Raw genomic sequence first — 56,369 nt, forward strand, 5'->3', positions numbered from 1 at the left:
AGGAAGACCCCAACTCGCCCATCGCCGGCATGCCGGTTCTGGAGTGCTGGAAGGCGAAACAGGTGTTTGTCTCCAAACGCGGTCAGGGCACGGGGTATTCTGGCATCGAGAACCCGCTGTTCTTCAAGGACAACACCCGCATGTTCTACGGCGACGCAAAACAATCCCTCAGCACGCTCCTCAACCTCATCGACTGAACGACGGGTGTGCTGACACGACACAGGGGGCGCTCCGAACGGGGCGCCCTTCTTGCTTTCATCTTTTCCATAAATATCTCGGGGGAGGCCCGTTCGGGCCGGGGGCAGAGCCCCCAATCGCCCAGCCAGAAGAAATCGCTTGTGCTGGAGTGCACTCCAGCACCTATGCTGCCCGCGACTCATCACCACAACAGGGAGAGCGCCCATGCGGATATCGCAGGTGGCCGCGAAGACCGGCCTCAGCATCGACACGCTGCGCTTTTACGAAAAGATCGGCCTGATCGAGCCACCGCCGCGCGACGGGGCCGGGCGGCGCGACTACCCGGAGGAGGTGCTGGGCTGGATCCGCTTTCTGGCGCAGCTCAACGCCACCGGCATGAAGCAGGCCGACCGGGTCCGTTATGCCCGCCTGCGGGCCGAAGGCGCGGCCACGGTGCCGGAGCGCCGCCGCATGCTGGAAGCGCACCGCAGCCATATGCAGGCCCAGATGCAGGCGCTGGAGGAAACACTGGCGCTGATGGATCGCAAGGTCGCGCTCTATCGGGACATGGAACACAAGCTGACACAGGAGAGTACAGATGTCTGACGCATTGGAGCAGGGCCGCGCCCTCTTGGCCGACATGAACCCGGGGCTGGAGGCGGCGCTGGCGGAGACCTACGACGCCCATGTGCCCGACATGGCGGAGAGCCTGGTGGAATGGGCCTATGGCCGCCACTACGCACGCTCCGGGCTCGATCACAAGACCCGGCAGCTCTGTACCGTGGCGGCCCTGACGGCGCTGGGGGGACAGACCGCACCGCAGCTCAAGGTCAATATCCGCCACACCTTGGCCACCGGCGCGAGCCAGCAGGAGATCCTGGAGGTGATCTGGCAGATGGCCGTTTATGGCGGCATGCCCGCCGCAATCAACGGGCTGAATGCCGCAATCGAGGTGTTCGAGGCCGGGGCCGCCTGATCTGTATACCGTTGCATCCCGCTAAGTCATTGAATGCCATGAAAAACTTTACAAAGGGCGGTGATCCTGACTAGGGTCTGGAAACTCGTTCCGGAAGGTTGCCATGGCTGCAATAGAAGATCACCCGCTGCGCTACCAGCTTGCCAATGAGCTGCATGCGCGCCCGTTTCCGACCATCCCGGTGCCCGCCACCGTGGCCTATCTGGCGGTGAAACAGCCCAAGGAAGCGGTGCACCGGGACCGGATGGCGGATCTTCAGCATCTGAAGGATCTGCTGGATCGGCACGGGGCCCCGCATCCGCAACCGGGGGCGACGCATCATACGGCGCAGCTGGGGCGCCATACCCTCAAATGGGAGCAACACACGGAGTTTGTGTCCTACACGCTGCACGGGGAGGGCGTCAGCGACCGCGCCTTTGATCCGCAGGACTTCGATCTGTTCCCGCCCGATTGGCTGGCGCAGGCCCCGGGGCAGCGGGTGACCTCGGCGCTGATCCGCATCGTGCCGCGCCCGCCGCAGGAGCAGATCAAGAAGAAAGTGCACGACTGGTTTGTGCCCGAAAGCCTCGCCATGGCCTCGGTTCTGGATGACAACGCGGTGGTGGCGGGCGATTTCCGCATCGACCCGGCGGGCCATGCGCGCTTTGCGCTTTTCATCAATGCCGAGACCGGCCCGCAGCGGGTGGGGCGCGTGGTGCAGCGGATCTGCGAGATCGAGACCTATCGCGCCATGTCGATGCTCGGGTTCTCGCGGGCACGGGGGCTTACGCCGACGATCAGCGCCATGGATGCCTCCCTGTCGGAGATGATGGGCGAGATGACCCGTGGCCATGTGCCGGCGGAGCAGACCTTGTCCCAGCTCCTGACGATCTCGGCGGAGCTGGAGGCGATGGCGGCGCAATCGGCGTTTCGGTTCGGCGCGACGGGGGCCTATGAGGCGCTGGTCAATCAGCGCATCGCCCTGTTGCGCGAACAGCGGTTCGAGGGGTTTCAGACCATGGCGGAATTCATGCTGCGCCGGTTCGAGCCCGCGATGCGCACGGTGCAGTCCAGCGAGAAGCGACTGGCGGTGCTGGCCGACAGGGCGCGGCGGGCAGGGGAGCTGCTGCGGACCCGGGTCGATGTGGAACGCTCGGCGCAGAACCAAGCCCTGCTGGAGAGCATGGACCGCCGCGCGGATCTGCAATTGCGCTTGCAGCACACGGTCGAGGGGCTCTCGGTGGTGGCGATCAGCTATTACGCGGTGTCGCTTGCGGGTTATGCGCTCTATCCGCTGGGCAAGGCGCTGGATCTCAGCAAGGGCATGCTGACGGCGATCCTGACGCCGCTGGTGATTGGTGCGGTGTTCCTGGCGGTGCGCCGCATTCGCAAGAGCCTGCATTAGAAAACGGATGTCCGCCCCTTGAGGTTGAAATCAAAAAGGCCGCCTCATCGGGCGGCCTTTTCGACTGTTAATAGTGCCTCAGCGGCCCCGAATGCGTGGGTCCAATGCATCGCGCAGGCCGTCGCCGAGGTAGTTCACCGACAGCACCGTCAGCGAGATCAGGATACCGGGCCAGACCACACGCTCCGGGAACAGGGTCATCCGGTCCACCGCATCATTCAGCAGCCGGCCCCAGGTCGGGAAATCCGGCGGGAAGCCAAAGCCGAGGAACGACAGCGCCGACTCGGTGATGATCGCGGTGGCGATCCCGAGCGTGGCCGAGACCATGATCGGCGACAGCACGTTCGGCAGGATGTGGCGCGCGATGATATTGCCCGGCTTGGTGCCGATGGAGCGCGCCGCGAGCACGAACTCGCGTTCCTTGATCGCCAGCACATCGCCGCGCACGATCCGCGCGGTCGGCATCCAGGAGGTGATCCCGATCAGGCAGACGATCAGTACAAAGATGCCGCCTTCGGGGCCGATGGATTGCGACAGGCTCTCGCGGAACAGCACCGCCGCCACCAGGATCATCGGCAACAGGGGCAGGGCGAGGAACAGGTCGGTCAACCGCATCAGGAGGCCGTCGAGCTTTTTGAAATAGCCCGCCAGCACCCCGATCAGGCTGCCGAGGATCAGCGCCAGGATCATCGCCGCCATGCCCACCGCCAGCGAGACGCGACCGCCGAACATCAGCCGCGCCAGCGTGTCACGACCGAGGTTGTCGGTGCCCAGCGGATAGGCCCAGTCCATCTTGGCCGAGGGGTCCCACAGCGCGTGATAGATCGGGCGCATGTCGCGCAGGGTGATGAAGTCGCGGCCCGTGGGCACGAATTTTGCATCGTTCCAGTAGACGAACGGGCCCACCACCACACCAAGCACGATGAGCAGGAACAGGCAGCCGCCAAACAGTGCCCCGCGGTGGGATTTGAACTGGTCCCAGATGTCGCGCCACTGGCTGCGCGGCGGGGTCGAAAGCTCCTCCTGCACGCTGGAATGCTGCAGGGTCTTGTCTTTTGCAGCGTCAGTCATAGCGGATCCTCGGGTCGAGAATGCCATAGAGCACATCGGCGATCAGGTTGAACAGCACGATGAGCACGGCAAAGATGAAGGTCAGGGTTTGCACCATGGGCAGGTCGTTGGCCTGGATGGCGCCGATCAGGAGCTGGCCGATGCCATTCACCTTGAACACCTGTTCGGTGATGATGGCGCCGCCAAAGATCGCGGGAATCCCCAGCGCGATCACGGTCACGACCGGGATCATGGAGTTGCGCAGCACATGCACCATGACCACGACATACTCGCCCAGACCCTTGGCCCGCGCGGTGCGCACGTAATCCTGGTTGAGGTTGTCGAGCATCGAGGCGCGCATGAAGCGGCTGAGCTGTGCGGTGATCTGCAGCGCAAGCACCATCACCGGCATCACCATCTGCTGCAGCTGTTTCACGAAGGTCTCCCAGCTGGTGACCTCCAGCGTGGTGTCATAGATCGACGGGAACCAGCCCAGCTGCACCGAGAAGATCACGATCACCAGCACGCCGGAAAAGAACGGCGGCACGGAAAAGCCCACCATCGACACGAAGGTGCCGAGCTGGTCGAACCAGCTGTACTGGCGATAGGCCGAATAGATGCCGATCGGCAGCGCGATCAGGATCGCGACGATATAGGCGGTGCCCACAACCCAGAGGGTCTGCGGCAGGCGCTGCACCACGATGTCCATCACCGGCGAGCGGGTCTGCCAGGAGATCACACGCAGGTCACCTGCGGAAAAGGACGTGCCGAAGATATGATCGACCAGAACCTGCGGTTCGATCCAGAAGAACTGCACGATCCACTTCCAGAACCGGATGTGGACGGGCTCGCCAAGGCCGAGGGCGATGCGCATCTTCTCTTTCACTTCGGGGGGAACGGTCAGGGGAACCTGCGCCATCGGATCGCCGGGGGCGAGTTCCAGGAGCAGGAAGATCACGAGACTGATGAACAGCAGCGTCGGCACTGCGAGGATCAGCCGTCGGATGGTAAAAGTCAGCATCAGCCGGGCGCCTTTGCAATTGAGTTTGTCGAGAGGTCCGCGTCTGCCTTGCCCCAGCGGGGCGGGGTGCGCGTCATGCCGGGTCTCTTAAGTCAACTCCGACGTGACAACAATGCCGGATTGGGTTGAGAAACGGTAACGCGAAAACCAGTGGGCCCCGGTACGATGTCCGGGGCCCTGTTGACTGCGGATGAGCGCTTATTCGGCGCGGTACCAGTCTGCTGCGTTCCACAGCTCGCTGTCCCACACGTTCAGGTCAACACCGCCGAGGGTGTTGGAATGTGCGGACAGACGGCCACGGTGCACCAGCGGGATCATGCCGCCTTTTTCGAACACGATGGTGTTCAGCTTCTGACCGATCTCGATCCGCTTTGCCATGTCGGCGGTCTGGGTCAGCTCCTTGTGCAGGGCGTCGAATTCTTCGTCGCAGAAGCGGGAGATGTTCTCACCCTGCCACTGGGACGCCGGAGTCGGTGCCTTGTCGCACAGGCCGTTGCCGAAGTAGGACTGCGGGTCGGTGCCATTGAAGGTGTTGGCGTACATTTCAACGTCCGCATAGAACTTCTGGAAGGTGTCCGGGGAGCCCGGGTCGCCGCCGAAGAACACGGAGGAGTTGATGTTGCGCAGTTCGGTTTCGATGCCGATCTCGCTCCACCACTGTTTGATCAGCGCCTGGAAGTCCTGACGGACGGCGTTGGTCGAGGTCTGGTAGAGGATCTTCAGCGGAACACCGTCTTTTTCGCGGATGCCGTCGCCGTCGGTGTCAACGATACCTGCCTGGTCGAGCAGGGCGTTTGCACCGGCGATGTCCTGAGTGTCACAGCCTTCGGGATTGATCGCAAAGGCTTCGGGGGCCGGAACCCAGGAGCAGGACACACGACCGGCCTTGCCGTAGCCGATTTCAACCAGCAGCGGACGGTCGATGGCCATGGACATCGCCTTGTAGACCGCCGGGTCGGACAGGAACGGGTGCGGACGGATCACCGAACGCTCTTCCGGGCCGAGATCCGGAGAGGGGTTGGTGTTGTTGAGCATGATGCGCTCCAGCAGCGGACCAAAGCCCGCAACGGCCTTGCCTTTGCCGCCGGCTTCCATCTGCGAGATGACATCAGGTGCCAGCTGCAGGTTCCAGGCATAGTCGAACTCGCCGGTTTCCATCACGGCACGGCCGGCTGCGGTCGCATCGCCGCCACCTTTGAACAGGACCTTTGCAAAGGCGGGCTTTGCCGGGTCACGATAGTTCGGGTTCGCGGAGAGGGTGATCACGTCGTTCGGCTTGAACTCGTCGACCACGAAGGGGCCGGTGCCGATCGGGCTGAAGTTCGCTTCGGTACATTCCGGGGCCTTGGCACCGAGGCAGTCCGCGAACTGGGCGGCCTGAATGATCGGGCTCTCGCCACCGACGAAGGGACCGTAGGGGAAGGGCGTTGCCTCTTCGAAGGTCACGACGATGGTGCTGTCGTCCGGGGTTTCAACGGAGGTCACGCCTTCGAACTTGGTCACCTGCGCGCAGCCGCCCTCGGGGTGGGTGCAGTAGTCATAGGTGAATTTCACATCGGCAGAGGTAAGATCGGAGCCGTCGGACCATTTGATCCCGGGCTTCAGCTTCCAGGTGATCTGGGTCAGGTCTTCGCTCACGCCGCCGTTCTCGACGGTGGGGACCTCTTCGACCAGCCACGGCACCATCTCGCCAGAGGCGTTGTAGCGCGCCAGCGGCTCGATCACGAGCGAGGCCGCTTCCACGTCCTTGGTGCCGCCGGACAGGAACGGGTTCATGATGGACGGGGCTTGCCAATAGATGATGTTGACCTGGCCGTCCGAGCCACGCTCGGCAAAGGCAGCCGGGGCGAAGGCGGCGGATGCCACAGCCCCCAGCAGAAGGGTTTTCAATGTCATTGCACTCTCCTTGTCGGAACCGACATAGTGTTTTTGTTGTACAGGTTACGCCTGTTAACGGCGCATCCCGTGCCCGCGCAAATCCTGCGCGGCGCAGTTTGGAATGTGCGTCCACCGCGGACGTATGGATGTCAGGAAAGCCCGAAAGCCGAAGCTCCGGATCTGCGGTCCGTTGTGTCGGACCTGTTTTCATAACCCCCTGTCGCCTTTGGCGTTCACTGCCGGTATCGAAACAGAGTTTTCAGAAAATGCAAGACCTGCGTAACAGGAAATCCGTGCGGGGGTTTGACGCTACCGGTTGCATCGGCTTAGATCGCGCCCCAACAGGTACTGCTCCGGTGCCGCCAAAAAACAGACAGGATACGTGGATGTTGGACCAGCCCATTGCTCAGATCAAAGGCCTCCGGGTCGAGTTCGAAACCAAGGACGGCCCGGTGGTCGGGGTTGAGAATGTTTCGTTTGACGTTACGGCCGGTGAAACATTGTGCATCGTGGGAGAGTCCGGATCGGGCAAATCTGTCTCCTCGCTCTCGCTGATGCGTCTGGTCGAATACGGCGGTGGCACCATTGCGGGTGGCGAATTGATGTTCGATCCGGGCGACGACAAGCCCATCGATCTGGCCAAGGCCGAGAGCGATCTGATGAAGCAGATTCGCGGAAATCAGATCGGGATGATTTTCCAGGAACCGATGACCGCGCTCAATCCGGTGTTCACCGTGGGCCGCCAGTTGACTGAAGGTCTGCGAATCCACAAGGGCATGACCAAAAAAGAGGCAGAAGCCCGCGCCATCGAGATTCTGCGCGAGGTCCGCATCCCCGAGGCCGAGCGGCGGATGAAGCAATATCCGCATGAACTCTCTGGCGGCATGCGCCAGCGGGTGGTGATCGCCATGGCGATGGCCTGCGAGCCGCGCCTGCTGATTGCGGATGAGCCCACAACCGCGCTCGACGTGACCATCCAGGCCGAAATTCTTGCGCTGATGGATCGTCTGAAGCGCGAAACCGGCACTGCCGTGATGTTCATCACCCACGATATGGCGGTGGTGGCGCAGATGGCCGACCGCGTGGTGGTCATGTATCGCGGCAACAAGGTCGAAGAGGGCACCGTCCACGAGATCTTTGAGAACCCGCAGCACGACTATACCAAGGCGCTGCTGGCGGCGGTTCCAAAACTCGGCGAGATGCGCGGCAAGGACTACCCGGAGCCGATGAAGCTGATGGGCGTCGAACAGGCCGAGATCAAGCCGATCAAAGGCACCGATGAGGTGCTGTTGAACGTGGAAAACCTCGTCACCCGCTTTCCGGTGAAAGGGGGGCTGCTGCGCCGCACGGTGGCGCAGGTGCATGCGGTCGAGGATGTGTCGTTCAAGGTGTTCAAGGGTCAGACCCTGAGCCTTGTGGGGGAATCGGGCTGTGGCAAATCCACCTGTGGTCGGTCGCTCCTGCGGTTGGTGGAGCCCACCTCTGGCAAGATCGAATTCGAGGGCCGCGATGTCCTCGGCCTCAACCAGCGGGATCTGCACAAGGCGCGCCTGGATATGCAGATGATCTTTCAGGATCCCTTTGCCTCGCTCAATCCGCAGATGCAGCTGATGGATCAGGTCGCAGAGCCGATGAAGAACTACAACATCGCCTCCGGCTCTGAAATTCAGGACCGGGTGGCGGCCCTGTTTGATCGGGTGCATCTGCCGCGCAGCTTCATGCGTCGCTTCCCGCACGAGATGTCCGGTGGCCAGCGTCAGCGGATCGCGATCGCCCGCGCCCTCGCACTAAACCCGAAATTGATCGTCGCGGATGAGGCCGTTTCGGCGCTGGACGTGTCGGTGCAGGCGCAGGTTCTGAACCTGATGATGGAATTGCAGGCCGATCTGGAGCTGTCGTTCCTGTTCATCAGCCACGACATGGCGGTGGTGGAGCGCGTCAGCCATCAGGTCGGCGTGATGTATCTGGGGCGTCTGGTTGAAATCGGCCCGCGGGCGCGGGTGTTCGAAAACCCCGCCCATGCCTATACGCAGGCGCTGATGAAGGCGGTACCGATCGCCGACCCAAACCAGCGCAAGAGCGAGAAGGATCTGAACTTCAAGCCGATCCCGTCGCCGATCCACGATATGAGCTACACGCCCGAGCCTTCGGACTACGTGGAGGTGGAGCCGGGCCATTTTGTGCTGATGACCGATTCCGGGTACTGAGGCATGGCCGACCGTCTGACCCCGCTGGAGATCATGGCGCGTTTGGTGGCGTTTCCGACCGTGAGCCGCGACACCAATCGCCCGCTGGTGGACTGGGTGTCGGGGTATCTCGACAGCCATGGCATCGCCCATCACATCTGGGTGGATCCGGAGCAGCCGGAAAAGGCCGGGCTTTACGCCCATGTCGGCCCGATGATCGACGGCGGCGTGCTGCTGTCGGGCCATACCGATGTGGTGCCGGTGGAGGGGCAGGACTGGACCTCTGACCCCTATGAGGTCGTGGAGCGCGACGGCAAATACTTTGGCCGTGGTTGCGCCGACATGAAGGGGTTCGACGCGCTGGCGCTCTGGGCGCTGGTCGAGGGCCATTATGCGGATCTGAAACGGCCCTTGCAGCTGGCCTATACCTTTGACGAGGAAATCGGCTGCACGGGCGCGCCGCCGCTGATCGTCGAGATCCAGAAACACCTGCCCAGGGCCGAAGCGGTGATCGTCGGAGAGCCGTCGATGCTGAAGGCCGTCACCGGTCACAAGGGCGGCGCCGGGTTTGCCACGCGGGTGGTGGGCCACGAGGTGCACAGCTCGCTCATGCATGAGGGCGTCAGCGCCATCATGGAAGGGGCGCGGCTGATCGACTGGGCCAATCGGCGCAATGCGGAGAACCGTGCCAAGCCCGCCACCGAGGTGGCCGCGATGTTCACCCCGCCTTGGACCACCTGTCACGTGGGCATGGTGTCCGGCGGGACGGCGCATAACATCACCGCGGGCGCGTGCCAGTTCTGGATGGATTTCCGCGCCGTGCCGGGCGAGTCGCTGGCCCAGTGGGAGGCCACCTATCGCGCCGAGGTTGCCCGGGTCGAGGCCGAGATGCAGGCGGTGCATCCCGACACGCGCATCGAGGTCGAGCAGGTTTTTTATGTTCCGGGGCTGGTGCCCGAGGAGGACGGCGCCGCCGAAAGCCTGGTGCGCGGCCTGACCGGCGACAACGGCAGCCATGTGGTGAGCTATGGCACCGAGGCGGGGCAATATCAGGAGGCCGGCTATTCCGCGGTGATCTGTGGACCCGGCGATATTGCCCAGGCCCATCAGGCGGATGAGTTCATAACCGTGGCGCAATTCGAGGCGGGCCACCAGTTCATGCGCGATCTGGTGGCGCGGCTTATGCAGTGACCTGACAGGGGGGCGCGCCGGTGGCCCGGGGCCCTCGATTGATCTGACGCAACGTCACTCCTGCTGGCACGCCGTGTGGTGTCGGCGCGCCGGGAGGCCACGTGGTGGTTCGCCCGGCCACAGCCCTTGCGTTCCGGCGAGGCTTGCGTCACTCATTCGCTAACAGGTTAAGGAAGGTCTCTCATGCCCGTCAGGAATCGATTTGCCGAGTTGCTGCCCGAAATCACCGCGTGGCGTCATGATTTCCATGAACACCCCGAGTTGATGTATGACGTGCACCGCACCGCCGGGCTGGTGCAGGAACGCCTGACCGCCTTTGGCTGTGACGAGGTGGTGCCGGGGATCGGCAAGACCGGCGTGGTTGGCGTCATCAAGGGCAAGAGCACCGCATCCGGCAAGGTGATCGCCCTGCGCGCCGATATGGACGCGCTGCCCATCCACGAGGAAACCGGGCTGGACTATGCCTCCAAAACACCGGGCAAGATGCACGCTTGCGGCCACGACGGCCACACCGCGATCCTGCTGGGGGCTGCAAAATACCTCTCTGAGACGCGCAATTTCAACGGCACCGTGGTGCTTTTGTTCCAGCCCGCCGAGGAAGGCGGGGCCGGGGGCAAGGCCATGGTCGATGATGGCGTGATGGACCGCTGGGGCGTGCAGGAGGTCTATGGCCTGCACAATATGCCGGGCCTGCCGGTGGGCCATATCGCCACCCGCGTCGGTGGCCTCTTGGCCTCCTCGGATGAATTTGAAATTGAAGTGACCGGCAAGGGCGGCCATGCCGCCGCGCCCCATGATGCCATCGACACCACGCTGGTGGCGTCGCAGATCGTGGTCTCGCTGCACTCCATCGTGTCGCGCAACGTGGACCCGATTCACCGCGTCGTGCTCACCGTCGGCACCTTTGAAACCGACAGCACCGCCTCCAATGTGATCGCCCATCGGGCCAAGCTCAAGGGCACCGTGCGCACGCTGGATGCGGAGAACCGCAAGCTGGCCGAGGCGCGCGTGCGCCGTGTCGCCGAGGATACCGCCTCGGCCTTTGGCGCGACGGCCAGGGTCACATGGACGCCGGGCTATCCGGTGACGGAAAACACCGCCGCCGAGGTCGCCCATGCGGTCAAGGCTGCGCAGGCCGTGACCGAGAGCGTCGATCCCGATGCCGCGCCGATCATGCCGTCGGAGGATTTCGCCTATATGCTTGAAGCCCGGCCCGGCGCCTATATCTTTTTGGGCAATGGCGACACCGCCATGTGCCACCATCCGGCCTATCAGTTCGATGACGATGCCATCCCGCTGGGATGCAGCTGGTTTGTGGAACTGTGCGAAGGCCGGATGCCCATCGCCTGAACACAGGCCCACCCCAAGGCCGGCCAACCCGTGCGCGCGGCCTTGGATTCACCGAACACCTAGGAGAGACTTATGCCCGTCAAGAACCGTTTTGCCGAATTGCAGGCCGAGATCACCGAATGGCGACGAGACATTCACGAAAACCCGGAAATCCTGTTTGAAACCCATCGCACCAGTGCGCTGGTTGAGGAAAAGCTGAAGGCATTCGGCTGCGACGAGGTGGTCACGGGCATTGGCCGCACGGGCGTCGTGGGCGTGATCAAGGGCAAATCCGATACCTCTGGCAAGGTCATCGGCCTGCGCGCCGACATGGACGCGCTGCCGATCCACGAGGAAACCGGTCTGGAGTATGCTTCCAAGACCGCAAATGCGATGCATGCCTGCGGCCACGACGGCCATACCGCGATGCTCCTTGGCGCGGCAAAGTACCTGTCGGAGACCCGCAACTTCGACGGCACCGTGGTGGTGATCTTCCAACCCGCCGAAGAAGGCGGCGGCGGCGGCAAGGAAATGTGCGACGACGGCATGATGGACCGTTGGGGCATCCAGGAGGTCTATGGCATGCACAACTGGCCGGGCCGTCCGGTGGGCAGCTTTGCGATCCGCCCGGGCGCGTTTTTTGCCGCGACCGACCAGTTCGACATCACCTTCACCGGCAAGGGCGGCCACGCCGCAAAACCGCATGAGACCGTGGATTCGACCGTGATGGCAGCGCAGGCGGTACTTGCCCTGCAAACCATCGCCGCGCGCAACGCCGATCCGGTGCATCAGATCGTGGTGTCGGTAACTTCGTTCGAGACCTCCTCCAAGGCGTTCAACGTGATTCCAGAGCGGGTGCAGATCAAGGGCACCGTGCGCACCATGGCCAAGGAACTGCGCGACCTGGCCGAAACCCGCATCAACGAGATCTGCTCCGGCATCGCCGCCACCTTTGGCGGCGCGGCGGAGGTGACCTATCACCGGGGCTATCCGGTGATGGTGAACCACGAGGAACAGACCGAATTCGCCGCTAAAGTGGCGCGTGATGTTTCCGGTCAGTGTGACGAGGCGCCGCTGGTCATGGGCGGCGAGGATTTTGCCTTCATGCTGGAAGAGCGCCCCGGGGCCTATATCCTGGTGGGTAACGGCGACACCGCCGCAGTGCACCACCCCAAATACAACTTCACCGATGATGCAATCCCAGCGGGATGCAGCTGGTGGGCCGAAATCGTCGAGCAACGCCTGCCGGCGGCCTGATCGCGGCCCGCGCGACCGCTCCCCTCGCCTTGCGGGGCGGGGGCGCGTCTGCGTTGATGGAACGATGAAAAAGGGGGCCAAACGGCCCCCTTTTGCGGTGTAGATTATTGCAGCTATCACGGGATGCGGATCGGCGTATCGTCGATCCCCGGCACCTGCTGGTTATTTCCGTGCTGGTTATTTGTCGAAACTCTGGCCAACGATGGCGCAGCTGTCGAACCCGTCGGGCAGATTGGCCTGACACTGGCTCATGGCAGCGATGTCGGCCGCTTTCTGGTCGTCAAACCCCCAGGACTGACCCACCGGCAGCACGGCGGCCGGTTCGGCACAATCGATCGACGCGTTGGCAGGGTAGACCGGCACCGCGTAGGACCCGTGCCCGTCGATGCGCGCCGCCCAGGCGGCCATTTCCTGCTTGGCACTGTCACAGACGCCGGTCGACACCCGCAGAACGCGCAGATCCTTGTCGACCATCGGGTTTGTGGATTGGGCAAATGCGGGAACGGTGAGGGCGATGGCCGATCCAAGCGTAACGACGGCAAGCGAAACTTTATTGAACATCAAAAACCTCCTGGTCATGGCTCTGCATGACATCTGTCAATAGACGAGGCGCCGTGTGGCACCGACTGTCCTAACAACGGCGGGGCGACAGGAAAGGTTCCGAGAATTTTATGTATCGCGTGGGCTCAGGTTCGGAAGGAATCCGGAAAATGTCGGCCTTTCAGCGCCTTGACGGCATTCCGTCAGGCCGAAAGGAGCTGGCGATAGACCGCAAGAATTGCCGCGGCTTCGCCCTGCAGACGAAAATTCCGCTGTACGTGATCGCGCGCGGCGGCGGACATGCGGCGCAGCCGGTCCGGGTCTGACATCAGGTCGATCATATCCGCGGTGATCTTGTCGAGATCCTCGATGTCGCACAGGGTGCCGGTTTCGGCGGGCACCACCAGCTCCTCAAAGGCGCCAACGCGTGTGGCGACTGCTGGTGCGCCGCAGGCCATGGCTTCGAGCGGGGTCAGGCCGAAGCCTTCCCAGCGCTGCGGCGCGACATAGAGATCCAGCGCCTGGAAATGGCGGGGCACATCCTCGACCGGAACCTCGTCGCGAAACAGGATGCGATCCGACAGGCCGGCGGCGGCGACCTCATCCTTCAGGCCTTGCAGAAACTCGGCATTGTCGGCGGTTGCCCGCCCCATCATCAGGCCGCGCGCCTGCGGGTTGGCGCGGCAGGCTTCGATCATCGCTTTGACAAAAAGGTCATTGCCTTTCTGATGGCGAATACGTCCGAAGCATCCGACCAGAATGCCGTCCTCGGGCAGGTCCAGGGCACGGCGCAGGGCGGCGCGGTCCGCGACCGGCTGGAACAGATCGCAGTCGATCCCGTGGCGAATGACCGTCGCCGCGCGCTCCAGATAGCTTGCGGATTTCGCCGAGGTGGCAATCACCGCATCCATGCGCCGGATCAGCCAGCGGGTGAACCCGGTGTGGCGGCGTTGCGCGGCGGAGGTGAACAGGAGCTTGAGTTTCTTGCCCAGCAGGTATTTGAGCGCCAGCCCGGCGACCATCTCGTTGTTGCGCCGGGCGTGCCAGACGCGGGTGCCGGAGGGCCCGCTGCGCGACATCGACCAGAGCGCGGAGGGTTTCACCTGCGGCACTTCCGGTGGCAGGTCTGGGGTGGCAGCACAGATGCCGATCTCTCGGGCTTGCAACGGCACCAGCCGGATCACGGTGGAGGTCACACCGGAGTAGCGTTTCTTGAAATTCGGCGCGATCACGTCGATCTGGCGGAGGTCGATCTGGCTCATGGGGCGCCCTTCATGGCTGGGGCGGCAGCAGGTCCAGCAGCGCCGCCACGGTGTGATGCATCTGATCCGACTGGCGCGCCAGAAAGGCGCGACCCCGGTCGCGCGCCGTGTCTAGGGCATGGGGCGTGTCGAGCCAAGTCCCCACAGCTGCGGTCAGCGTCTCGGCGCTGGTCACTTCCCGGGCTGCGCCGGTCTCGATCAGCTCGGCAAAGGATTCGGCAAAGTTATAGGCCCCGGGACCGGTCAGCACCGCGCCACCGGCCTGCATCACCTCAAACGGGTTGTGACCGCCGATGTCGCGCAGGGAGCCACCCAGAAAAACCAGCGGACACAGGCTGTACCAGATGCCGACCTCGCCCAGCGTGTCGGCAAGATACACCTGCGTCGACGTGCGGGGCAGGGCGTCGCGACTGCGCCGGATCGAGGTCAAGCCCGCCTCGGCAATCATCGCCTCCAGCTGGTCGCCTCGGTGGGGATGGCGCGGGGCCAGCAGCAGCAGCAAATCGGGGTGATCCACCAGCAACGCTTTATGCGCCGCCAGCACGGTCTCCTCTTCGCCCTCATGGGTGGAGGAGGCCACCCAGACCGGGCGCGGGCCAATGGCGTCGCGGACCTCTGTCAGCGTGTCTTGATCCACCGGCAGCGGATCGGAGAGCGCCTTGAGGTTGCTGCCTTCCTTCAGACGGGCGGGATCGGCACCCATGGCCTTCAGGTTGACGGCGGTTTGCGCATTCTGCGTCAGCATCAGTGCGAACTGATCCAGCAGGAACTGCGCCGTGGCGTGGCGTTTGGTCCAACTGGCGACGGATTTCGGTGACAGGCGCGCATTCAACAGCACCAGTGGCACGCCCGCCCCCCGTGCGCGCACCAGCATTTGCGGCCATAGCTCGCTCTCGACAAAAATGCCAAGGTCGGGTTTCCAATGGTCCAGAAACCGCGCCACCGCCGCGCCGGTATCCAGCGGCGGAAACTGATGGCGGGTGCGGGGTGGCAGCCGCTTGGCAATCAGATCGGCCGAGGTGGGCGTGCCCGATGTGATCAGAAACTCCAGATCCGGCGCCGCCTCACCAAGGCGGTGGATCAGCGTCAGCACCGACAGGCTTTCTCCGACGCTTGCGGCGTGGAACCAGACCAGACGGCCCGCGGGGCGGGGCAGGGTGGCATAGCCCAGACGCTCGCGCACCCGCGGCTCGGGCACGCCATGCTGGCGCAGCTTGCCCGCAACCTTGGACCACATCAGCGGGGCCAACAGTGCTGAGGCACCGCGATAAAGATGATAGAGCAGGGTCGGGCGGACCTGCGATTGATCGCTCATATGTGGGGCCTTACCCGCCGGTGTGGCTCATGTGGCGCGGCATCTGGCCGTCCACGGTCTGGCGGGAGTAGTCAAAATCATGCCCTTTGGGCTTGAGGTTGATGGCGGCGCGAATGGCCTCTTCCAGCGGGGCCTCGGTGTCGGGGTGGTCCCGCAGCGGCGCGCGCAGGTCGGCCATGTCTTCCTGACCAAGGCACATATACAGCTCACCAGTGCAGGTGAGGCGCACCCGGTTGCAGCTTTCGCAGAAGTTATGGCTGAGCGGCGTGATAAAACCGATCTTCTGGCCGGTTTCCTCCAGCCGCACATAGCGGGCAGGGCCACCGGTGCGCTCGGCCAGATCGGTGACCTGATAGCCGGCCTCATAGGCTTTGCGCACATCCTTCAGCGACCAATACTGGCCCAACCGGCTTTCATTGCCGATATCGCCCATTGGCATCACTTCGATCCACGTCAGATCAATGCCACGCTCGGCGCACCATGCGGTCATCGAGAACAGCTCGTCCTCGTTAAAGCCCTTGAGCGCAACCGCGTTGATCTTGATCCTGAGCCCCGCAGCCTGCGCCGCATCAATGCCTCGCAGCACCTGCGGCAAGCGACCCCAGCGGGTGACATCCGCGAATTTCTTCTCATCCAGCGTATCAAGCGAGACATTGACCCGCCGCACACCTGCATCAAACAGTGCTTGCGCATGTTTTTCCAGCTGCGAGCCATTGGTGGTCAGGGTCAGCTCCTTGAGCGCGCCGCTGTCCAGATGGCGGGTCATCGACCGGAAGAAGGTCATGATGTCGCGGCGCACCAAAGGCTCACCGCCGGTGATGCGCAGCTTCTCGACCCCGAGATTTACAAAGGTGGAACACATGCGGTCCAGCTCTTCCAGCGTCAGAAGCTCTTTCTTCGGCAGGAAGGTCATGTTCTCGGACATGCAATAGACGCAGCGAAAATCGCAACGGTCGGTGACCGAGACCCGCAGGTAGGTGATCGCGCGCGCGAAGGGATCAATAAGAGGTGCTGTCATAAAGACATAGGTAAGGCGGTAACTCGCTCAGGACAATAGCGAGACGGTATCAGATGGCGGCATTCTTGCTGGTATCCTCGCCGCGCTGCGGCTAGGGTCGCGGCATGACTCGTCGTGCTTTCAAACACCTGACGCTTGCCGTCCTCGTTGCCGGTGGCGTTTCCGCCTGTAACGCCCTTGGTGGCGTTCATCTGAATTCGCAGGTCCTGCAAGGGCTGGGCAGCGGCGTGCAGATGGAGCCGATGACACCGCGGTCCCCGGATGCGCCGCCGTCTGTCGAGACAGAGGAACTGGCCGCCTCCGGTGGGCAGTCCTGGTCGTCGCCGGCCTCCACGCAGGAGGCCATTCGGCCGACCCCGCAGGCCGCCCCTGCGACCGCGCCGCAGACCACCGCCGCAGCAGCGCCGCAGACGACGCAGGCACCGGCTGCCGCACCGCAGACGAGCGCGCCTGCGCCCGTTGTGGCGTCAGCGCAGTCGTTTGTTGGCCAGAAAACCACCGTTGCAGGTCTGGGCGATCCCGGTCGCGATGGGTTGTGGATGGAAACACCGCTGGTGTCCTCGCGCCGCAATGCCCGCCTGACCGCGCCGAACGGCAAGTCGGTTGTGGTGACGCTGGAGCCGATCTCCGGTTCCGCCGGTCAGGGCAGCCGCTTGTCGATCGACGGGATGCGCGCGCTTGGCCTGCCGCTGACGGAACTGGTGGAGATCCGGGTCGGCCCGGTCTGATCCCCGGACCCGGTTTACTCTCGGGATCTGGCCCGCCGGATCAGGTCAGGTATTTTGCCGCTTCTTTACGGGCAAAGGCTTTCATCTGATCGCCATGTTCCGCCAGGAACGCGCGGGTGCGGTCCGCGTCATGTTTCGACAGATCCCGCAGCCACCAGCTGATCGCCTTCTGGATGAACCAGTCGCGGTCTTGCACATAGGTCGCCGCCCAGCCGAGGATGCGCGCGCGCGTGTCCAGATCCGCAGGTTTTGGATTGGCCAGCTTGGCCCAGGGCAGAGTGGAGACCAGCGCCGCACGGCGGCTCCACATATGGTCCGATGTGGTCCAGCCTTCCACCACATCCAGCCGCGCCGGATCAGCCTGCAAACGCTTGGAAATGGCCGAGGCCGCGTGGTCGGCAAACGCCCAACTGTCGAAATCGGGAACCCAGGTTTGCACAAGATCCCAGACCGCCGTGTCTGGCTTGATCCGGGCCTGCGTCAGCAACTTGGCCGCAAGAATGCGCGCTTCGAAAATGTCACTGGCCCAGAGGCCTGCGGCAAGTTCCACGCGCGCCTCAAGGTCCAGCTGCCCGCGCCAGTCACGCGACAGCGTGTTGAGCACCTCATTGCCGACACCCAGAACCGTGCGGCTCTGTTTGTGATAGGCGATCATCTGCTCTGCGCGCCCCGGTTCAACCTGCGCCCGGAGCGCGTCCAGCGCCGCGTCCGGCGTCATTCGACCGTCACCGATTTGGCGAGGTTGCGCGGCTGGTCCACATCCGTGCCTTTGGCAATCGCGGTGAAATAGGCGATCTGCTGTGCCGGAATGGCATAGAGGATCGGCGCCAGCGCATCGGGCACCTGCGGCATGGTGATGACCTCAGCGGTGCCGTCAGAGGCTTCACGCGCGCCATCGGCATCGGTCACCAGCACCACGCGCCCGCCGCGTGCCATCACCTCCTGCATGTTGGAGATGGTCTTTTCAAACAGTGCATCGCGCGGCGCCATCACGATCACCGGGACACTGTCATCAATCAATGCGATGGGCCCGTGTTTCAGCTCGCCCGAGGCATAGCCTTCGGCGTGGATATAGCTCAGCTCCTTGAGCTTCAGCGCGCCCTCCAGCGCCAGCGGATAAAGCTGACCGCGACCAAGGAAGATAATATCGCGTGCCCCCGCCAGATCGCGCGAGACGGTGGCAATCTGCGCCTCAGACGCCAGCGACTGATGGATCAGACCGGGCAGGGCGCGCAGGTCGGCGGGCATGCCTCCGGGCAGGGGCAGACCGCGATCCTGCGCCGCCTTGAGCGCCAGCATCAACAGCACCGTCAACTGGCAGGTGAAGGCTTTGGTCGAGGCCACGGAGATTTCTGGGCCTGCGTAAATCGGCATCACCACATCGCTTTCCCGTGCGATGGAGCTTTCGGGCACATTTACCAGCCCGGCGATGACATCCGCCTTGCCCACCATGTAACGCAGCGCGGCAAGCGTGTCGGCGGTCTCGCCAGACTGCGAGACAAACAGCGCCAGCGTGCCGGGGCTGACGGGCGGTTCGCGGTAGCGAAACTCGGAGGCCACATCGATCTCGACCGGCAGGCGCGCGATGGTTTCCAGCCAGTATTTCGCCACCATACAGGCATAATAGGCCGTACCGCAGGCGACCAGAGACAGGCGCTCTATCTTGCTGAAATCCAGCCCCTCTGGCATCTGGATCTCGCCACTGTCGCTCAGATAGGCCTTCAGCGCCTTATCAACTGCAACCGGCTGTTCGGCGATTTCCTTGGCCATGAAGTGCTTGTGGCCATCCTTGTCGACGCGGGCGTTTTCCAGCTTGATCTGGCGCATTTCGCGGTTGGCGAGGTTGCCCTTGGCGTCCCAGATCTCAAGGCTCTGGCGGGTCAGGACCGCAAAATCGCCTTCTTCGAGATAGGTGATCTGATCCGTCAGCGGGGCCAGCGCAATCGCATCCGAACCCACATACATTTCGCCCTCACCATGGCCCACAGCCAGCGGCGAGCCCTTGCGCGCGGCGACCATCAGATCCTCTTGACCGTCAAACAGGAAGGCCAGCGCAAAAGCGCCATCCAGACGCGCCACGGTCTTGCGCGCGGCCTCCGTGGCAGAGGTGCCGTCACGCATGTAGAATTCACACAAGAGCGCCACGGTCTCGGTATCGGTTTCGGTGACAAAGCGGATTCCATGACCGGCAAGCTCGTCGCGCAAGTCCTTGAAGTTCTCGATGATGCCGTTGTGAACCACCGCCACGCAGCCTGCCTGATGCGGATGCGCGTTGGACACGGTCGGCGCGCCATGGGTGGCCCAGCGGGTGTGGCCGATGCCGGATTTCCCACGCAGCGGATCATGCACCAGAGCATCCGAGAGGTTCACCAGCTTGCCCACCGCGCGGCGACGGTCCAGCCGCCCGTCATTGACCGTGGCAATGCCGGCGCTGTCATAGCCGCGATACTCCAGCCGTTTCAGCGCTTCGACCAGAATGGGCGAAACCTCGTGGTTGCCGAGTACTCCAACAATGCCGCACATGGGATTATCCTTTGTTTTGGCGGGATTTTTTTGCGCGCAGCATGTCCATCAGCTTGCGCGCGCGGCCGGGTTTGTTTGTCTGCTGGGCGCGTGCAATGGCAAGATCCCCGTCATCGACGTCCTTGGTGACGATGGTGCCGGTTGCGGTCATCGCCTCATTGCCGACCTTCACCGGGGCCACCAGACAGGTGTTGGAGCCGATAAAGGCCCGCGCGCCGATCTCCGTGCGGTGCTTCATCACGCCATCATAGTTGCAGGTGATGGTGCCTGCGCCAATATTTGTCGCCTCGCCCACAGAGGCATCGCCGATGTAGCTCAGGTGGTTGACCTTCGCACCCGCGGCAATCTCGGCGTTTTTGATCTCAACGAAGTTGCCCACATGGGTGTCCTCGGCCAGTTCCGCACCGGGGCGCAGGCGGGCGTAGGGGCCGATCTTGGCGCCACGCGACACATGACAGCCCTCAAGATGCGAAAACGCCCGGATCAATGCGCCGCTCTCGACGGTGACGCCGGGACCAAAGACCACATTGGGTTCGATCACGCTGTCGCGCCCCACGATGGTGTCAAACGCCAGATAGACGGTCTCCGGTGCCATCAGCGTGACGCCGAGGTCCCACAGCTCCGCCCGTGTGCGGGCCTGAAAGACCGCATCCGCGGTGGCCAGATCGGCACGGGAATTGATGCCGAGCGTCTCGTCCTCGGGGCAGGCCACAGCCGTCACCGCAAGCCCGTCCGCACGGGCCAGCTCCACCAGATCGGTCAGGTAATATTCGCCAGAGGCATTGTCATTGCCGACCTTATCTAGCAGGCGGAACATCACGTCCGCATCGCAGGCCATCAGGCCCGAATTGCAAAAGGTGATCGCACGCTCGGCCTCGCTTGCGTCCTTGAACTCGACAATCTTCTCAAGGCTTTCGCCGTCCATGATCAACCGGCCATAACGTGCGGGATCCACCGCCTCAAAGCCAAGGATCACCAGATCAGCGCGGCTGCGGGCGGCAATCATGCGCTCCAGCGTGTCTGCCGACACAAACGGCGTGTCGCCATACAGCACCACCACATCGCCCTGAAACCCCGCGAGCGCCGCACGGGCCTGAAGGACGGCGTGACCGGTGCCGAGTTGTTCTTCTTGCAGAACCACCGTGGCATCCGGGTCGATCTCGATGGTGGCGGCGCGCACCATGTCAGCCTCATGACCTGCCACGACCACCGTGCGATCCGGGTCGAGCGCACGCCCAGCGCGCATGGCATGTTCCAGCATCGGGGCCTGGGCGATCGGGTGCAGGACCTTGGGCAGGTCGGAATTCATCCTGGTGCCTTTGCCTGCGGCGAGGATGACGAGGGCGGTGCTCATGGGGTCTTTCCCTTTGGGGTCTTGTTGCCCCCGTTTTATCCGCTAACAGTGGGCGTGCAAGGTGCTGGGCCATAAACTTCGGTTGCGACTTGCAATATGTGACGGCGAAATCGCGCCGAAAAAGGAGATTTTGATGCGGACGGTGATCTTTGACCTCGATGGCACCCTGGCCGATACCTCTGTCGATTTGCTGGCGGCGGCCAATCACTGCTTTGGGGTTATGGGGTTGGGCGACATGCTGACCCACCCCGAGGACGCCAAGATTGCCCTGCGTGGTGGCAAGCGGATGCTGACCGAGGGGCTGACCCGTGCGGGCCAGTTCAAGGATGCCACGGTGGAAGAATACTATCCCGTGCTGCTGGAGGCCTACCGCGATGGTATCGACACCCATACGGTGATGTATCCCGGCGCGATGAACGCGGTGGAGGCGCTGAAAGCGGCGGGCTACGGCGTCGGAATCTGCACCAACAAGCCCGAGGCGCTCGCCGAGGATCTGATGCAGCGTCTTGGCGTGCGCGATGCCTTTGCCTCCCTTGTCGGGGCAGACACCTTGCCGGTGCGCAAACCGGACCCCGCACCGCTGTTCGAGGCCGCGCGCCGGGCCGGGGGCGCACCTGAGATGTGCGTGCTGATCGGGGACAGCGACACAGACCGGGAGACCTCGAGGAACGCCGGGGTGCCCTCGGTGCTGGTGACATTTGGTCCGGCCGGGCCGGACATGGCGGCGCTCAACCCCGAGGCGCTGCTGGATGATTATGCCGATCTGCCCGCCGTCGTGTCCCGGCTGATCGGGCGCAATGCGGCGGCCTGATCCGGACGCCCGGCGGCGGGCTAGGGCGTCATCACATCCTTGCGCGCAAAGCTGGCGTCTGCGGTGGTCAGATCGTCATAGATCAGGCGCACCTTGACCGATTGCACCGAACCACCGGCGAAGCTGCGGAACGGGTCGCCATCACCGCTCTTGATCGCGCCGGGGGATCCTTCGTCCGCGTGACAGTCGGGCATCGGCCAGACCTCGAACGGGCCATCGTTGATCGCCACGTCGATCCGCGCCAGCCCGCAGCGCCAGGCCCACAGATGGGTGACATAGACCAAATCCTGCCCCTCGAACTCCCGCACCGCGATCCAGTTCGCCTGGGTGGCCTGAAGCACCGGCTTGACCTCGGTTGCGGTCAGGAAGCGGCCGGTGATCTCTTGCGGTTCGGCCTCCAGTCCGGAGAGATCCTGCGCCAAGGCGGCTGTCCCGGCCAAGGCAAACAGAGCGGTGCTGAAAATCGTCAAAACGGAACCCATCGGGCATGTCCCTTTTCGTCGCTGTTGCGTCCTGTGTCCTGGGGCGGCTTCTATGCTCGCACCCGGCCTCTTTGGTGCACCATTGCAGCGGGAAAGAAAAGTCGAAGTGCAGCCTGCGAGTACCCGACGCCAGCGATCAAGGGGCGGAGAGCAGAATCTGCCACAGGCGCTCCAGCGGGCCGTGTTCCAGCGTGTCGATGATCTGCGCCAGCTCGGTTGCGCTGTGCTGCCCCAGCACCGGATCAGCCAGCGCGTGGAATTTGGCGTGAAGCTCGGCGGCTGTCGGCGGGGCGGTGTGGTCCCAGCGCGGCTCCATCCGGGGGCTGCGCAGGCGGGTCCCATCCAAAAGCACCACCTCCACCGTGGCGAAGCGGCGCAGCGGGAAGGCGGCATTGGCGGCGTCGCTTTCCTGCATGATCAGGGCGCGCGACAGGCGCAGGACCTCCGGATCGTGCAGGGCGTCCCCGACAAGATGCTCCGGGCGGACATCCCCATGCACCAGCGCCACCGCGCAAGGAAAGGAGGTCGAATACTGCGCCGCCTCCGTGGAGGTTGGCGTGTCTGTGGCGAGGCGCAGGCTTTCATGAAAGGTGGTGACCTCGATCCGCCGGACCTGATCCGCTGTCAGCCCATGAGTGCGGCGCAGATGCAGCACGGCTTCGATCGGGGCCTGCGCCCAGCGACACACCGGGTAGGGTTTGTAATACTGCTCCAGCGCGTACCAGCGCTGGCCGAGGTCGGCCCAGTAGGCGGGGGCCTCTTCGACCGTGAGCGCCGGGGCGCCGGTAAACCCCGCCGCTGCCAGCATCACCGCCGATGCGCCGCACATGGCGCCCCAGCCGGCGCCATCCTTGACCATCGTGGGGTGGTCGATACAGCGCATCATCTGGCTGCGCGGGCCGTGATATTCGGCAATGCCGAGGGCGTGGCGCGTGGTTGCCGGGGGCAGACCCGCCAGCTCTGCCGCCACAAGCGCGCCGGTGACCGCCCCCCAGCTGCCCGATGTGTGGTAGTCCGGGGTTGTTGCATGCTGGGCCATGGCGGCGCGGGCGCCAAACTCATAGCCCGCCACCAGCGCCCGCAAAAGCGCAGCCCCATCGGCCTCATGTGCGTGGGCAAAGGCCAGGGCCACCGGCATCATCGGTGCCGCGATATGACCCTTGGCCGGGTTGAAGCCATCGTGCCCATCCAGCGCGTCGATGGTCATGCCAGTGGCGAGCGCCCAGCCCGGCAGCGACACAGGGCGGCCGTCGAACAGTATCGGCATCGCGCCCGGCATCGCGGTCGCGGCAAAATCGCGTGAGAGGTGACTGGCCCGCAACGCCAGCCCGCCCACCGCAATGCCGAGCGTATCCAGCAGCGACAATTTGACCTGCCGCTGCACCGCGGGCGGGATAGCATCGAGGGTCAGGTTCTGAACCCAGGCGAGAGGCGCGGAGGTGTTCTGTGGCATGAGACCAGTCTGCGCCCTCTGGGCGGGGCGCACTGTTCGCTCCGCGACATATTCCTGCCTGTTCCGGACGTGGGGACGCGCGCGGCTCTTGATGTCCGGGCCTGGCCGGTGGGGTGACGCTCTTGACCTTGCACCTGCGGCGGCGCATGACTTTGCCCATGACAGAGCGTTTCACAGGCAATTTCACCCAGCAGGAACCCCTTCCGGATGCGGCCATCGCGGCGGCGCTGGAGGTGATGCAGCATGGGCGTATCCACCGATATAACCTCGCGGGCGACGAAGCGGGCGAAGTGGCGCTGCTGGAGCAGGAGTTTGCCGCGCAGATGGGGGCCAAATACTGCCTAGCGGTGGCTTCGGGCGGCTATGCTCTGGCGACGGCACTGCGGGCGCTGGGGGTGGGGCACGGGGACAAGGTGCTGACCAATGCCTTTACACTGGCGCCGGTGCCGGGGGCCATTGCGTCGGTGGGGGCAGAGCCAGTGTTTGTCGGCGTGACCGAGGCGCTGACCATCGATCTTGAGGACCTTGAGGCCAAACTGAGCGCCGCCAAGGTCCTGATGCTGAGCCATATGCGCGGCCATTTGTGCGACATGGACCGTCTCATGCAGATCTGCGATGGCGCGGGTGTGACGGTGGTCGAGGATTGCGCCCACACGATGGGGGCGGCCTGGAACGGCGTGCCCTCTGGGCGGCACGGGCGGATCGGTTGTTATTCCTGCCAGACCTACAAACATGTGAATTCCGGCGAGGGTGGCCTGCTGGTCACCGACGATGAGGAGGTTGCTGCGCGCGCGATCATGTTGTCGGGATCCTACATGCTCTATTCCCGCCACCTGGCCGCGCCTGCGCCCGAGGTGTTTGAGCGCGTCAAATACGAGACGCCGAATATTTCAGGTCGTATGGACAACCTGCGCGCCGCCATTCTGCGGCCGCAACTGCGCGATCTCGACACTCAGGTGGCGCGCTGGAACGACCGCTATCGCAGGTTGGAGGCAGGTTTGCGCGACACGCCGGGTCTGACGGTGGTCGAGCGGCCCGAGGCGGAAACCTATGTGGGCTCCTCGATCCAGTTCCTGCTGCTGGACTGGTCCGCCGAGGCCGTTCAGGCGGTGCTGTCTCGGTGTGCGGCGCGTGGGGTCGAGCTGAAATGGTTCGGTGGGGCGGAGCCGGTGGCGTTTACGTCGCGCTATGACAGCTGGCGCTACGCACCGGCACAACGCCTGCCCGAGAGCGACCGCATCCTTGCCGGTATCATCGACATGCGGGTGCCGCTTACCTTCAGCCTGGAGGATTGCGATCTGATTGCCCGCATTATCCGCGCCGAGGTCAGTGCCGTCTGGCAGACGAGCGGTTGAAGCGCCGGACGGTCACATTTCTGATTAAACAGGACCTTAGCGGTGTCGCCCTCCTGACGGAGCGCGACGCAGGTGAGGTTTTGCGCTTTGCTGTGCAAATCGCGGTAGGGCGCGCCCGCACCTGGGGTGCGGGCGCGCCCGGCCCAACTGGACCGGATGCATGTCTCATGCAGAGGGGACGGGCGGGAGCCCCCCTGGGGGACTGCGCGCATCACTGGACTTGACGAATGGGATCCTATTTGCCAATAAATGAACAAGTGTTCAGATAATCAGAGTGACTCGAACGCGACTGGCTCGGGAGGAGACGCGCAAATGTTCAACGCAAGCATGACATTCGATCTAGGCGAGGACGTGAACGCCCTGCGCGACATGGTGCACCGCTGGGCGCAAGAGCGCGTCAAGCCGATGGCGCAGGAGATCGACCAGAAGAATGAATTCCCCGCCGACCTCTGGAAAGAGATGGGCGAGCTGGGCCTTCTGGGGATCACCGTGGATGAGGAATATGGCGGCGCGGGCATGTCCTATCTGGCGCATACCGTCGCGGTTGAGGAAATCGCGCGGGCCTCGGCCTCGGTATCGCTGTCCTACGGCGCGCATTCCAACCTCTGCGTCAACCAGATCAAGCTCAACGGCAACGCCGCGCAAAAGGCAAAATACCTGCCGCGTCTGATTACCGGCGAACATGTGGGCGCGCTGGCAATGTCCGAGGCCGGGGCGGGTTCCGACGTGGTGTCGATGTCGCTGCGCGCCGAAAAGCGCAACGACCGCTATGTTCTGAACGGCAACAAATACTGGATCACCAACGGCCCCGACGCCGACACGCTGGTGGTCTATGCCAAGACCGATCCCGAAGCAGGCTCCAAAGGCATCACCGCCTTCCTGATCGAGAAGGAATTCAAGGGATTCTCCACCTCCAAACATTTCGACAAGCTCGGAATGCGTGGGTCGAACACCGCCGAGCTGGTGTTCGAAGACGTCGAAGTGCCGTTCGAAAACGTGCTCGGCGAGGAGGGCAAGGGCGTGCGCGTTCTGATGTCCGGTCTGGATTACGAACGCGTGGTGCTGGCAGGCATCGGCACCGGGATCATGGCGTCGTGCATGGATGAGATGATGCCCTATATGGCCGAACGCAAACAGTTCGGCCAACCGATCGGGAACTTCCAGCTGATGCAGGGCAAAATCGCCGATATGTACACCGCGATGAACACCGCACGCGCCTATGTCTATGAGGTCGCAAAGGCCTGCGACAAGGGCACGGTGACCCGTCAGGATGCGGCTGCCTGCTGTCTCTATGCCTCCGAGGTGGCGATGACGCAGGCGCATCAGGCGGTGCAGGCCTTTGGCGGTGCGGGCTATCTGAGCGACAACCCGGTGGGTCGGATCTTCCGCGATGCCAAGCTGATGGAAATCGGTGCGGGCACATCGGAAATCCGGCGCATGCTGATCGGGCGCGAACTGATGGAGTCGATGGCGTGAAAGGCTGGTCGGTCTGGATGATGCTACTGCTGTCGGGACCAGCGCTGGCCGCGCCGGACGCAGCGGCGCTGACCGAGTTCGAAACCTGTGTGGCAGAGACGTTTGTGAGCGAGCAGAACAATCCATTTGCGGGACTGGGTGTTCCGGTAATCTGTGGAGAGCGACATATCCCAATCGAGCAAAGTTGTTCGCTACTGAAGCGACTTGCCAGCCCGGTAGACTGTCTTGATGCGGATCACGCCTACTGGAAGGCTGAGTTCGAGGCGATATTGACGACCGAAGGTGTAGAAGAGCTTGCGGGGCCGTCGCTGTTCCGGTCCGGTAGGAAAAGGTGCGCAGAGTTATCTGAGGAAGGCGTCGCACTGCGCAGTTGTGAGACGGAGGTCTATTGGAGAGAGGTAGTCGTCATCTGGGCCATGCCAGTGATCGAACGGGTCGTGGCTCAAGGAGGCGATTGATGTCACTTCGCAAGTTTTTCGTGCCGTTGATGGTGCTGACTTGTTGCGTTTCGGTGCTGATCGGGCGCGAACTGATGTCGCATATGAGCTGATGCGGATCGCCTACTGGATCCCGATTGCGGTGCTGGCGGTGGTGCTGGCCGGGATCGGGTTTCGCTATGGCATCATGCGGCAAGGCATCACCGAGTCCGATGTGATCACGCTTTATGCGCAACAATACCTTGCCGATCACGCGGGCTCCGGTGGGGCCGGGATAGCGCGGATCAGCGACTGCGCGGCGCGACCGGCCGAGGGTATCTGGGCCTGGCTGGTGATTACATGCCGCCCGGAGGGATCCGCGTCTGATGCGGGTTTTCGCTACACGGTCAACTGGTTGGGCGGGCTGATCGACGTGATGCGGCCGGGGCAGACACCTCCAGCCACGCCGCAGGCCTGACGGCGCATTGGACAGAGCCGGACAGCGTTGAGCAAAGCGCCAGACGGGTCCGAAGCGGGTACGAAAAAAGGCGCCGCTGGCAGGCGACGCCACTTGGATCGAAAATCGCCGGGCGGGCCGCGCCCACCCGGCAACTGGAAGGGATCAGAAGCGGTGCACGTAAGAGACACCCACAGTGATCGGATCAATCTCGGCGGTGCCGATGGAGGCGCCGTTCAGCTTGGCGTCGGCGTCGATATCCATGTAGCGCACGTTCAGACGCAGCGCGCCCTGCTCGGAGATCTTCCAGTCCGCGCCCACGGTCGCGGCGAGACCAAAGCTGTTGTCCAGATCCAGACGCCCCAGCGGGGTCTCTTCGGAGAAGAAGGTGGTGTAGTTCACACCCAGCCCTACAAAGGGCGTGATCTTGCCGTTGGTGGGGATGTGATAGACCATCGACAGGGTCGGCGGCAGGTGCTTGGTGGAGCCGACGTTGCTGCCGCCAAGCGCGATGTCATGTTCGAACGGCGACGCCGCCAGCAACTCGATGCCGAGGTTGTCGCGGATGAAATACTCCGCCGTGAGCGACAGTTGGGTGTCGTCGTCAATCGTGGCTGCAGCACCGGCGAGGGTGCCATTGTCGGATTTGGGATTCACGTTGATGATCCCGACACCAAAGGTCCAGTCGCCCTGCGATTGGGCCATGGCAGGGGCGGCGAGGCTCGACGCGGCAACGCCCAGTGCGAGGGCGGAAACCAGAGTTTTCATGGGGGTAATCCCTTCTTCAATCAGTACGCCGCGACAGTGCCACGTCCGGCGCGCGACATCTCTGATCCAGATCAAATTGACCCTGCCTTTCCCTTTGGAAAGACTGGGAAAAACCGCATATCAGCTATGCGCTACGTGCAGGGTTAATCATGACCGAGAAACGCATCATTCCGGGGCTGACAGAGGCCGGCGATTGGGACATTCCTGAGCGGCTCAATATGGCCGCACAGGCGATGGATCACGCGGCCGATAGTCTGGCGATTATCGACCTTACCTCCGGGACGCGTCGTGATGTGAGCCATGGGGATCTGGCCGTGATGGTCGATGGTCTGGCGCGCGCATTGCTGCAGCGTGTCGTCCCCGGTGATCGGGTTGGCGTGCTCCTGTCCCAGTCGCCGTGGTGTGCGGCGGCGCATCTGGCGATCTGGAAAATCGGCGCCATTTCCGTGCCGCTCTTTAAACTGTTCCAGCACGATGCGCTCGCCAACCGGGTGGAGGATGCAGGTGCAAAATATGTGCTGACCGACCGGGAGGGCGCGGCGCAGCTTGGCGATCTGGCCGAGCCGCTGATCGCCGCAGAGATTGGCGTCGAGGGCGATCCGGTGCCCTTTGCCGACACGGGATCCGAGGACCCGGCGGTCATCATCTACACCTCCGGCACCACCGGCAAACCCAAGGGAGCCTTGCACGGGCACCGGATGCTGACAGGGCATCTACCGGGCGTGTCTATCAGTCACGACCATCTGGGCCAGCCCGGCGATTGTCTTTGGACGCCTGCGGATTGGGCGTGGATCGGCGGGCTGTTTGATGTCGCCATGCCGGGCCTTGCGCTGGGCGTGCCGGTGGTGGCCGCGCGATTGGATAAGTTCACGCCGGACACCTGCGCCGAGGTGATCCGCTTGGGCGAGGTGCGCAACGTCTTCTTTCCGCCCACCGCCCTGCGCATGCTGAAAGCGGCGGGGCAGGGGCTTCGGGCCTTGCGCTCTGTGGCCTCCGGCGGAGAGCCCCTTGGCGCGGAGATGCTCGCTTGGGGCCAGCGTCATCTGGGCGTCACCATCAATGAATTCTACGGCCAGACCGAATGCAATATGACGGTGTCCTCCTGTGGCGCGGACTTTCCCGTGCGCCCCGGCTGCATCGGCAAACCGGTGCCGGGGCATGTGGTCGAGGTGATCGACGCAGACGGCCAGCCCACCCGCGAGGAAGGCGATGTGGCGGTGCGCCGTGGTTCTGGGTCTATGATGCTGGAATACTGGAACCGCCCCGACGCCACCGCCGAGAAGTTTCACGGCGACTGGCTGGTGACCGGGGATCGCGGCATCTGGGAGGCGGGCTATCTGCGCTTTGTGGGCCGCGAGGATGACGTGATCACCTCTGCCGGTTACCGCATCGGCCCCTCCGAGATCGAGGATTGCCTGATGACCCACCCGGCCGTTGCCACCGTCGGTGTGGTCGGCAAGCCCGACGCCCTGCGCACCGAGATCGTCAAGGCCTATGTGGTGCTGAAGCCAGACCACGCCCCGAGCGAAAAAGAGCTGCAAGACTACGTCAAAGAGCGCCTTGCCAGCTATTCCTATCCCCGCGAGATCGCCTTTCTGGAGGCCCTGCCGATGACGGTCACGGGCAAGGTGATCCGTAAGGAACTCAAGGCGCGGGCTGCGGGGGAGGGGAAGTGATGAGGGCAAGGAGTCGCAGTTTGAGTGACCAGCACGTCGCTTGGGCGTCTCGCCTGTTTTGTCATACTTGTCCAACATGCGGCGGAGCGGTGCCGCTTTCGCATCTCACGGGGCGCGGGCGCGGCTGGCCGCAGATTGCCGAGTGCCGAAGTTGTGGACGACATTGGCGGGTCGCGCTGAGCTTTCGAGCATACCTTTGGCGGTTTATATCGCGCGCAATACCACTGGTATTTCTTTCTCTTTTTGTGACAAGCGCCGCGCTCCACTTCGCCTTTCCTGAATTGTCGTATCTGGCGCAAAACGGTCAGACCAAGCTGCGTTTCGTGGCTTTCCCATTCCTGGTTTTTGCCGCTTTCGCGTCCGTACTATTTTTCTCACGTCGTCTCCCTTTGGAAGAGGAACCGAAATGAAACTCCAATCCAAGGCAATGCCTTCCTCCGAGGGCTTCAAGCAAAACACCAAGGCGCACCTGGAGGCCCTGGCCGAGATCAGCGAGGCCGCCGAGGCCGCGCGCTTGGGCGGGGGAGAGAAATCCCGCGCCCGTCATGAAAGCCGTGGCAAGATGCTGCCGCGCCGCCGGGTGGCGAACCTGCTTGATCCCGGCTCGCCCTTTTTGGAGGTCGGCGCGACGGCGGCTCATGGCATGTATGATGGCGCAGCCCCGGCGGCAGGCGTGATCGCAGGCATCGGGCGTGTCCACGGTCAGGAGGTCATGGTGGTCTGCAACGACGCCACCGTGAAGGGCGGCACCTATTTCCCGATGACGGTGAAAAAACACCTGCGCGCCCAGGAGATTGCCGAGGAAAACAACCTCCCCTGCGTCTATTTGGTGGACAGTGGTGGCGCCAACCTGCCGCAGCAGGATGAGGTCTTTCCCGACCGCGACCACTTTGGCCGCATCTTCTACAATCAGGCGCGGATGTCCGCGAAGGGCATTCCGCAGATCGCCGTGGTCATGGGGTCCTGTACCGCAGGGGGGGCTTATGTGCCGGCAATGTCCGACGTCACCATCATCGTCAAGGAGCAGGGCACCATCTTCCTTGCAGGCCCGCCGCTGGTGAAGGCCGCCACGGGCGAGGTCGTCTCGGCCGAGGATCTGGGCGGAGGGGATGTGCACACGCGGCTTTCGGGCGTGGCGGATTACCTCGCTGAGGATGACGCCCATGCGCTGGCTTTGGCACGGCGCGCGGTCAGCCATCTCAATCGCACCAAACCCCAAGGTGTGAATTGGCAGAGCCCGGAAGAGCCCGCCTATGACCCTGAGGAAATCCTTGGCGTGGTGCCGGGCGATCTGCGCACGCCCTATGACATCCGCGAGGTGATCGCGCGTCTCGTTGATGGTTCGCGCTTTGATGAGTTCAAACCTCGCTTTGGCGAAACGCTGGTCACCGGCTTTGCCCACCTCAAGGGCTGCCCCATCGGCATCATTGCCAACAATGGCGTGCTCTTTTCAGAAGCTGCACAAAAGGGCGCGCATTTTGTGGAACTCTGCAGCCAGCGCAAGATCCCGCTGGTCTTCCTGCAAAACATCACCGGCTTCATGGTGGGGCGGAAATACGAAAATGAGGGCATCGCCCGCCATGGGGCCAAGATGGTGACGGCGGTGGCCTCCACCAATGTGCCCAAGATCACCATGCTGGTCGGCGGCTCCTTTGGTGCGGGCAACTACGGCATGGCAGGGCGCGCCTATAGCCCCCGGTTCCTCTGGACCTGGCCCAATTCGCGCATCTCCGTGATGGGCGGTGAGCAGGCGGCGGGCGTGCTGGCCACCGTCAAACGCGATGCGATCGAGCGCCAGGGCGGCACATGGTCCGCCGAAGAAGAAGCGCAGTTCAAACAGCCCACCATCGACATGTTCGCCGAACAAAGCCACCCGCTCTATGCCTCGGCAAGGCTTTGGGATGACGGCATTATCGACCCACGCAAGAGCCGCGATGTGCTGTCACTGTCGCTCAGCGCCGCCCTCAACGCCCCCATCGAGGACACACGCTTTGGCGTGTTCCGTATGTAACCTCTTCTAACCTCAAATATCCCGGGGGTCCGGGGGCAGAGCCCCCGGCCGCGACGGTCCCTCAAAAGGAGCACCGCAAGATGTTCAACAAGATCCTGATTGCCAACCGTGGCGAAATTGCATGCCGGGTGATGGAAACCGCCCGTCGTCTGGGTGTACGCACCGTCGCCGTCTACTCCGATGCCGACCGAGACGCCAAACATGTGGCGCTTGCGGATGAGGCTGTCCATATCGGTCATGGACCTGCCCCGGCGGATAGCTACCTGCTGCAGGACGAGATCCTCGCCGCCGCCAAGGCCACCGGTGCGCAGGGCATACATCCGGGCTATGGGTTTCTGTCGGAAAACCCCGATTTCGTGGAAAAGGTCGAGGCAGCAGGTCTCGCCTTCATCGGTCCCTCTGCCAGTGCGATCCGCAAGATGGGCCTCAAGGACGCGGCCAAGGCGCTGATGGAAGAGGCGGGCGTGCCCGTTGTTCCCGGCTATCACGGCGACACTCAGGACGCGGGCTTCCTCGCCGAACAGGCCGAGAGCATCGGCTACCCGGTCCTGATCAAGGCGGTCGCGGGCGGCGGTGGAAAGGGCATGCGGCTGGTTGAGGATCCCAAGGATTTCAACGATGCGCTGGCCTCGGCGCAGGGCGAAGCCACCACATCCTTTGGCAACCCGGCGGTGCTGATTGAAAAATACATCCAGAAACCGCGCCATATCGAGGTGCAGGTCTTTGGCGACGGCACATCGGCGGTGCATCTGTTTGAACGCGACTGTTCGCTGCAGCGCCGCCACCAAAAGGTGATCGAAGAAGCCCCGGCCCCCGGCATGACCGAAGAGATGCGCGCCGCCATGGGGCAAGCCGCCGTGCGCGCGGCCGAGGCGATCGGCTATGCGGGCGCGGGCACGGTCGAGTTCATTGTGGACGGCTCGGACGGGCTGCGTGCGGACGGGTTCTGGTTCATGGAGATGAACACCCGTTTACAGGTGGAGCATCCGGTCACCGAACTCATCACCGGCGTCGATCTGGTGGAATGGCAGCTGCGCGTCGCCTCTGGCGAAGGGTTGCCCCTGCAGCAGGACGACCTCACCATCAGCGGCTACGCCTTTGAGGCACGGCTTTATGCCGAGGACGTGCCCAAGGGCTTTTTGCCCGCCACCGGCACGCTCTCGCATCTGGCCTTCCCCGAAGGTGTGCGCGCCGACAGCGGGGTGCGGGCAGGGGACACCATCAGCCCGTGGTATGATCCGATGATCTCCAAGGTGATCGTACATGGCCCCTCCCGCGCCGCCGCGCTGCGTCAGTTGGATGACGCGCTGGCGCGGACTGAGGTTGCCGGAACCGTGACAAACCTTGCTTTCCTCGGCGCGCTGACCCGTCACGCCGGCTTCGCCGCGGGCGACGTGGACACGGGCCTGATCGCACGTGATCTCGACACACTCGCGGCGGCACCGGTCGCCAAGCCCGAGCATAAGGCCGCCGCTGCAATGGCTGCGCTTGATCTGATCGAGGCGCGCCCTGACATGGGCTTTACGCTATGGGCCGACCTGCACCGCTCCGTCACGCTGGAGTGGCAGGGCGAGCGGTTTGAGGCCACCGTCGAGGTCAACGGCCCCGACCGTCAGGACTGGACGATCGAGGGCGCGCATATCGCCGTGAACCGCATGGCCTCGGGCTGGGTGATTGGCAGCATGCCCTTGCCGCCCCTGTCGATCTGCGGCGACATGATCACGGTGTTTGATCACTACGGGCTGAGCTTTACGGTGATCGACCCGCTGGAGCGCGCCGCAGGCGCCGCCGGGGATGGCAACCTGATCGAAGCCCCGATGCCGGGCCTGGTCAAGGCGGTCTTTGCCGAGGCGGGCGCCACCGTCAAGGAAGGCGACCGGCTCGCCGTCCTTGAGGCCATGAAAATGGAACACTCTTTGCTGGCCGCCCGGGACGGCGTGGTTGCAGAAGTTCTTGCGCAAGCCGGCGATCAGGTGGAGGCTGGAGCAGCGCTGGTCCGGCTGGAGGAAGACGCCTGAGCCGCGCACATGAACCGGGAGGAGCAAAACCCATGAAAGACCGCGTCGAGATCTTTGAGGTGGGCCCACGCGACGGGCTGCAAAACGAAAAGCGCGACATCCCCGTCGCCGACAAGGTGGCGCTGGTGGATTGCCTCAGCCGCGCGGGCTTTTCCCGGATCGAGGTGGCGAGTTTCGTGTCTGCGAAATGGGTGCCGCAGATGGCCGGTAGCGCCGAGGTGCTGGCCGGGATCACCAAGGCCAAAGGCGTGCGCTATGCGGCGCTCACCCCGAATATGCGGGGATATGAGGACGCGCTGGCTGCGCGCGCCGATGAAATCGCCATCTTTGCCTCCGCATCCGAGGGGTTTTCACAGGCCAATATCAATGCCTCGATTGCCGAGAGTATCGAACGCTTTGCCCCTATTCTGGAGGCCGCGCGCCATATCGACCTGCCCGTGCGGGGTTATGTTTCCTGCGTGACCGACTGCCCCTATGATGGCGCTGTCGCCCCCGACAAAGTGGCCGAGGTCGCGGATCGGCTGTTCTCGATGGGCTGCTATGAGATCTCGCTGGGCGACACCATCGGCAAGGCGACACCCGACAAGATCGCCAAGATGCTGATTGCGGTCAAAGACGCCGTGCCAGTGACGCGGCTTGCCGGGCATTACCACGACACCGCAGGCCGGGCCGTGGACAATATCGACGCCTCGCTGGCGCTGGGCGTGCGGGTGTTTGATGCCGCCGTGGGCGGGCTTGGCGGCTGTCCCTATGCGCCGGGTGCGGCGGGCAATGTCGCCACTGAGGTCGTGCACGAACACCTGACCCGGCTGGGCTATGACACCGGGCTGGATGGCGATGTCCTGCAGGAGGCCGCCGCCATGGCGCGCGCTCTGCGTCCCGTTGCCGCCGATGCCTGATACTTCATCACAATAAGGACCCTTTGGCCATGTATGACACGCTAACGCTCACGCGCGATGATCGCGGCGTGGCGACCCTGACGCTCAACCGTCCCGAAAAGCACAACGCCATGTCGGGGCAGATGCTGCAGGAATTGCAGGATGCAGCGCGCGCGCTGGCGGCGGACCGAAGCGTGCGTGTGGTGGTCCTGACCGGCGCGGGTAAAAGCTTCTGCGCTGGGGGCGATCTGGCGTGGATGCAGGCGCAGATGGATGCGGATGCCGAGACCCGCGCCCGCGAGGCGCGGGTGCTGGCGGACATGCTGAACCTTCTGAACACCTTGCCGCAGCCCTTGATCGGGCGGCTACAGGGCAACGCGTTTGGCGGTGGCGTGGGCATGGCCTCGGTCTGTGATGTGGCCATCGGCGTCGAAAGCCTCAAGATGGGCCTCACCGAGACCCGCCTTGGCCTGATCCCCGCCACCATCGGCCCCTATGTCATCGCCCGCATGGGCGAGGCGCGCGCGCGGCGCGTGTTCATGTCGGCGCGGCTCTTTGACGCGTCGGAAGCGGTGGAGCTGGGGCTTCTGGCCCGGGTGGTTCCAGCCGACTCACTCGACGCCGCGGTCGAGGCAGAAGTGGTGCCATACCTTGATTGTGCGCCGGGCGCGGTCGCTGACGCCAAGGCACTGGCGCGCGCCCTGGGCCCGCAGATCGATAAATCCGTGATTGATTTTACCATTTCGGCCCTTGTGGACCGCTGGGAAAGCCCCGAGGCCGTGGATGGGATCAACGCGTTTTTTGAAAAACGCGCCCCCGCCTGGCGTAGCAAATAAGGGGTTTCCCGCCGCTTTGGCCGGGCCGGTCTGCACCAACTTGCCGCGCGCTAAATTCCGACTAAAACCATCAGTTTTTAAGGCGTTGTTGCGTGTCTGCCGGTCTGGTCGAGAAAGCTTTTCACATTAACTTCCCCTTGGTTGACGGTGTAGGGGGACGGGAGTAGTAACGGCCCAAGTCAACACGCCAATTGACGGTGCACGAGCAGATCTTGCCGTGTGCGCGGAAAGGAGCCACTCGTGGAAGAGATGTTGCGGGAATACCTGCCCATTCTGGTGTTTTTGGCCGTCGCCATCGGCCTTGGTCTCGTGCTTATTCTTGCTGCCGTTGTTGTTGCGGTGCGCAATCCCGACCCGGAAAAAGTCAGCGCCTATGAGTGCGGTTTCAACGCATTCGATGACGCCCGCATGAAATTCGACGTGCGCTTTTATCTGGTCTCGATCCTGTTTATCATCTTCGATCTGGAGATTGCCTTCCTGTTTCCCTGGGCCGTCGGCTTTAAGGACATCAGCGATACCGGTTTCTGGTCCATGATGGTGTTCCTGGGCGTGCTGACGATCGGCTTTGCCTACGAATGGAAGAAGGGGGCATTGGAATGGGAGTGACAGCTGGCGCGAACACCGCGGGTGTCGACAAGGAAATGGTCACCCAGGCCCTCAATGCGGAATTGCAGGACAAGGGGTTTCTGCTGACCTCGGCCGAGGACATCATCAACTGGGCGCGCACCGGATCGCTGCACTGGATGACCTTTGGTCTGGCCTGCTGCGCGGTTGAGATGATGCATACCTCCATGCCGCGCTACGATGCCGAACGCTTTGGCATCGCACCGCGTGCCTCCCCGCGTCAATCGGACGTTATGATTGTTGCGGGCACCCTCACCAACAAGATGGCCCCGGCGCTGCGCAAGGTCTACGATCAGATGCCAGAACCGCGCTATGTGATCTCGATGGGGTCCTGCGCCAATGGCGGTGGCTATTACCACTACAGCTATTCCGTCGTGCGCGGTTGTGACCGGATCGTGCCGGTCGACATCTACGTGCCCGGCTGCCCGCCCACCGCAGAGGCGCTGCTTTATGGGCTGATGCAACTGCAGCGCAAGATCCGCCGCACCGGCACCCTTGTGCGCTAAGGGCAGGAGACACAGATGATTGAAGCATTGCAAGACCTTGGCCATCAGATCGAAGCCAAGCGCCCCGAGTGCGTGTTGTCCTGGGACATCGCGCATGGCGAGCTGAATATCGACGTGAAACCGGCCAATATCGCAGGTCTTGTGGAGTTCCTGCGCGTGGACAGCGCCTGCCGGTTCTCCACCCTGGTTGACATCACCGCCGTGGATTACCCCGAGCGCACCAAGCGCTTTGACGTGGTGTATCACCTGCTGTCGATGTACCAGAACCACCGCATCCGCTTGCGGGTTGCGGTGCGCGAAGAGGACATGGTGCCCTCCATCGTGGATGTGCACCCCTCCGCCAACTGGTTCGAGCGCGAAGTCTTTGACATGTTGGGCATCCTGTTTACAGGCCACCCGGACCTGCGCCGCCTGCTGACCGATTACGGCTTTCGCGGCCACCCGCTGCGCAAGGATTTCCCGACCACCGGCTACACCGAAGTGCGCTATGACGAGGCGCAGAAGCGCGTGGTCTACGAGCCGGTGAAACTGGTTCAGGAATACCGCCAGTTTGACTTCATGAGCCCATGGGAGGGTGCCGACTACATCCTGCCCGGTGACGAGAAAGAGGGGGCGAAATGATGGACGGCTCCAAAGGTTTCGACGACGCCCAGACGGGCGAGCAGAAGATCCGTAACTTCAACATCAACTTCGGCCCGCAACACCCGGCGGCCCACGGCGTTTTGCGTCTGGTGCTGGAACTGGACGGCGAGATCGTGGAACGCTGCGATCCGCATATCGGCCTCTTGCACCGCGGCACCGAAAAGCTGATGGAGAGCCGCACCTACCTGCAGAACCTGCCGTATTTCGACCGCCTCGATTATGTGGCGCCGATGAACCAGGAGCATGCATGGTGCCTGGCGATCGAGAAACTCACCGGGGTTGAGGTGCCGCGCCGCGCGCAGCTCATTCGGGTGCTCTATTCGGAAATCGGCCGCATTCTCAATCACTTGCTGAACGTCACCACGCAGGCGATGGACGTGGGCGCGCTGACGCCGCCGCTCTGGGGTTTTGAAGAACGCGAAAAGCTGATGATCTTCTACGAGCGGGCGTGTGGTGCACGTCTGCACGCGGCCTACTTCCGCCCCGGTGGTGTGCATCAGGACCTGCCGGATGAATTGCTCGACGATATCGAGGAATGGGCGATCGAATTCCCCGCCGTGATGGACGACATCGACGGGCTTCTGACCGAGAACCGCATCTTCAAGCAGCGCAACTGCGACATCGGCGTCGTCACCGAGGAGGAGATCCAGCAATACGGATTCTCCGGCGTCATGGTGCGTGGCTCCGGCTTGGCCTGGGATTTGCGCCGTGCGCAGCCCTATGAATGCTATGACGAGTTCGACTTTCAGATCCCGGTGGGCAAGAACGGCGACTGCTACGACCGCTACCTTGTCCGGATGGAAGAGATGCGCCAGTCGCTGTCGATCATCCGTCAGGCGATCCACAAGCTGCGCGAGGCCACCGGCGACGTGATGGCGCGCGGCAAAATCAGCCCGCCCAAGCGCACCGACATGAAAACCTCGATGGAGAGCCTGATCCACCACTTCAAGCTCTATACCGAAGGCTTCCACGTCCCCGAGGGCGAGGTCTACGCCGCGGTCGAGGCGCCCAAGGGCGAATTCGGGGTCTATCTGGTGGCGGATGGCACCAACAAACCCTACCGCGCCAAGCTGCGCGCGCCGGGCTTCCTGCATTTGCAGGCGATGGACCACGTTGCCAAGGGCCACCAGCTCGCCGACGTCGCGGCCATCATCGGCACCATGGACATCGTTTTTGGAGAGATTGACCGCTAATGCTCCGTCGTCTGCATTCCGAACAACCCGATAGTTTTGCCTTCACCCCGGCCAACCAGGCCTGGGCAGAGGCGCAAATGACCAAATACCCCGAAGGCCGTCAGGCCTCGGCGGTGATCCCGATCCTGTGGCGCGCGCAGGAACAGGAAGGCTGGGTCACCAAACCGGCGATCGAATATGTCGCCGACATGCTCGGCATGGCCTATATCCGCGTGCTGGAGGTGGCCTCCTTCTACTTCATGTTCCAGCTGCAACCCACCGGCTCTGTTGCGCATATTCAGGTCTGCGGCACCACCTCCTGCATGATCTGCGGGGCGGAGGATCTGATTGCGGTCTGCAAGGACAAGATCGCGCCCAAGCCGCATACCGTGTCCGAGGATGGCAAGTTTTCCTGGGAAGAGGTGGAATGCCTCGGGTCCTGCACCAACGCGCCGATGGCGCAGATCGGTAAAGACTACTACGAGGATCTGACCGCCGCGAGCTTTACCAAGCTGATCGACGATCTGGCCGCCGGCAAGGACGTGGTGCCGGGCCCGCAAAATGGCCGTTACGCGGCAGAGCCGAAATCCGGTCTCACCTCGCTCAAGGACTATGAGGCGGACAAACCGCAGTACAACGCGTCTGCCGAACTCGCGACCGAGCTTGGCGACGGTGTGAAGCGCATTCAGGGCGATGAAGTACCGCTGCTGACCCCTTGGGTCGGCAAAGATGGTGTGGTTGCGGGGCGTGCTGCGGCAGAGCCAACTCCGGAAGCACCGGAGCGTCCGAAACCCGCCGCCAAGCAGGCGGAAGCGGCCAAGGCAGAGACGCCCTCCAAGCCCCCGGCCAAGAAATCCGACGCCGCCACCCCGGCACAGCCCGAGGCCGCCGCCGCAAAGGTGACAGAGCCCAAGGCGGATGCGGCAGATGCGGTCGAGGAAAAAGAGCCCGAGACGCTGACCGCGGCGCGCGAGGGCGGGGCGGACGACCTCAAACTCCTCAAAGGGGTTGGGCCGAAGCTTGAACAGACCCTGAATGAGCTGGGCTTTTTCCACTTCGACCAGATCGCCAAATGGACCGAGGCCGAGGTGGCTTGGGTGGATGCGCGCCTGAAGTTCAAGGGCCGCATCGAACGTGACGGCTGGATCGAACAATCCAAGAAACTGGCAGCGGGTGAAGAGACCGAGTTTGCCAAATCGGCCAAGACAGACGGCCGCTACAAAGACAAATCATAATCGCAGATCGCGGCCATGGGCCGTGCGCTGTGGTCAAGGATGACTGGACCCGATGACGAAGGACGAACAGGATAAGGCCATTGCTGCCAAGGGGCGGCACATCTCGCTGGTGATCGCCGGCACGATGGTGGCCTGGCTGATCCTGTCGCTTCTCATTGGTCCCGCGATCGGCCTGCCGGGCCGCTATGCGCTGCTGTTCGATTTCGCCGCTCTGGCGGCGATGATCTATGCGGGCGTCAACATCATTCAACTCTGGCGCATGCGTCAGAACAGTCAAAGGTAGGCACACATGCTGAAGGATCAGGACCGGATCTTTACCAACCTTTACGGGATGCACGAACGCACGTTGGCGGGCGCACAAAAGCGTGGCCATTGGGACGGTACGGCGGGCCTCATTGAAAAGGGGCGCGACTGGATCATCCAGACCATGAAGGATTCCGGCCTGCGCGGGCGCGGCGGTGCGGGCTTCCCCACTGGCCTTAAATGGTCCTTCATGCCCAAGGAAAGCGACGGGCGTCCGGCCTATCTGGTGATCAACGCCGATGAGTCCGAGCCCGGCACCTGCAAAGACCGCGAAATCATGCGTCACGATCCGCATACGCTGATCGAGGGCGCTCTGATCGCATCCTTCGCGATGAACGCACACACCTGCTACATCTACCTGCGCGGCGAATATATCCGCGAGCGCGAGGCGCTGCAGGCAGCCATCGACGAATGCTACGACAAGGGGCTTCTGGGCAAAGACGCTGCAGGATCCGGCTGGGATTTCGACGTCTTCCTGCACCACGGGGCAGGGGCCTACATCTGCGGCGAGGAAACCGCCCTGATCGAGAGCCTTGAGGGCAAAAAAGGCATGCCGCGCATGAAGCCGCCGTTCCCGGCGGGCGCGGGGCTTTATGGCTGCCCGACCACGGTGAACAATGTGGAATCCATCGCCGTGGTACCGACCATCCTGCGGCGCGGGGCGGAGTGGTTTGCGGGCTTTGGCCGTCAGAACAACGCGGGCACCAAGCTCTTTGCGATCTCCGGCCACGTCAACAACCCCTGCGTCGTCGAGGAAGCGATGAGCATTTCCTTCGAGGAACTCATCGACAAACACTGCGGCGGCATTCGCGGCGGCTGGGACAACCTTCTGGCGGTGATCCCCGGCGGTTCTTCCGTGCCCTGTGTGCGCGGCGAGAAGATGCGCGACGCAATCATGGATTTTGATTACCTGCGCGGCGAGCTGGGTTCTGGCCTTGGCACCGCGGCGGTGATCGTGATGGACAAACAGACCGACATCGTAAAGGCGATCTGGCGTCTGTCCAAATTCTACAAACACGAGAGCTGCGGCCAGTGTACCCCGTGCCGTGAGGGTACCGGCTGGATGATGCGCGTCATGGATCGTCTGGTCCGGGGCGAAGCGGAACTCGAAGAAATTGACATGCTCTGGGATGTCACGAAACAAGTTGAAGGCCACACCATCTGTGCATTGGGTGATGCAGCTGCCTGGCCCATTCAGGGTCTCATTCGCAACTTCCGCGAAGAAATCGAAGACCGCATCAAGGCTCAGAAAACGGGTCGCGTCGGCGTGATGGCAGCGGAATAACCTGAAGAGATGATGATGACTTCACGTATGACTTTGACGCTGATACTGGCGGCCTCGGTGGGGCTTGCGGCCTGTGGTGGCAAGACCCGCGAGGACAAGCGCATGCGGTTTGACGGCATCGCGTTCCGCACCAGCGTCAAAGCGATCAACAAGAGAGAGACCCTCGCCGATTTCCGCATCGAGGTGCGTGACGCGCTGCAATCCCAGCGGGGGGCGCTGGCGGCTGCCGATCACGAGGCCAAACGCTATTGCATCGTGAACTTCGGCACCTCGCGGTTTGATTGGACCAACATCGCGCTGGACGCCGAGGGCAACTACAATATCCAGCTCGACAAGGGCGATGCGGTCTATACGGGACGTTGCGAGTCTTGATGCGCAGGTCGGCATATCATGGCCGGTCCGGCGGGGTGCTATTGTATAACAGCGCGTCTCACTCCTGTGGTTCAGACAGAACCACACAGGAGTCTGACATGTCTGAATCAATTGCCATTTCCCCGGCACGCACCGCCGTGATGGCCACCTCTCTGGCGGCTTTGGCGGCCCTGCTTCTGGCCTTTGGTGCCAGCGCGGGCGAGGCCAGGCCGTCGTTGCGCGATGTGCAGGAAATCGAGGATCCGCTGTTTGCCGTGGCCGTGGCCAGCGAAGTGGCCGATCAATGTGATCGCCTCGCGCCGCGCACGCTCAAAGGGCTGAACCAGCTCTATCAGATCCGCAGCCGCGCCAATGCGCTTGGCTACAGCGACGCGGAAATCAAGTCCTACATCGAGTCGGACCAGGAAAAATCCCGGATGCGCGCCAAGGGCGAGCGCCTGCTGCGGCAGGAAGGGGTCGATCTGGACCAACCAGAAACATTCTGCGCCTACGGGCTGGCGGAAATTGAGAAAAACAGCGCGATCGGCGTGTTACTGAGGGCGAAATAGACCATGTCTGACCTCCGCAAGATCAACATTGACGGAACCGAGATCGAAGTCGACGGGGCGATGACCCTGATCCAGGCCTGCGAGCAGGCCGGGATCGAGATCCCGCGCTTCTGCTACCACGAGCGTCTCTCGATTGCGGGCAACTGTCGTATGTGCCTTGTGGAGGTCGTCGGCGGCCCGCCCAAGCCCGCTGCCTCCTGCGCGATGCAGGTGCGTGATCTGCGCCCCGGTCCCGAGGGTCAAGCGCCGCAGGTGAAGACCAATTCACCGATGGTGAAAAAGGCGCGCGAAGGGGTGATGGAGTTTCTCCTGATCAACCACCCGCTGGATTGCCCGATCTGCGATCAGGGCGGCGAATGCGACCTGCAAGATCAGGCGATGGCCTACGGCGTTGATTTCTCGCGCTTCCGTGAACCCAAGCGCGCCGTGGACGATCTGAACCTCGGCCCGCTTGTGGGCACCGCAATGACCCGCTGCATCTCCTGCACCCGTTGCGTGCGCTTCACCACCGAGGTCGCAGGCATTTCGCAGATGGGTCAGACCGGACGCGGTGAGGATGCGGAGATCACCTCCTACCTCAACGAGACGCTGGACTCGAACCTGCAGGGCAACATCATTGACCTCTGCCCGGTCGGCGCGCTGACCTCGAAACCCTATGCGTTTACCGCGCGTCCGTGGGAACTCACCAAGACCGAGACCATCGACGTGATGGACGCGCTGGGATCGAACATCCGCGTGGATACCAAGGGCCGCGAAGTGATGCGTATCCTGCCGCGCAACCATGATGGGGTGAACGAGGAATGGATCTCCGATAAGACCCGTTTTGTCTGGGATGGCCTGCGTCGCCAACGTCTGGACCGCCCCTATGTGCGCGTCGAAGGCAAGCTGAAGCCCGCCACATGGCCCGAGGCGCTGGAGGCTGTCGCCACCGCGATGAAGGGCAAGAAAGTCGCAGGCCTGATCGGTGATCTGGTCCCGGTTGAGGCCGCCTATGCGCTGAAGAACCTGATCGAGAGCCTTGAAGGCAAGGTCGAATGCCGCACCGATAATGCGCGCCTGCCCATCGGCAACCGCGCGGGCTATGTCGGCACCGCCACCATCGAGGATATCGACACCGCCAAGGACATCATCCTGATTGGCACCAACCCGCGCGACGAGGCGCCGGTGCTGAACGCCCGCATCCGCAAGGCGTGGCTCAAGGGGGCCAATGTCAAACTGGTCGGCCCGGCCGCAGATCTGACCTATGATCACGATCATGTGGGAACGGATCGCGCCGCGCTTGACGGGCTGACAGCCCCGGAAGATGCGATCATCATCGTGGGGCAGGGCGCTCTGCGCGAAGCCGACGGTCTGGCGGTTCTCGCCAAGGCGCAATCTCTGGGCAAGCTCTTGGTCCTGCACAGCGCCGCCGCTCGTGTGGGCGCGATGGACATCGGGGCCGTCACCGAGGGTGGCATGGCCGCCGCCATCGACGGTGCAGAGGTGATCTACAACCTTGGGGCCGATGAGGTCGAAATCGATGCAGGCGCATTTGTGATCTATCAGGGCAGCCACGGCGACCGTGGGGCGCACCGCGCCGATGTGATCCTGCCCGGTGCGGCCTATACCGAGGAAAACGGCCTGTTCGTGAACACCGAAGGCCGTCCGCAGCTTGCCATGCGCGCAGGCTTTGCTCCGGGCGAGGCCAAGGAAAACTGGGCCATCCTGCGCGCACTTTCGGCGGAACTCGATGCAAAACTGCCCTATGACAGCCTCGCGCAACTGCGCAAGGCGCTGATCAAGGACGTCCCGCATCTGGCCAAGGTGGATCGCGTTGTTGCCAATGAAGGCGAGGCGCTGCCGGTTGAAAAACTCGGCAAGGCGGATTTCCTGCCTGCAGTCAAAGACTTCTACCTGACCAACCCGATTGCGCGTGCATCGCAGCTGATGGCGGAGCTTTCCGCCCAGGCCAAGGCGCGTCGCGACACGGCGATTGCGGCAGAGTGATCCGGGCGGCGCTCATATCGCTCGCGGCGCTTGCCCTCATGGCCTGCACGGATGCGTCGGGCGATGAGGTGAGCCGCGCCGCGCCCGATTATCTGGGCGTGGACACCAGCCTCCTCGATGGGGATCTGGTGCAGTTCCATGTCACCATGGACCGCGTCGGGGCGCTTGAGGATCTGAACGACTATGCCGATTGCGCGGCAGCACAATATGCGCTGATCCGGGGATACGGCTTTGCGCGTCATGTGCGCACAAAAACGAAACAAGAGGCTGGTATTTGGAAGGCCGATGCGGTCTACACCATCTCGCCAGCCTTACCGCGCGGTTTGCGCACGCTCGACGCCGAAGTCGTGGTGCAGGACTGCAAGGCAAACGGAATACCTACGGTGTGAGGACCCATGGCTGAATTCTTTAACACCCCAGGCGGCATTGCTGTCATCATCCTGGCGCAGACCCTGGCGGTTGTCGCCTTTGTGATGATCTCGCTTCTGTTCCTTGTCTACGGCGACCGCAAAATCTGGGCGGCTGTCCAGATGCGGCGCGGTCCCAATGTGGTGGGCGTCTATGGCCTGTTGCAGACCGTCGCGGATGCGCTGAAATACGTGGTCAAGGAGGTGGTCATCCCGGCTGGCTCTGACCGGACCGTGTTTATCATGGCGCCGCTCACCTCCTTTGTGTTGGCGATGATCGCCTGGGCGGTGATCCCGTTCAACGACACATGGGTGCTCTCGGACATCAATGTCGCCATCCTTTATGTGTTCGCGGTCTCCTCGCTTGAGGTCTACGGCGTCATCATGGGCGGCTGGGCGTCGAACTCCAAATACCCGTTCCTTGGCTCCTTGCGCTCTGCGGCACAGATGATCTCCTATGAGGTCTCCATTGGCCTCATCATCATTGGTGTGATCCTGTCGACAGGCAGCATGAACTTTGGCGACATCGTGCGGGCACAGGACGGCAATGCAGGCCTGTTCAACTGGTACTGGCTGCCGCATTTCCCGATGGTGTTCCTGTTCTTCATCTCCTGCCTTGCGGAAACCAACCGCCCACCGTTTGACTTGCCCGAGGCGGAATCGGAGCTGGTGGCAGGCTATCAGGTGGAATACTCCTCGACGCCGTTCCTGTTGTTCATGGCCGGGGAATATATCGCCATCTTCCTGATGTGCGCGCTCACCTCGCTGCTGTTCTTCGGTGGCTGGCTGTCGCCGGTGCCGTTCCTGCCGGACAGCCCGCTGTGGATGATCGCAAAGATGGCGTTCTTCTTCTTCCTCTTCGCCATGGTCAAGGCCATCACCCCACGTTACCGCTACGACCAGCTGATGCGTCTGGGCTGGAAAGTCTTCTTGCCGTTCAGCCTGATCTGGGTGGTCTTCGTGGCCTTTGCCGCACGTTTCGATTGGTTCTGGGGGGCGTTCGCCCGCTGGAGCACAGGAGGCTGATATGAACACGGTCTACAAGTTCACTAATGAGCATATCGGTTTGGAAATCCGTCGTTCAGGCGATGGTCTGCACGGATTTTGGATAGTTCAGATCTCTGATGAGAACACTGAAGGTAGTGGCAAGAGAACTGTAACGCAGTGGTACCCTTCCCCAGAAACGGCGGTGGATTGTATCAATTGCGGCCATTCCTACCGGTACTGGGACGGGGCCAAACTAAATGCGTTGGGCGTACCGTCTAAATTGTGCGATTGGCGCACTTTCGAGAACGATCGTGGAGCTTTGGACGCATGACCCAAATCGATTACACCCGCGCCGCCAAATACTTCCTGCTGCAAGACGTGTGGCAGGGGTTCAAACTGGGGCTGAAGTATTTCTTTGCCCCCAAGGCGACCCTGAACTACCCGCATGAAAAAGGCCCGCTCAGCCCGCGTTTTCGCGGCGAGCACGCGCTGCGCCGTTATCCCAATGGCGAGGAACGCTGCATCGCCTGCAAACTCTGCGAGGCGATCTGCCCGGCGCAGGCCATCACCATTGATGCCGAACCGCGCGAGGACGGCAGCCGCCGCACCACGCGCTACGACATCGATATGACCAAATGCATCTACTGCGGTTTCTGTCAGGAAGCCTGCCCGGTGGACGCCATTGTCGAGGGGCCGAATTTTGAATTCGCCACCGAGACCCGCGAGGAGTTGTTCTACGACAAGGACAAGCTGCTGGCCAATGGCGAGCGCTGGGAAGCCGAGATTGCCCGCAACCTTGAGCTGGACGCGCCGTACAGATGAGTGAGACGCCGAAAAACCCTTTCGAGGCCATGATGGCCCAGGCGCAGGAGATGGCGAAGGCCCTCAATCCTGCGCTTGAGAGTTTCTCTCCCAAGGGGTTTGAGGCGCTCTGGCCGACCATGCCCAAAGAGGTCATGGAGATGATGTTCGGCAACACCGTCAACAAGGACGGGCTTGATGCCAAAACCCGCCTGCTGCTGACGCTGGCGGGGTTGACCATGCAGGGCGCGCAGGCCGATACGGCCGTGCGTCAGACCGTGCGCCACGCTCTTGCGGCGGGCGCGAAGAAACAAGAGATCGTTGAAACGATCGGACAGATGTCGGTCTTTGCCGGCATTCCGGCCATGACCCGCGCAATGGATTTGGCGCAGGAGGTCATGGACGACAAAGGGGACGATGAGACATGAGCGTGTTTGCCTTTTACCTCTTCGCCATCAGCGCCATCACCGGCGGGCTGTTCACTGTGATCAGCCGTCAGCCAGTGCATTCGGTGCTGTGGCTGATCCTGGCGTTTATTTCCTCGGCCGGGCTGTTTGTGCTGCTGGGGGCGGAATTTGTCGCCATGTTGCTGGTGATCGTCTACGTGGGCGCGGTTGCGGTGCTGTTCCTCTTTGTGGTGATGATGCTCGACGTCGACTTTGCCGAGCTCAAGGCCGAAATGGCCCGCTACATGCCGCTGGCGCTGCTGATCGGGCTGGTGATCCTGATGCAGTTCGTGATCGCCTATGGCTCTTGGGAGAGTGCCCATGACGTGGCGCAGAACCTGAGCCAGCCGATCCCTATTGATCGGCACAACACCGAGGCGCTTGGCCTCATTATCTACGACCAATATTTCCTTCTGTTCCAGCTTGCGGGTCTGATCCTTCTGGTGGCCATGATCGGTGCCATCGTTCTGACCCTGCGCCACCGCCAGGATGTGAAGCGTCAGGACGTGCTCGCCCAGATGTATCGCGACCCGGCCAAGGCAATGGAGCTCAAGGACATCAAACCGGGGCAGGGGCTTTGATCAATGATCGGACTTGAACATTATCTCACCGTCGCGGCGACGCTGTTCGTTATCGGCATTTTCGGGCTCTTCCTGAACCGCAAGAACGTGATCATCCTCTTGATGAGCATCGAACTCATGCTGCTGGCCGTGAACATCAACCTCGTCGCCTTCTCGTCGTTCCTTGGCGATCTGGTGGGGCAGGTGTTCACGCTGTTCGTGCTGACCGTCGCCGCCGCTGAGGCCGCGATTGGCCTTGCGATCCTCGTCTGCTTCTTCCGGAACCGCGGCACCATCGCTGTCGAAGACATCAACGTGATGAAGGGCTAATCCAGATGGAAACCATTCTCCTCTTTGCCCCGCTCGTGGGGGCGGTGATCTGCGGCTTTGGCCATAAGATCATCGGCGAAAAAGCCGCCATGTGGACCGCCACCGGCCTGTTGTTCCTCACGGCGCTGTTGTCGTGGGTGACCTTCCTGACCTTTGACGGCGAAACCCGCATCATCGAGATTTTCCGCTGGATCGAGAGCGGCAGCCTGTCGACCTCCTGGTCGATCCGACTGGACCGGTTGACCGCGATCATGCTGATCGTGATCTCCACCGTGTCGGCGCTCGTGCATCTCTATTCCTTTGGCTACATGGATCACGACCCGCAGTACAAAGAGGGCGAGAGCTACAAGCCACGCTTCTTTGCCTATCTGTCGTTCTTCACCTTCGCCATGCTGATGCTGGTCACATCCGACAACCTCGTGCAGATGTTCTTCGGCTGGGAAGGCGTGGGTGTTGCCTCCTACCTTCTGATTGGGTTTTACTACCGCAAGCCCTCTGCCGGGGCGGCGGCGATGAAGGCCTTTATTGTCAACCGTGTCGGCGACTTTGGCTTTTCGCTGGGGATCTTTGCGCTGTTCTTCCTGACGGACAGCATCAACCTCGGCACCATCTTTGCCGAGACGCCGGATCTGGCGGAAACCACCGTGTCGTTCCTCTGGACTGACTGGAACGCGGCCAACCTGATTGCCTTCCTGCTGTTTGTCGGTGCGATGGGGAAATCGGCGCAGCTGATCCTGCACACATGGCTGCCGGACGCGATGGAAGGCCCGACCCCGGTGTCGGCACTCATTCACGCCGCAACCATGGTGACGGCGGGTGTGTTCCTTGTGTGCCGCATGTCGCCCTTGATGGAGGTTGCGCCCGAGGCGACCACCTTTATCACCGTTCTCGGTGCCACAACCGCATTCTTTGCCGCGACCGTGGGTCTGGTTCAGACCGACATCAAGCGCGTGATCGCCTATTCGACCTGCTCGCAGCTGGGCTACATGTTCGTGGCCGCAGGCGTCGGCATGTATTCGGCGGCGATGTTCCACCTGTTCACCCACGCGTTCTTCAAGGCGATGCTGTTCTTGGGCGCGGGCTCCGTCATTCACGCGATGCACCACGAACAGGACATGATGAACTACGGCGGCCTGCGCAAAAAGATCCCCTATACCTTCTGGGCGATGATGATCGGCACGCTGGCCATCACTGGCGTTGGCATTCCGCTCACCCACATCGGGTTTGCAGGCTTCCTGTCCAAGGACGCCATCATCGAGAGCGCCTATGCGGGCGGGTCCATGTATGGCTTCTGGATGCTGGTGATCGCGGCGGCGATGACCTCCTTCTACAGCTGGCGCCTGATCTTCCTGACCTTCTACGGCAAACCGCGTGGCGACAAGCACACCCATGACCACGCGCATGAAAGCCCGATGGTCATGCTGATCCCGCTGGGCGTGTTGGCGTTGGGGGCGGTGTTTGCCGGTATGCTCTGGTACAACTCCTTCTTTGGTCACGCCGACAAGGTGGGCAAATTCTACGGCATCCCGGTGGCCGAGGCAGCTGCGCACGGCGATGCCGCCTCCCACGGCGACGATCATGCAAGTGACTCGCATGCCGCAGAAGAGGACCACGGTTCGGCGGATCACGGGACGGATACCACCCATGGCGCCGAGGGCGAACATCACTATGCCTTTGTCGGCAAGCCGGGTGAGGGCGCGCTGTATATGGCACCGGACAACCATGTTCTGGATGACGCCCATGCCGCGCCCAAATGGGTGAAGGTCTCCCCCTTCATTGCCATGCTCCTGGGCCTTGGTCTGGCGGTCCTGTTCTACATCGTGAACCCGGAGCTGCCCAAACGCCTCGCGCAGCAGCAGCGTCCGCTCTACCTGTTCCTCAAGAACAAGTGGTACTTTGACGAGCTTTATAACGTGGTCTTTGTCAAACCGGCGCTGGCGCTTGGCCGCTTCTTCTGGAAGAAGGGCGACGGCAAGACCATTGACGGGTTCCTCAACGGTGTGGCGATGGGCATCGTGCCCTTCTTCACCCGTCTCGCTGGCCGGGCCCAGTCCGGTTACATCTTCACTTACGCCTTCTGGATGGTGCTGGGGATCGCAGCCCTTGTCACCTGGATGTCGATCGGCGGAGGATCGCACTGATGGATCACAATCTCCTTTCCATCGTAACCTTCATCCCTGCGCTGGCGGCAGCGTTCATGGCGCTGCTGATGCGCGGTGACGACGAAGCCGCACGACGCAACGCAAAGATCCTGGCGCTCTTTGCCACCACGATCACCTTTGTGGTGAGCCTGTTCATCTATGCGGGCTTTGACCCGGCCAATCCCGGCTTTCAGTTCGTCGAGGAGCGCGCCTGGATCTTTGGCCTGAAGTACAAGATGGGTGTTGATGGCATCTCGGTGCTGTTTGTGCTGCTGACGACCTTTGTGATGCCGCTGACCATCCTGGCCAGCTGGTCCGTCACCACCCGGGTCAAGGAATACATGATCGCCTTCCTGGTGCTGGAGACGCTGATGCTCGGCGTGTTCATGGCGCTGGACATGGTGCTCTTCTACCTCTTCTTCGAAGCCGGCCTCATCCCGATGTTCCTGATCATCGGCATCTGGGGCGGCAAGGACCGGATCTACGCCTCGTTCAAGTTCTTCCTCTACACCTTCTTTGGCTCGGTGCTGATGCTGGTGGCGATGGTGGCGATGTATTTCGATGCGGGCACCACTGATATGGTCCGGCTGCTGGCGCATGAGTTCTCATATGCGGGCTTTGACGTGCTGGGCGTTCACGTGGTGGGCGGCATGCAGACGCTGCTGTTCCTCGCCTTCTTTGCCTCCTTTGCGGTTAAGATGCCGATGTGGCCGGTGCACACATGGCTGCCGGACGCACACGTTCAGGCCCCGACGGCGGGCTCCGTGGTGCTGGCGGCGATCCTCTTGAAGATGGGCGGCTACGGCTTCCTGCGGTTCTCCTTGCCCATGTTCCCGATCGGGGCGGAGGTGATGACCGATGTGGTCCTGTGGATGTCGGCGATCGCGATTGTCTACACCTCGCTGGTGGCGATGGTGCAGGACGACATGAAAAAGCTGATCGCCTATTCCTCGGTCGCCCACATGGGGTTTGTGACCATGGGCATCTTTGCGGCGAACCAGCAGGGTGTGGACGGGGCGATCTTCCAGATGCTCAGCCACGGCTTCATCTCTGCGGCCCTCTTCCTTTGTGTGGGGGTGATCTATGACCGCATGCATACTCGCGACATCGACGCTTATGGCGGTCTCGTGATCCGCATGCCCGCCTATGCGCTGGTGTTCATGTTCTTCACCATGGGCAACGTCGGCCTGCCGGGCACCTCTGGTTTCATCGGGGAGTTCCTGACGCTGGTCGGCACCTTCCAGGAGAACACCTGGGTTGCCTTTGTCGCCACCACCGGCGTGATTTTCTCGGCCTGCTATGCGCTCTGGCTCTATCGTCGGGTGGTCTTTGGCGATCTGATCAAGGAAAGCCTCAAGGCCATTCAGGACATGAACGCCCGCGAAAAATGGATCTTTGCGCCGCTCATCGCGATGACGCTGCTGCTTGGTGTCTACCCGTCCGTCGTCACTGATGTGATCGGTCCCTCGACCGAAGCGCTGGTGCAATCCGTCAACACGGCCGTTGCCGACGCGGGGCCCCTCTGGGATGCCGCCGAGGTCGATGTCGCCGCCACCAATTCCCACTAAGGAGCTGATGAGATGCAAGCTGATCTCTCCGTGATCCTGCCCGAGATCATCCTCGCCGTCTTTGCGATGGCGGCGCTGCTCGGGGCTGTCTACACCGTCAAGGACAAGCTGGCGCCGATGCTCGTGTGGGTGACCGCCGCGCTGATGGTGGTGCTGGGCATCTGGATCGGAACCTCCGGCTCCGGCTCGACCGAGGCCTTTGGCGGCATGATCGTCAACGACGCCTTCGCGCGCTTTGCCAAGGTTGCGATCCTGTTCTCCGCCGCCGCCGTGATGGTGATGGGGCAGGACTATATGTCCAAACGCGGCATGCTGCGGTTTGAATACCCGATTCTGATCGCGCTTTCGGCCATCGGCATGATGGTGATGGTCTCCGCAGGTGATCTGATGGCGCTTTATATGGGGCTGGAACTGCAATCGCTGGCGCTCTATGTGGTGGCCGCCCTGCGCCGCGACAGCGTCAAATCCACCGAGGCGGGCCTCAAGTATTTCGTGCTTGGCGCGCTCTCCTCCGGTCTGCTGCTCTATGGCGCGTCGCTGGTCTACGGCTTTGCGGGCACCACCAAATTTGCAGGCATCATCGAGGTTGCCCAGCATGGTGAGGTCTCCATCGGCCTGTTGTTCGGGATCGTCTTCCTGATCTCCGGCATGGCGTTCAAGGTCTCTGCGGTGCCGTTCCACATGTGGACGCCGGACGTCTACGAGGGCGCGCCGACCCCGGTCACCGCCTTCTTTGCCTCCGCACCCAAAGTGGCCGCGATGGGTCTCTTTGCCCGCGTGTTGCATGATGCCTTTGGCTACGCGATCGAGGACTGGAGCCAGGTCATCGCGCTCCTGTCGGTGCTGTCGATGTTCCTCGGCGCGGTTGCGGCCATTGGCCAGACCGACCTCAAACGCCTGATGGCCTATTCGTCGATTGCCCATATGGGCTATGCGCTGATCGGTCTGGCAGCAGGCACCGCGCTGGGTGTGCAGGCGCTGCTGATCTACATGTCGATCTATGTGGCGATGAATATCGGCACCTTTGCCTTCATCATGATGCTGCACCGTGACGGCAAACCCGTCACCGACATCGCCGCGCTGAACCAATACGCCAAACGTGAGCCGGGCCGCGCGCTTGGCATGTTGGTGCTGTTGTTCTCGCTTGCGGGCGTGCCGCCGATGCTGGGCTTCTTTGGCAAGTTCTTCGTGCTGCGCGCCGCGGTCGAGGCGGACATGGCATGGCTCGCCATTGCCGGTGTGATCGCCTCGGTCATCGGGGCCTACTACTACCTGCGCATCGTGTTCTTCATGTACTTCGGCTCTGAGGGCGATGACGTGGAAACCTCCCGCTCGCCGGTGCTGCTGGCCTTCTTTACGGTTGGGGCCGGGCTGATGCTGGTCGGGGTTGTCACCACCTTTGGCGTCGAGGGGGCCGCGGCCTCTGCAGCGGCCATGCTGGTCAACTGATGATTGCAGGCAAAAATTTCACAAAAGGCCCGGTCCGGCGCGACCGGGCCTTTTGCCTTTTGTCACACCGGGTGCTAAAGGGGCGCGCATGACAGATTGGCCGATCGGATACGGGCGCCGTGTGCTGGCAGAAGTCGACAGCACATTGGACGAGGCCGCCCGCCTTGCGCCCGACCTTCCCGGGCCGGAGTGGATACTCGCCCTGCGCCAGACCAAAGGCCGCGGACGACGCGGACGCGCGTGGACCGATCCCAAGGGCAACTTTGCCGGCACGCTGGTCTATCGCCCCGAGGGAACGCCCGACCAGATCGCCCTGCGCAGCTTTGTCGCCGCGCTTGCGCTTTATGACGCGGTAGAGACCGTCACCGGCCGCACCAGCGGTCTGGCGCTCAAATGGCCCAATGATGTGCTGCTGAATGGTGGCAAGCTTGCAGGCATCCTCCTTGAAAGCGCGGGCGTCAAATCCGGTGTCGATCATCTGTCTATCGGGATTGGCGTCAATTTGGCCGAAACCCCGATGAAGGAATGGCTGGAGCCCGGTGCGGTCTGGCCGGTGTCGCTCCAGTCGGAAACCGGCGTGCGCGTTGACCCGGAGACGTTTCTGTCGGCCCTTGCCCTTGCATTTGCCCGCCATGAGGACCAGTTCACCACCTACGGCTTTGCGCCCATCCGCGAGTTGTGGCTGTCACGCGCGGCCAAGCTGGGTGAGGTGATCACCGCCCGCACCGCGCGCGAGGAAACCTCGGGCACCTTTGAAACCATCGACGACGCGGGCAACCTCGTTCTCAAGACCGCAAAGGGGAAAGTCACCATCCCCGCCGCGGATATCTTTTTCTGACGGAGGCGGGGCACATGCTTCTCGCGGTTGATTGCGGTAACACCAACACTGTCTTTGCACTCTGGGACGGCGATCAGATGATCGGCCATTGGCGCACCTCGACCGAATGGCAGCGCACCGCGGATCAGTATTACGTCTGGCTCTCCACCCTGATGAATCTGCAAGGCATCAAGGCACAGATCACCGATGTCATCATTTCGTCGACTGTGCCGCGCGTGGTTTTCAACCTGCGCGTGCTGTCTGACCGCTATTTCAAGACCCGCCCGCTGGTAGTGGGCAAACCCGAATGCGCGCTCCCGGTGGATGTGCGCGTCGACGAAGGCACCACCGTCGGCCCCGACCGTCTGGTCAATACGGTCGCCGGCTATCACAAATACGGCGGCGATCTGATCGTCGTTGATTTCGGAACCGCAACCACATTCGACGTGGTGGCCGTGGACGGCGCCTATGTGGGCGGCGTCATCGCGCCGGGGGTGAACCTCAGCCTTGAGGCGCTGCACCATGCTGCCGCCGCGCTGCCCCATGTCGACATCTCGAAACCACAAAATGTCATCGGCACCAACACGGTCGCCTGTATGCAATCCGGCGTGTTCTGGGGCTATGTCGGCCTCGTGCGCGAGATCTGCGATCGCATCAAGGCCGAATCCGGCGTGCCGATGACAGTCATATCAACCGGCGGGCTGGCGCCGCTCTTCCAGCAGACAGCAGATCTATTTGACGCATACGAGGATGACCTGACCATGCAAGGTCTACGGCGCATCCACGAACATAATAAGGATATCGGTACTCACGCATGAGCAGTGAACGTTTAATCTATTTGCCCCTCGGCGGGGCAGGTGAAATCGGCATGAACGCCTACGTCTATGGCTATGGCGCGCCGGGCAAGGAACGCCTGATTCTGGTGGATCTGGGCGTGGCCTTTCCCGACATGGACACCACACCCGGCGTGGATCTGATTATGCCCGACATCAGCTGGCTGGCGGAGCGCGCCGATCAGTTGGAGGGGATTTTCATCACCCACGCCCATGAGGACCACATCGGCGCGGTGGCGCATCTTTATAGCCGCCTCAATGTGCCGGTCTATGCGCGCGCCTTTACCGCCAATATCGCCCGTCGCAAGATGGAAGAGCAGGGCCATGACCCCGACGCCGTGGTGACGATCTCGCCCTGGCCCGAAGTGACCAAGCTCGGCCCCTTCACCATCGGTGCGGTGCCGATCTCGCACTCGATCCCGGAATCGGGTGGTCTGGTGATCGACAGCCCCGCAGGCCGGGTGATCCATACTGGTGATTTCAAACTGGACGCCAACCCCATCGTGGGCGAGGCCTTTGATCCCGACCTCTGGGCCGAGATTTCCAAGGGTGGCGTGCAGGCGCTGGTGTGCGATTCCACCAATGTGTTCTCACCGCATGCGGGCCGCTCCGAGAGCGATCTGGGTGACAACATCACCAAACTCATCTCTGAGGCCTCCGGCATGGTGGCGGCGACCACCTTTGCCTCCAACGTCGCGCGCGTCAAAACACTGGCGCAGGCGGGCGAACGGGCAGGGCGCTCCATTGTGCTCTTGGGCCGTGCCATGCGCCGGATGATCGAAGCCTCGATCGAAACCGGGGTGCTGAGCGATTTTCCCAAAGTGGTGCAACCCGAGGAAGCGGCTGATATTCCCCGCGAAAACCTGATGCTGATCACCACCGGATCGCAGGGCGAACGCCGCGCCGCCTCCGCACAGCTGGCCCGTGGCAAGTATCGCGGCATGGAGCTCAAGGAGGGCGATCTGTTCCTGTTCTCCTCCAAGACCATTCCCGGCAATGAAAAAGGTGTGATCTGGATCATCAACCAGTTCTCCGAGAAGGGCGTTGATGTGGTGGATGACAGCTCCGGTCTCTATCACGTGTCTGGTCACGCCAACCGCCCCGACCTTGAGCAGATGCATGACATCGTGAAGCCCAAGATCCTGATCCCGATGCACGGCGAACACCGCCACCTGCGCCAGCACGCGCGCCTCGGCGAGGACAAGGGCATCGCCTCCGCCATTGCCGTCAACGGCATGATGATGGACCTCACGGGCGATACGCCCAAGGTGGCCGACTATATCGACACCGGCCGTACCTATCTGGACGGTTCGGTCAAGATCGGCGCCATGGATGGCATCGTGCGCGACCGCATCCGTATGGCGCTTAACGGTCATGTGGTGGTCACGGCCATCCTCGACGAAGAGGACGAACCGCTGGGCGAACCCTGGGTGGACCTCAAGGGCCTTGCCGAGACCGGTCAATCCAACGCCGCATTGGCCGAGGTCATGGAAGAGGATCTGAATCAGTTCCTGATGCGCGCGGGCAAGAA

General features: G+C 62.6%; 55 protein-coding genes (1 of these 55 running past the window's edge). 42 read left to right on the forward strand and 13 right to left on the reverse strand.

What is annotated here, in order from left to right; translation table 11 throughout:
• The 4 genes from MHM97_RS15755 to MHM97_RS15770 all read left to right on the forward strand — a co-directional run.
• Nucleotides 1-197 (forward strand): NAD(P)(+) transhydrogenase (Re/Si-specific) subunit beta (locus MHM97_RS15755; RefSeq protein WP_239323319.1); only part of this gene is annotated, 197 nt, incomplete at its 5' end.
• 205 nt (nt 198-402) lie between these two features.
• Nucleotides 403-783, forward strand: coding sequence for a MerR family transcriptional regulator (locus MHM97_RS15760; RefSeq protein WP_239323320.1), 381 nt, complete (start codon nt 403-405; stop codon nt 781-783).
• The gene (locus MHM97_RS15765; protein WP_239323321.1) at nt 776-1,153 is read left to right on the forward strand and encodes a carboxymuconolactone decarboxylase family protein; all 378 of its coding nucleotides are present in this window, start codon (nt 776-778) and stop codon (nt 1,151-1,153) included. Before MHM97_RS15760 ends, MHM97_RS15765 begins: the two co-directional genes overlap by 8 nt.
• Before the next feature lie 103 nt (nt 1,154-1,256).
• Nucleotides 1,257-2,537, forward strand: a complete 1,281-nt coding sequence (locus tag MHM97_RS15770) for a DUF3422 family protein (RefSeq protein WP_239323322.1) — start codon at nt 1,257-1,259, stop codon at nt 2,535-2,537.
• Nucleotides 2,538-2,615: 78 nt separating this feature from the next.
• Here MHM97_RS15770 and MHM97_RS15775 read toward each other — a convergent pair whose 3' ends face one another.
• The 3 genes from MHM97_RS15775 to MHM97_RS15785 form a co-directional block, all read right to left on the reverse strand.
• On the reverse strand, nt 2,616-3,608 hold the full coding sequence (locus MHM97_RS15775) for an ABC transporter permease (RefSeq protein ID WP_239323323.1): 993 nt from the start codon (nt 3,606-3,608) through the stop codon (nt 2,616-2,618).
• Nucleotides 3,601-4,608, reverse strand: coding sequence for an ABC transporter permease (locus MHM97_RS15780; RefSeq protein WP_239323324.1), 1,008 nt, complete (start codon nt 4,606-4,608; stop codon nt 3,601-3,603). The genes MHM97_RS15775 and MHM97_RS15780 overlap by 8 nt, the downstream gene beginning before the upstream one ends.
• Before the next feature lie 198 nt (nt 4,609-4,806).
• Nucleotides 4,807-6,504, reverse strand: a complete 1,698-nt coding sequence (locus tag MHM97_RS15785) for a peptide ABC transporter substrate-binding protein (RefSeq protein WP_239323325.1) — start codon at nt 6,502-6,504, stop codon at nt 4,807-4,809.
• Between the two features lie 368 nt (nt 6,505-6,872).
• On the opposite strand from MHM97_RS15785, the gene MHM97_RS15790 reads away from it, so the two are divergent.
• From MHM97_RS15790 to MHM97_RS15805, 4 genes are all read left to right on the forward strand, one after another.
• Nucleotides 6,873-8,693 carry an ABC transporter ATP-binding protein gene (locus MHM97_RS15790; protein ID WP_239323326.1) on the forward strand — a complete coding sequence of 607 codons (1,821 nt, stop codon included), beginning with the start codon at nt 6,873-6,875 and terminating at the stop codon, nt 8,691-8,693.
• A 3-nt stretch (nt 8,694-8,696) separates the two neighbouring features.
• Nucleotides 8,697-9,863 (forward strand): acetylornithine deacetylase, encoded by a 1,167-nt coding sequence (gene argE / locus MHM97_RS15795; protein WP_239323327.1) that lies wholly within the window; start codon nt 8,697-8,699, stop codon nt 9,861-9,863.
• 183 nt (nt 9,864-10,046) lie between these two features.
• On the forward strand, nt 10,047-11,213 hold the full coding sequence (locus tag MHM97_RS15800; RefSeq protein ID WP_239323328.1) for a M20 aminoacylase family protein: 1,167 nt from the start codon (nt 10,047-10,049) through the stop codon (nt 11,211-11,213).
• Between the two features lie 72 nt (nt 11,214-11,285).
• Complete coding sequence (locus MHM97_RS15805) at nt 11,286-12,449, forward strand: M20 aminoacylase family protein (RefSeq protein WP_239323329.1); 1,164 nt, start codon at nt 11,286-11,288, stop codon at nt 12,447-12,449.
• Between the two features lie 177 nt (nt 12,450-12,626).
• On the opposite strand, the gene MHM97_RS15810 is transcribed toward MHM97_RS15805, so the two are convergent.
• The 4 genes from MHM97_RS15810 to moaA form a co-directional block, all read right to left on the reverse strand.
• Complete coding sequence (locus tag MHM97_RS15810; RefSeq protein ID WP_239323330.1) at nt 12,627-13,010, reverse strand: hypothetical protein; 384 nt, start codon at nt 13,008-13,010, stop codon at nt 12,627-12,629.
• A gap of 182 nt (nt 13,011-13,192) precedes the next feature.
• Nucleotides 13,193-14,251 (reverse strand): glycosyltransferase family 4 protein, encoded by a 1,059-nt coding sequence (locus tag MHM97_RS15815; RefSeq protein WP_239323331.1) that lies wholly within the window; start codon nt 14,249-14,251, stop codon nt 13,193-13,195.
• A 10-nt stretch (nt 14,252-14,261) separates the two neighbouring features.
• On the reverse strand, nt 14,262-15,566 hold the full coding sequence (locus MHM97_RS15820; RefSeq protein ID WP_239323332.1) for a 3-deoxy-D-manno-octulosonic acid transferase: 1,305 nt from the start codon (nt 15,564-15,566) through the stop codon (nt 14,262-14,264).
• Between the two features lie 10 nt (nt 15,567-15,576).
• Nucleotides 15,577-16,584: a GTP 3',8-cyclase MoaA gene (gene moaA, locus MHM97_RS15825; protein ID WP_239323333.1), complete on the reverse strand. Its 1,008-nt coding sequence runs from the start codon at nt 16,582-16,584 to the stop codon at nt 15,577-15,579.
• A 104-nt stretch (nt 16,585-16,688) separates the two neighbouring features.
• On the opposite strand from moaA, the gene MHM97_RS15830 reads away from it, so the two are divergent.
• Nucleotides 16,689-17,312 carry a hypothetical protein gene (locus MHM97_RS15830; protein ID WP_239323334.1) on the forward strand — a complete coding sequence of 208 codons (624 nt, stop codon included), beginning with the start codon at nt 16,689-16,691 and terminating at the stop codon, nt 17,310-17,312.
• 40 nt (nt 17,313-17,352) lie between these two features.
• Here the strand turns inward: MHM97_RS15830 and MHM97_RS15835 are convergent, their stop codons facing one another.
• Genes MHM97_RS15835 through glmU form a run of 3 tightly spaced genes read right to left on the reverse strand, consistent with a single transcriptional unit; the run spans nt 17,353 to nt 21,189 of the window.
• Nucleotides 17,353-18,030, reverse strand: coding sequence for a DNA alkylation repair protein (locus MHM97_RS15835; protein ID WP_239323335.1), 678 nt, complete (start codon nt 18,028-18,030; stop codon nt 17,353-17,355).
• Nucleotides 18,027-19,835: a glutamine--fructose-6-phosphate transaminase (isomerizing) gene (gene glmS, locus MHM97_RS15840; RefSeq protein WP_239323336.1), complete on the reverse strand. Its 1,809-nt coding sequence runs from the start codon at nt 19,833-19,835 to the stop codon at nt 18,027-18,029. Before glmS ends, MHM97_RS15835 begins: the two co-directional genes overlap by 4 nt.
• A gap of 4 nt (nt 19,836-19,839) precedes the next feature.
• The gene (gene glmU, locus MHM97_RS15845; protein ID WP_239323337.1) at nt 19,840-21,189 is read right to left on the reverse strand and encodes a bifunctional UDP-N-acetylglucosamine diphosphorylase/glucosamine-1-phosphate N-acetyltransferase GlmU; all 1,350 of its coding nucleotides are present in this window, start codon (nt 21,187-21,189) and stop codon (nt 19,840-19,842) included.
• 133 nt (nt 21,190-21,322) lie between these two features.
• Between glmU and MHM97_RS15850 the strand changes: the two genes are divergently transcribed.
• A complete protein-coding gene (locus MHM97_RS15850) occupies nt 21,323-22,000 on the forward strand; it encodes an HAD-IA family hydrolase (RefSeq protein WP_239323338.1) in 678 nt (225 codons plus the stop codon).
• 20 nt (nt 22,001-22,020) lie between these two features.
• Here the strand turns inward: MHM97_RS15850 and MHM97_RS15855 are convergent, their stop codons facing one another.
• Nucleotides 22,021-22,482, reverse strand: a complete 462-nt coding sequence (locus MHM97_RS15855) for a hypothetical protein (protein ID WP_239323339.1) — start codon at nt 22,480-22,482, stop codon at nt 22,021-22,023.
• A gap of 136 nt (nt 22,483-22,618) precedes the next feature.
• The gene (locus tag MHM97_RS15860) at nt 22,619-23,935 is read right to left on the reverse strand and encodes an MmgE/PrpD family protein (RefSeq protein WP_239323340.1); all 1,317 of its coding nucleotides are present in this window, start codon (nt 23,933-23,935) and stop codon (nt 22,619-22,621) included.
• A gap of 158 nt (nt 23,936-24,093) precedes the next feature.
• On the opposite strand from MHM97_RS15860, the gene MHM97_RS15865 reads away from it, so the two are divergent.
• The 4 genes from MHM97_RS15865 to MHM97_RS15880 all read left to right on the forward strand — a co-directional run bounded on the left by MHM97_RS15865 (nt 24,094) and on the right by MHM97_RS15880 (nt 27,660).
• Nucleotides 24,094-25,290, forward strand: coding sequence for a DegT/DnrJ/EryC1/StrS family aminotransferase (locus tag MHM97_RS15865; protein ID WP_239323341.1), 1,197 nt, complete (start codon nt 24,094-24,096; stop codon nt 25,288-25,290).
• A 312-nt stretch (nt 25,291-25,602) separates the two neighbouring features.
• On the forward strand, nt 25,603-26,766 hold the full coding sequence (locus tag MHM97_RS15870; protein WP_239323342.1) for an isovaleryl-CoA dehydrogenase: 1,164 nt from the start codon (nt 25,603-25,605) through the stop codon (nt 26,764-26,766).
• Nucleotides 26,763-27,224, forward strand: coding sequence for a hypothetical protein (locus MHM97_RS15875; RefSeq protein WP_239323343.1), 462 nt, complete (start codon nt 26,763-26,765; stop codon nt 27,222-27,224). The genes MHM97_RS15870 and MHM97_RS15875 overlap by 4 nt, the downstream gene beginning before the upstream one ends.
• A gap of 91 nt (nt 27,225-27,315) precedes the next feature.
• A complete protein-coding gene (locus tag MHM97_RS15880) occupies nt 27,316-27,660 on the forward strand; it encodes a hypothetical protein (protein WP_239323344.1) in 345 nt (114 codons plus the stop codon).
• A gap of 144 nt (nt 27,661-27,804) precedes the next feature.
• Here MHM97_RS15880 and MHM97_RS15885 read toward each other — a convergent pair whose 3' ends face one another.
• Complete coding sequence (locus MHM97_RS15885; RefSeq protein WP_239323345.1) at nt 27,805-28,407, reverse strand: OmpW/AlkL family protein; 603 nt, start codon at nt 28,405-28,407, stop codon at nt 27,805-27,807.
• 149 nt (nt 28,408-28,556) lie between these two features.
• Between MHM97_RS15885 and MHM97_RS15890 the strand changes: the two genes are divergently transcribed.
• The 28 genes from MHM97_RS15890 to MHM97_RS16025 form a co-directional block, all read left to right on the forward strand.
• On the forward strand, nt 28,557-30,083 hold the full coding sequence (locus tag MHM97_RS15890) for an AMP-binding protein (protein WP_239323346.1): 1,527 nt from the start codon (nt 28,557-28,559) through the stop codon (nt 30,081-30,083).
• Between the two features lie 406 nt (nt 30,084-30,489).
• On the forward strand, nt 30,490-32,094 hold the full coding sequence (locus MHM97_RS15895; protein WP_126137334.1) for a carboxyl transferase domain-containing protein: 1,605 nt from the start codon (nt 30,490-30,492) through the stop codon (nt 32,092-32,094).
• 80 nt (nt 32,095-32,174) lie between these two features.
• Entirely contained in the window at nt 32,175-34,112 is a 1,938-nt protein-coding gene (locus MHM97_RS15900; protein WP_239323347.1) for an acetyl-CoA carboxylase biotin carboxylase subunit, read from the forward strand.
• 32 nt (nt 34,113-34,144) lie between these two features.
• Nucleotides 34,145-35,011, forward strand: a complete 867-nt coding sequence (locus MHM97_RS15905; RefSeq protein ID WP_239323348.1) for a hydroxymethylglutaryl-CoA lyase — start codon at nt 34,145-34,147, stop codon at nt 35,009-35,011.
• Between the two features lie 29 nt (nt 35,012-35,040).
• Entirely contained in the window at nt 35,041-35,826 is a 786-nt protein-coding gene (locus MHM97_RS15910) for a crotonase/enoyl-CoA hydratase family protein (protein ID WP_239323349.1), read from the forward strand.
• A 240-nt stretch (nt 35,827-36,066) separates the two neighbouring features.
• Entirely contained in the window at nt 36,067-36,432 is a 366-nt protein-coding gene (locus tag MHM97_RS15915) for an NADH-quinone oxidoreductase subunit A (protein ID WP_005618552.1), read from the forward strand.
• Nucleotides 36,423-36,956 (forward strand): NuoB/complex I 20 kDa subunit family protein, encoded by a 534-nt coding sequence (locus MHM97_RS15920; RefSeq protein ID WP_239323350.1) that lies wholly within the window; start codon nt 36,423-36,425, stop codon nt 36,954-36,956. Before MHM97_RS15915 ends, MHM97_RS15920 begins: the two co-directional genes overlap by 10 nt.
• Nucleotides 36,957-36,971: 15 nt before the next feature.
• Nucleotides 36,972-37,577, forward strand: coding sequence for an NADH-quinone oxidoreductase subunit C (locus MHM97_RS15925; protein ID WP_239323351.1), 606 nt, complete (start codon nt 36,972-36,974; stop codon nt 37,575-37,577).
• A complete protein-coding gene (locus MHM97_RS15930) occupies nt 37,577-38,791 on the forward strand; it encodes an NADH-quinone oxidoreductase subunit D (RefSeq protein ID WP_239323511.1) in 1,215 nt (404 codons plus the stop codon). Before MHM97_RS15925 ends, MHM97_RS15930 begins: the two co-directional genes overlap by 1 nt.
• Complete coding sequence (locus MHM97_RS15935) at nt 38,791-40,005, forward strand: NADH-quinone oxidoreductase subunit E (protein ID WP_239323352.1); 1,215 nt, start codon at nt 38,791-38,793, stop codon at nt 40,003-40,005. Before MHM97_RS15930 ends, MHM97_RS15935 begins: the two co-directional genes overlap by 1 nt.
• A 52-nt stretch (nt 40,006-40,057) precedes the next feature.
• Complete coding sequence (locus tag MHM97_RS15940) at nt 40,058-40,288, forward strand: DUF5337 domain-containing protein (protein ID WP_065326950.1); 231 nt, start codon at nt 40,058-40,060, stop codon at nt 40,286-40,288.
• A 6-nt stretch (nt 40,289-40,294) separates the two neighbouring features.
• Nucleotides 40,295-41,593 (forward strand): NADH-quinone oxidoreductase subunit NuoF, encoded by a 1,299-nt coding sequence (nuoF, locus tag MHM97_RS15945; RefSeq protein ID WP_239323353.1) that lies wholly within the window; start codon nt 40,295-40,297, stop codon nt 41,591-41,593.
• 27 nt (nt 41,594-41,620) lie between these two features.
• Complete coding sequence (locus tag MHM97_RS15950; RefSeq protein WP_239323354.1) at nt 41,621-41,965, forward strand: hypothetical protein; 345 nt, start codon at nt 41,621-41,623, stop codon at nt 41,963-41,965.
• A gap of 98 nt (nt 41,966-42,063) precedes the next feature.
• The gene (locus tag MHM97_RS15955; protein ID WP_239323355.1) at nt 42,064-42,513 is read left to right on the forward strand and encodes a DUF5333 domain-containing protein; all 450 of its coding nucleotides are present in this window, start codon (nt 42,064-42,066) and stop codon (nt 42,511-42,513) included.
• Between the two features lie 3 nt (nt 42,514-42,516).
• The gene (gene nuoG / locus MHM97_RS15960) at nt 42,517-44,499 is read left to right on the forward strand and encodes an NADH-quinone oxidoreductase subunit NuoG (protein WP_239323356.1); all 1,983 of its coding nucleotides are present in this window, start codon (nt 42,517-42,519) and stop codon (nt 44,497-44,499) included.
• On the forward strand, nt 44,496-44,888 hold the full coding sequence (locus tag MHM97_RS15965) for a hypothetical protein (protein ID WP_239323357.1): 393 nt from the start codon (nt 44,496-44,498) through the stop codon (nt 44,886-44,888). Before nuoG ends, MHM97_RS15965 begins: the two co-directional genes overlap by 4 nt.
• 6 nt (nt 44,889-44,894) lie before the next feature.
• On the forward strand, nt 44,895-45,932 hold the full coding sequence (gene nuoH, locus MHM97_RS15970; protein ID WP_009178756.1) for an NADH-quinone oxidoreductase subunit NuoH: 1,038 nt from the start codon (nt 44,895-44,897) through the stop codon (nt 45,930-45,932).
• A 1-nt stretch (nt 45,933) separates the two neighbouring features.
• Nucleotides 45,934-46,224 (forward strand): hypothetical protein, encoded by a 291-nt coding sequence (locus MHM97_RS15975; RefSeq protein WP_239323358.1) that lies wholly within the window; start codon nt 45,934-45,936, stop codon nt 46,222-46,224.
• Entirely contained in the window at nt 46,221-46,715 is a 495-nt protein-coding gene (gene nuoI / locus MHM97_RS15980; protein WP_005624618.1) for an NADH-quinone oxidoreductase subunit NuoI, read from the forward strand. Before MHM97_RS15975 ends, nuoI begins: the two co-directional genes overlap by 4 nt.
• Nucleotides 46,712-47,122 (forward strand): carboxymuconolactone decarboxylase family protein, encoded by a 411-nt coding sequence (locus tag MHM97_RS15985; RefSeq protein ID WP_005624621.1) that lies wholly within the window; start codon nt 46,712-46,714, stop codon nt 47,120-47,122. The genes nuoI and MHM97_RS15985 overlap by 4 nt, the downstream gene beginning before the upstream one ends.
• A complete protein-coding gene (locus MHM97_RS15990) occupies nt 47,119-47,721 on the forward strand; it encodes an NADH-quinone oxidoreductase subunit J (RefSeq protein WP_239323359.1) in 603 nt (200 codons plus the stop codon). The genes MHM97_RS15985 and MHM97_RS15990 overlap by 4 nt, the downstream gene beginning before the upstream one ends.
• Before the next feature lie 3 nt (nt 47,722-47,724).
• Nucleotides 47,725-48,030, forward strand: coding sequence for an NADH-quinone oxidoreductase subunit NuoK (gene nuoK, locus MHM97_RS15995; RefSeq protein ID WP_005624625.1), 306 nt, complete (start codon nt 47,725-47,727; stop codon nt 48,028-48,030).
• 5 nt (nt 48,031-48,035) lie between these two features.
• The gene (gene nuoL, locus MHM97_RS16000) at nt 48,036-50,171 is read left to right on the forward strand and encodes an NADH-quinone oxidoreductase subunit L (RefSeq protein ID WP_239323360.1); all 2,136 of its coding nucleotides are present in this window, start codon (nt 48,036-48,038) and stop codon (nt 50,169-50,171) included.
• Nucleotides 50,171-51,739, forward strand: coding sequence for an NADH-quinone oxidoreductase subunit M (locus tag MHM97_RS16005; protein WP_239323361.1), 1,569 nt, complete (start codon nt 50,171-50,173; stop codon nt 51,737-51,739). Before nuoL ends, MHM97_RS16005 begins: the two co-directional genes overlap by 1 nt.
• 12 nt (nt 51,740-51,751) lie before the next feature.
• The gene (gene nuoN, locus MHM97_RS16010) at nt 51,752-53,188 is read left to right on the forward strand and encodes an NADH-quinone oxidoreductase subunit NuoN (protein WP_239323362.1); all 1,437 of its coding nucleotides are present in this window, start codon (nt 51,752-51,754) and stop codon (nt 53,186-53,188) included.
• 88 nt (nt 53,189-53,276) lie between these two features.
• Nucleotides 53,277-54,026, forward strand: coding sequence for a biotin--[acetyl-CoA-carboxylase] ligase (locus MHM97_RS16015; RefSeq protein WP_239323363.1), 750 nt, complete (start codon nt 53,277-53,279; stop codon nt 54,024-54,026).
• A 14-nt stretch (nt 54,027-54,040) separates the two neighbouring features.
• Complete coding sequence (locus tag MHM97_RS16020) at nt 54,041-54,823, forward strand: type III pantothenate kinase (RefSeq protein WP_239323364.1); 783 nt, start codon at nt 54,041-54,043, stop codon at nt 54,821-54,823.
• Nucleotides 54,820-56,369, forward strand: partial view of a ribonuclease J gene (locus MHM97_RS16025; RefSeq protein ID WP_239323365.1) — the 5' portion only. Its footprint extends 118 nt past the window's final position; the window shows 1,550 of its 1,668 coding nt (coding positions 1-1,550); its start codon is at nt 54,820-54,822; its stop codon lies beyond the right edge, outside the window. Before MHM97_RS16020 ends, MHM97_RS16025 begins: the two co-directional genes overlap by 4 nt.

The organism is Epibacterium sp. Ofav1-8 (assembly GCF_022348185.1).
GTDB lineage: Bacteria > Pseudomonadota > Alphaproteobacteria > Rhodobacterales > Rhodobacteraceae > Epibacterium.

Excerpts from the sequence above, each read along its gene's own strand:
- MHM97_RS15785 (WP_239323325.1), bottom strand. The coding sequence starts at position 6,504 with ATGACATTGAAAACCCTTCTGCTGGGGGCTGTGGCATCCGCCGCCTTC.
- MHM97_RS15820 (WP_239323332.1), bottom strand. The coding sequence starts at position 15,566 with ATGAGCGATCAATCGCAGGTCCGCCCGACCCTGCTCTATCATCTTTAT.
- moaA (WP_239323333.1), bottom strand. The coding sequence starts at position 16,584 with ATGACAGCACCTCTTATTGATCCCTTCGCGCGCGCGATCACCTACCTG.
- MHM97_RS15850 (WP_239323338.1), top strand. The coding sequence starts at position 21,323 with ATGCGGACGGTGATCTTTGACCTCGATGGCACCCTGGCCGATACCTCT.
- nuoK (WP_005624625.1), top strand. The coding sequence starts at position 47,725 with ATGATCGGACTTGAACATTATCTCACCGTCGCGGCGACGCTGTTCGTT.
- MHM97_RS15770 (WP_239323322.1), top strand. The coding sequence starts at position 1,257 with ATGGCTGCAATAGAAGATCACCCGCTGCGCTACCAGCTTGCCAATGAG.
- MHM97_RS15925 (WP_239323351.1), top strand. The coding sequence starts at position 36,972 with ATGATTGAAGCATTGCAAGACCTTGGCCATCAGATCGAAGCCAAGCGC.
- MHM97_RS15920 (WP_239323350.1), top strand. The coding sequence starts at position 36,423 with ATGGGAGTGACAGCTGGCGCGAACACCGCGGGTGTCGACAAGGAAATG.
- MHM97_RS15775 (WP_239323323.1), bottom strand. The coding sequence starts at position 3,608 with ATGACTGACGCTGCAAAAGACAAGACCCTGCAGCATTCCAGCGTGCAG.
- MHM97_RS15940 (WP_065326950.1), top strand. The coding sequence starts at position 40,058 with ATGACGAAGGACGAACAGGATAAGGCCATTGCTGCCAAGGGGCGGCAC.
- MHM97_RS15855 (WP_239323339.1), bottom strand. The coding sequence starts at position 22,482 with ATGGGTTCCGTTTTGACGATTTTCAGCACCGCTCTGTTTGCCTTGGCC.
- MHM97_RS15830 (WP_239323334.1), top strand. The coding sequence starts at position 16,689 with ATGACTCGTCGTGCTTTCAAACACCTGACGCTTGCCGTCCTCGTTGCC.
- MHM97_RS15815 (WP_239323331.1), bottom strand. The coding sequence starts at position 14,251 with ATGAGCCAGATCGACCTCCGCCAGATCGACGTGATCGCGCCGAATTTC.
- MHM97_RS15990 (WP_239323359.1), top strand. The coding sequence starts at position 47,119 with ATGAGCGTGTTTGCCTTTTACCTCTTCGCCATCAGCGCCATCACCGGC.
- nuoH (WP_009178756.1), top strand. The coding sequence starts at position 44,895 with ATGGCTGAATTCTTTAACACCCCAGGCGGCATTGCTGTCATCATCCTG.
- MHM97_RS16005 (WP_239323361.1), top strand. The coding sequence starts at position 50,171 with ATGGATCACAATCTCCTTTCCATCGTAACCTTCATCCCTGCGCTGGCG.
- MHM97_RS15805 (WP_239323329.1), top strand. The coding sequence starts at position 11,286 with ATGCCCGTCAAGAACCGTTTTGCCGAATTGCAGGCCGAGATCACCGAA.
- nuoI (WP_005624618.1), top strand. The coding sequence starts at position 46,221 with ATGACCCAAATCGATTACACCCGCGCCGCCAAATACTTCCTGCTGCAA.
- nuoN (WP_239323362.1), top strand. The coding sequence starts at position 51,752 with ATGCAAGCTGATCTCTCCGTGATCCTGCCCGAGATCATCCTCGCCGTC.
- MHM97_RS15955 (WP_239323355.1), top strand. The coding sequence starts at position 42,064 with ATGTCTGAATCAATTGCCATTTCCCCGGCACGCACCGCCGTGATGGCC.
- MHM97_RS15800 (WP_239323328.1), top strand. The coding sequence starts at position 10,047 with ATGCCCGTCAGGAATCGATTTGCCGAGTTGCTGCCCGAAATCACCGCG.
- MHM97_RS15890 (WP_239323346.1), top strand. The coding sequence starts at position 28,557 with ATGACCGAGAAACGCATCATTCCGGGGCTGACAGAGGCCGGCGATTGG.
- nuoL (WP_239323360.1), top strand. The coding sequence starts at position 48,036 with ATGGAAACCATTCTCCTCTTTGCCCCGCTCGTGGGGGCGGTGATCTGC.
- nuoG (WP_239323356.1), top strand. The coding sequence starts at position 42,517 with ATGTCTGACCTCCGCAAGATCAACATTGACGGAACCGAGATCGAAGTC.
- MHM97_RS15780 (WP_239323324.1), bottom strand. The coding sequence starts at position 4,608 with ATGCTGACTTTTACCATCCGACGGCTGATCCTCGCAGTGCCGACGCTG.
- MHM97_RS15900 (WP_239323347.1), top strand. The coding sequence starts at position 32,175 with ATGTTCAACAAGATCCTGATTGCCAACCGTGGCGAAATTGCATGCCGG.
- MHM97_RS15910 (WP_239323349.1), top strand. The coding sequence starts at position 35,041 with ATGTATGACACGCTAACGCTCACGCGCGATGATCGCGGCGTGGCGACC.
- MHM97_RS15810 (WP_239323330.1), bottom strand. The coding sequence starts at position 13,010 with ATGTTCAATAAAGTTTCGCTTGCCGTCGTTACGCTTGGATCGGCCATC.
- argE (WP_239323327.1), top strand. The coding sequence starts at position 8,697 with ATGGCCGACCGTCTGACCCCGCTGGAGATCATGGCGCGTTTGGTGGCG.
- glmS (WP_239323336.1), bottom strand. The coding sequence starts at position 19,835 with ATGTGCGGCATTGTTGGAGTACTCGGCAACCACGAGGTTTCGCCCATT.
- MHM97_RS15935 (WP_239323352.1), top strand. The coding sequence starts at position 38,791 with ATGCTCCGTCGTCTGCATTCCGAACAACCCGATAGTTTTGCCTTCACC.
- MHM97_RS16020 (WP_239323364.1), top strand. The coding sequence starts at position 54,041 with ATGCTTCTCGCGGTTGATTGCGGTAACACCAACACTGTCTTTGCACTC.
- MHM97_RS15765 (WP_239323321.1), top strand. The coding sequence starts at position 776 with ATGTCTGACGCATTGGAGCAGGGCCGCGCCCTCTTGGCCGACATGAAC.
- MHM97_RS16015 (WP_239323363.1), top strand. The coding sequence starts at position 53,277 with ATGACAGATTGGCCGATCGGATACGGGCGCCGTGTGCTGGCAGAAGTC.
- MHM97_RS15985 (WP_005624621.1), top strand. The coding sequence starts at position 46,712 with ATGAGTGAGACGCCGAAAAACCCTTTCGAGGCCATGATGGCCCAGGCG.
- nuoF (WP_239323353.1), top strand. The coding sequence starts at position 40,295 with ATGCTGAAGGATCAGGACCGGATCTTTACCAACCTTTACGGGATGCAC.
- MHM97_RS15905 (WP_239323348.1), top strand. The coding sequence starts at position 34,145 with ATGAAAGACCGCGTCGAGATCTTTGAGGTGGGCCCACGCGACGGGCTG.
- MHM97_RS15895 (WP_126137334.1), top strand. The coding sequence starts at position 30,490 with ATGAAACTCCAATCCAAGGCAATGCCTTCCTCCGAGGGCTTCAAGCAA.
- MHM97_RS15835 (WP_239323335.1), bottom strand. The coding sequence starts at position 18,030 with ATGACGCCGGACGCGGCGCTGGACGCGCTCCGGGCGCAGGTTGAACCG.
- glmU (WP_239323337.1), bottom strand. The coding sequence starts at position 21,189 with ATGAGCACCGCCCTCGTCATCCTCGCCGCAGGCAAAGGCACCAGGATG.
- MHM97_RS15760 (WP_239323320.1), top strand. The coding sequence starts at position 403 with ATGCGGATATCGCAGGTGGCCGCGAAGACCGGCCTCAGCATCGACACG.
- MHM97_RS15975 (WP_239323358.1), top strand. The coding sequence starts at position 45,934 with ATGAACACGGTCTACAAGTTCACTAATGAGCATATCGGTTTGGAAATC.
- MHM97_RS15930 (WP_239323511.1), top strand. The coding sequence starts at position 37,577 with ATGGACGGCTCCAAAGGTTTCGACGACGCCCAGACGGGCGAGCAGAAG.
- MHM97_RS15790 (WP_239323326.1), top strand. The coding sequence starts at position 6,873 with ATGTTGGACCAGCCCATTGCTCAGATCAAAGGCCTCCGGGTCGAGTTC.
- MHM97_RS15950 (WP_239323354.1), top strand. The coding sequence starts at position 41,621 with ATGACTTTGACGCTGATACTGGCGGCCTCGGTGGGGCTTGCGGCCTGT.
- MHM97_RS15860 (WP_239323340.1), bottom strand. The coding sequence starts at position 23,935 with ATGCCACAGAACACCTCCGCGCCTCTCGCCTGGGTTCAGAACCTGACC.
- MHM97_RS15880 (WP_239323344.1), top strand. The coding sequence starts at position 27,316 with ATGCGGATCGCCTACTGGATCCCGATTGCGGTGCTGGCGGTGGTGCTG.
- MHM97_RS15870 (WP_239323342.1), top strand. The coding sequence starts at position 25,603 with ATGTTCAACGCAAGCATGACATTCGATCTAGGCGAGGACGTGAACGCC.
- MHM97_RS15885 (WP_239323345.1), bottom strand. The coding sequence starts at position 28,407 with ATGAAAACTCTGGTTTCCGCCCTCGCACTGGGCGTTGCCGCGTCGAGC.
- MHM97_RS15865 (WP_239323341.1), top strand. The coding sequence starts at position 24,094 with ATGACAGAGCGTTTCACAGGCAATTTCACCCAGCAGGAACCCCTTCCG.